This is a genomic window from Gordonia hongkongensis (assembly GCF_023078355.1).
GTDB lineage: Bacteria > Actinomycetota > Actinomycetes > Mycobacteriales > Mycobacteriaceae > Gordonia > Gordonia hongkongensis.
The window spans coordinates 4,602,823-4,658,855 of record NZ_CP095552.1; the positions used below are offsets into that span (position 1 = coordinate 4,602,823).

General features: G+C 68.1%; 55 protein-coding genes and 3 pseudogenes (2 of these 58 only partly in view). 26 read left to right on the forward strand and 32 right to left on the reverse strand.

Annotated features, from left to right (window positions below):
- Positions 1–99: the start of an acyl-CoA dehydrogenase family protein gene (locus MVF96_RS20755; RefSeq protein ID WP_065632513.1), read on the reverse strand. It extends 1,053 nt beyond the left edge of the window; only the first 99 of its 1,152 coding nucleotides appear in the window; it begins with the start codon at positions 97–99; the stop codon falls past the left edge of the window.
- Between the two features lie 116 nt (positions 100–215).
- Between MVF96_RS20755 and MVF96_RS20760 the strand changes: the two genes are divergently transcribed.
- From MVF96_RS20760 to MVF96_RS20770, 3 genes are read left to right on the forward strand one after another with little or no spacing between them, the layout of a single operon-like run.
- Positions 216–1,088 (forward strand): HpcH/HpaI aldolase/citrate lyase family protein, encoded by an 873-nt coding sequence (locus MVF96_RS20760; protein WP_065632512.1) that lies wholly within the window; start codon positions 216–218, stop codon positions 1,086–1,088.
- Entirely contained in the window at positions 1,085–2,089 is a 1,005-nt protein-coding gene (locus tag MVF96_RS20765) for a MaoC family dehydratase (RefSeq protein WP_065632511.1), read from the forward strand. The genes MVF96_RS20760 and MVF96_RS20765 overlap by 4 nt, the downstream gene beginning before the upstream one ends.
- A gap of 42 nt (positions 2,090–2,131) precedes the next feature.
- Complete coding sequence (locus MVF96_RS20770; RefSeq protein ID WP_065632510.1) at positions 2,132–3,271, forward strand: CoA transferase; 1,140 nt, start codon at positions 2,132–2,134, stop codon at positions 3,269–3,271.
- Positions 3,272–3,481: 210 nt separating this feature from the next.
- Here MVF96_RS20770 and thpD read toward each other — a convergent pair whose 3' ends face one another.
- From thpD to MVF96_RS20795, 5 genes and pseudogenes are all read right to left on the reverse strand, one after another.
- Entirely contained in the window at positions 3,482–4,417 is a 936-nt protein-coding gene (gene thpD, locus MVF96_RS20775) for an ectoine hydroxylase (protein ID WP_065632509.1), read from the reverse strand.
- Between the two features lie 235 nt (positions 4,418–4,652).
- Positions 4,653–6,002 (reverse strand): hydroxysqualene dehydroxylase HpnE, encoded by a 1,350-nt coding sequence (hpnE, locus tag MVF96_RS20780; RefSeq protein WP_065632508.1) that lies wholly within the window; start codon positions 6,000–6,002, stop codon positions 4,653–4,655.
- Between the two features lie 74 nt (positions 6,003–6,076).
- Positions 6,077–7,263: pseudogene (locus MVF96_RS20785) on the reverse strand (CynX/NimT family MFS transporter).
- A complete protein-coding gene (locus MVF96_RS20790; RefSeq protein WP_078113786.1) occupies positions 7,260–7,934 on the reverse strand; it encodes a FadR/GntR family transcriptional regulator in 675 nt (224 codons plus the stop codon). Before MVF96_RS20790 ends, MVF96_RS20785 begins: the two are co-directional and overlap by 4 nt.
- A gap of 66 nt (positions 7,935–8,000) precedes the next feature.
- A pseudogene (locus tag MVF96_RS20795) lies at positions 8,001–8,650 on the reverse strand (DsbA family protein).
- Between the two features lie 103 nt (positions 8,651–8,753).
- Here MVF96_RS20795 and MVF96_RS20800 point away from each other — a divergent pair.
- Entirely contained in the window at positions 8,754–10,040 is a 1,287-nt protein-coding gene (locus MVF96_RS20800; RefSeq protein WP_247450266.1) for a lipase family protein, read from the forward strand.
- Between the two features lie 9 nt (positions 10,041–10,049).
- Here the strand turns inward: MVF96_RS20800 and MVF96_RS20805 are convergent, their stop codons facing one another.
- Positions 10,050–10,910, reverse strand: a complete 861-nt coding sequence (locus tag MVF96_RS20805) for an SDR family oxidoreductase (protein ID WP_137809460.1) — start codon at positions 10,908–10,910, stop codon at positions 10,050–10,052.
- 64 nt (positions 10,911–10,974) lie between these two features.
- Entirely contained in the window at positions 10,975–11,223 is a 249-nt protein-coding gene (locus MVF96_RS20810; RefSeq protein ID WP_058249732.1) for a hypothetical protein, read from the reverse strand.
- Positions 11,224–11,451: 228 nt separating this feature from the next.
- On the opposite strand from MVF96_RS20810, the gene MVF96_RS20815 reads away from it, so the two are divergent.
- The 5 genes from MVF96_RS20815 (at position 11,452) to MVF96_RS20835 (ending at position 16,426) form a co-directional block, all read left to right on the forward strand.
- Positions 11,452–12,120, forward strand: coding sequence for a PAS and ANTAR domain-containing protein (locus MVF96_RS20815; protein ID WP_078113781.1), 669 nt, complete (start codon positions 11,452–11,454; stop codon positions 12,118–12,120).
- Between the two features lie 254 nt (positions 12,121–12,374).
- Positions 12,375–13,493: a glycosyltransferase family protein gene (locus tag MVF96_RS20820; protein ID WP_247450268.1), complete on the forward strand. Its 1,119-nt coding sequence runs from the start codon at positions 12,375–12,377 to the stop codon at positions 13,491–13,493.
- Entirely contained in the window at positions 13,486–14,592 is a 1,107-nt protein-coding gene (locus MVF96_RS20825) for a glycosyltransferase family 4 protein (protein ID WP_165629548.1), read from the forward strand. The genes MVF96_RS20820 and MVF96_RS20825 overlap by 8 nt, the downstream gene beginning before the upstream one ends.
- A complete protein-coding gene (locus tag MVF96_RS20830; RefSeq protein ID WP_068970831.1) occupies positions 14,589–15,569 on the forward strand; it encodes a hypothetical protein in 981 nt (326 codons plus the stop codon). Before MVF96_RS20825 ends, MVF96_RS20830 begins: the two co-directional genes overlap by 4 nt.
- The gene (locus MVF96_RS20835) at positions 15,566–16,426 is read left to right on the forward strand and encodes a glycosyltransferase family 2 protein (protein WP_247450269.1); all 861 of its coding nucleotides are present in this window, start codon (positions 15,566–15,568) and stop codon (positions 16,424–16,426) included. Before MVF96_RS20830 ends, MVF96_RS20835 begins: the two co-directional genes overlap by 4 nt.
- Here the strand turns inward: MVF96_RS20835 and MVF96_RS20840 are convergent.
- Entirely contained in the window at positions 16,398–16,823 is a 426-nt protein-coding gene (locus MVF96_RS20840; RefSeq protein WP_336287433.1) for an anti-sigma factor, read from the reverse strand. The two genes, MVF96_RS20835 and MVF96_RS20840, sit on opposite strands and share 29 nt — an antisense overlap.
- A gap of 323 nt (positions 16,824–17,146) precedes the next feature.
- Here MVF96_RS20840 and MVF96_RS20845 point away from each other — a divergent pair, with 323 nt between their 5' ends.
- Both MVF96_RS20845 and MVF96_RS20850 read left to right on the forward strand, forming a co-directional pair.
- Positions 17,147–17,596 (forward strand): hypothetical protein, encoded by a 450-nt coding sequence (locus MVF96_RS20845; RefSeq protein WP_247450272.1) that lies wholly within the window; start codon positions 17,147–17,149, stop codon positions 17,594–17,596.
- 3 nt (positions 17,597–17,599) lie between these two features.
- Entirely contained in the window at positions 17,600–18,778 is a 1,179-nt protein-coding gene (locus MVF96_RS20850; protein ID WP_165629544.1) for a zinc-dependent alcohol dehydrogenase, read from the forward strand.
- Here the strand turns inward: MVF96_RS20850 and MVF96_RS20855 are convergent.
- The gene (locus MVF96_RS20855) at positions 18,768–19,631 is read right to left on the reverse strand and encodes an RNA polymerase sigma factor SigF (RefSeq protein WP_247450274.1); all 864 of its coding nucleotides are present in this window, start codon (positions 19,629–19,631) and stop codon (positions 18,768–18,770) included. The two genes, MVF96_RS20850 and MVF96_RS20855, sit on opposite strands and share 11 nt — an antisense overlap.
- Positions 19,632–20,070: 439 nt before the next feature.
- Here MVF96_RS20855 and MVF96_RS20860 point away from each other — a divergent pair, with 439 nt between their 5' ends.
- Complete coding sequence (locus tag MVF96_RS20860; RefSeq protein ID WP_247450276.1) at positions 20,071–20,517, forward strand: STAS domain-containing protein; 447 nt, start codon at positions 20,071–20,073, stop codon at positions 20,515–20,517.
- Between the two features lie 91 nt (positions 20,518–20,608).
- On the opposite strand, the gene MVF96_RS20865 is transcribed toward MVF96_RS20860, so the two are convergent.
- A complete protein-coding gene (locus MVF96_RS20865) occupies positions 20,609–21,292 on the reverse strand; it encodes a GAF and ANTAR domain-containing protein (protein ID WP_078113773.1) in 684 nt (227 codons plus the stop codon).
- A gap of 131 nt (positions 21,293–21,423) precedes the next feature.
- Entirely contained in the window at positions 21,424–22,611 is a 1,188-nt protein-coding gene (locus tag MVF96_RS20870) for an acyl-CoA dehydrogenase family protein (protein WP_247450278.1), read from the reverse strand.
- Positions 22,612–22,742: 131 nt separating this feature from the next.
- On the opposite strand from MVF96_RS20870, the gene MVF96_RS20875 reads away from it, so the two are divergent.
- Positions 22,743–23,750, forward strand: a complete 1,008-nt coding sequence (locus tag MVF96_RS20875; RefSeq protein ID WP_078113771.1) for a LacI family DNA-binding transcriptional regulator — start codon at positions 22,743–22,745, stop codon at positions 23,748–23,750.
- Positions 23,751–23,753: 3 nt separating this feature from the next.
- On the opposite strand, the gene MVF96_RS20880 is transcribed toward MVF96_RS20875, so the two are convergent.
- Entirely contained in the window at positions 23,754–24,071 is a 318-nt protein-coding gene (locus MVF96_RS20880; protein ID WP_078113770.1) for a DUF2470 domain-containing protein, read from the reverse strand.
- A complete protein-coding gene (locus MVF96_RS20885) occupies positions 24,064–24,795 on the reverse strand; it encodes a tyrosine-protein phosphatase (RefSeq protein WP_247450280.1) in 732 nt (243 codons plus the stop codon). Before MVF96_RS20885 ends, MVF96_RS20880 begins: the two co-directional genes overlap by 8 nt.
- Before the next feature lie 92 nt (positions 24,796–24,887).
- Here MVF96_RS20885 and MVF96_RS20890 point away from each other — a divergent pair, with 92 nt between their 5' ends.
- Positions 24,888–25,520, forward strand: a complete 633-nt coding sequence (locus MVF96_RS20890; RefSeq protein ID WP_247452149.1) for a flavin reductase family protein — start codon at positions 24,888–24,890, stop codon at positions 25,518–25,520.
- Positions 25,521–25,544: 24 nt separating this feature from the next.
- On the opposite strand, the gene MVF96_RS20895 is transcribed toward MVF96_RS20890, so the two are convergent.
- The 7 genes from MVF96_RS20895 to MVF96_RS20925 all read right to left on the reverse strand — a co-directional run bounded on the left by MVF96_RS20895 (position 25,545) and on the right by MVF96_RS20925 (position 31,154).
- The gene (locus MVF96_RS20895; protein ID WP_247450282.1) at positions 25,545–26,492 is read right to left on the reverse strand and encodes a PfkB family carbohydrate kinase; all 948 of its coding nucleotides are present in this window, start codon (positions 26,490–26,492) and stop codon (positions 25,545–25,547) included.
- On the reverse strand, positions 26,489–27,064 hold the full coding sequence (locus MVF96_RS20900; RefSeq protein ID WP_247450284.1) for an ATPase: 576 nt from the start codon (positions 27,062–27,064) through the stop codon (positions 26,489–26,491). The genes MVF96_RS20895 and MVF96_RS20900 overlap by 4 nt, the downstream gene beginning before the upstream one ends.
- Complete coding sequence (locus MVF96_RS20905; RefSeq protein ID WP_058249717.1) at positions 27,061–27,444, reverse strand: TA system antitoxin ParD family protein; 384 nt, start codon at positions 27,442–27,444, stop codon at positions 27,061–27,063. The genes MVF96_RS20900 and MVF96_RS20905 overlap by 4 nt, the downstream gene beginning before the upstream one ends.
- Before the next feature lie 123 nt (positions 27,445–27,567).
- Positions 27,568–28,116 carry a peptide-methionine (S)-S-oxide reductase MsrA gene (gene msrA / locus MVF96_RS20910; protein ID WP_068970820.1) on the reverse strand — a complete coding sequence of 183 codons (549 nt, stop codon included), beginning with the start codon at positions 28,114–28,116 and terminating at the stop codon, positions 27,568–27,570.
- Positions 28,113–28,607: a peptide-methionine (R)-S-oxide reductase MsrB gene (msrB, locus tag MVF96_RS20915; protein WP_247450285.1), complete on the reverse strand. Its 495-nt coding sequence runs from the start codon at positions 28,605–28,607 to the stop codon at positions 28,113–28,115. The genes msrA and msrB overlap by 4 nt, the downstream gene beginning before the upstream one ends.
- Positions 28,608–28,763: 156 nt before the next feature.
- A complete protein-coding gene (locus tag MVF96_RS20920; protein ID WP_247452150.1) occupies positions 28,764–29,987 on the reverse strand; it encodes an acyl-CoA dehydrogenase family protein in 1,224 nt (407 codons plus the stop codon).
- A 78-nt stretch (positions 29,988–30,065) separates the two neighbouring features.
- Positions 30,066–31,154: a VOC family protein gene (locus tag MVF96_RS20925; RefSeq protein ID WP_247450287.1), complete on the reverse strand. Its 1,089-nt coding sequence runs from the start codon at positions 31,152–31,154 to the stop codon at positions 30,066–30,068.
- 246 nt (positions 31,155–31,400) lie between these two features.
- Between MVF96_RS20925 and MVF96_RS20930 the strand changes: the two genes are divergently transcribed.
- The 5 genes from MVF96_RS20930 to MVF96_RS20950 are packed head-to-tail and all read left to right on the forward strand — an operon-like array spanning position 31,401 to position 36,070.
- Entirely contained in the window at positions 31,401–32,294 is an 894-nt protein-coding gene (locus tag MVF96_RS20930; RefSeq protein WP_137809479.1) for an acetaldehyde dehydrogenase (acetylating), read from the forward strand.
- Positions 32,291–33,346 carry a 4-hydroxy-2-oxovalerate aldolase gene (gene dmpG, locus MVF96_RS20935; protein ID WP_137809480.1) on the forward strand — a complete coding sequence of 352 codons (1,056 nt, stop codon included), beginning with the start codon at positions 32,291–32,293 and terminating at the stop codon, positions 33,344–33,346. The genes MVF96_RS20930 and dmpG overlap by 4 nt, the downstream gene beginning before the upstream one ends.
- Positions 33,347–33,350: 4 nt before the next feature.
- Positions 33,351–34,844, forward strand: a complete 1,494-nt coding sequence (locus tag MVF96_RS20940; RefSeq protein WP_137809481.1) for an aldehyde dehydrogenase — start codon at positions 33,351–33,353, stop codon at positions 34,842–34,844.
- A gap of 5 nt (positions 34,845–34,849) precedes the next feature.
- Positions 34,850–35,602: an SDR family NAD(P)-dependent oxidoreductase gene (locus MVF96_RS20945; protein ID WP_078113759.1), complete on the forward strand. Its 753-nt coding sequence runs from the start codon at positions 34,850–34,852 to the stop codon at positions 35,600–35,602.
- Between the two features lie 42 nt (positions 35,603–35,644).
- Complete coding sequence (locus tag MVF96_RS20950) at positions 35,645–36,070, forward strand: tautomerase family protein (RefSeq protein ID WP_247450289.1); 426 nt, start codon at positions 35,645–35,647, stop codon at positions 36,068–36,070.
- 302 nt (positions 36,071–36,372) lie between these two features.
- On the opposite strand, the pseudogene MVF96_RS20955 reads toward MVF96_RS20950, so the two are convergent.
- From MVF96_RS20955 to MVF96_RS20990, 8 genes and pseudogenes are all read right to left on the reverse strand, one after another.
- Positions 36,373–36,714, reverse strand: a pseudogene (locus MVF96_RS20955) (transposase family protein); the annotation flags it as partial.
- A 592-nt stretch (positions 36,715–37,306) separates the two neighbouring features.
- Positions 37,307–37,513, reverse strand: a complete 207-nt coding sequence (locus tag MVF96_RS20960) for a tautomerase family protein (RefSeq protein ID WP_058249708.1) — start codon at positions 37,511–37,513, stop codon at positions 37,307–37,309.
- A gap of 1 nt (position 37,514) precedes the next feature.
- Positions 37,515–38,312 carry a 2-keto-4-pentenoate hydratase gene (locus MVF96_RS20965; RefSeq protein ID WP_226514131.1) on the reverse strand — a complete coding sequence of 266 codons (798 nt, stop codon included), beginning with the start codon at positions 38,310–38,312 and terminating at the stop codon, positions 37,515–37,517.
- Between the two features lie 32 nt (positions 38,313–38,344).
- The gene (locus tag MVF96_RS20970) at positions 38,345–39,148 is read right to left on the reverse strand and encodes a 2-keto-4-pentenoate hydratase (RefSeq protein ID WP_247450291.1); all 804 of its coding nucleotides are present in this window, start codon (positions 39,146–39,148) and stop codon (positions 38,345–38,347) included.
- A 43-nt stretch (positions 39,149–39,191) separates the two neighbouring features.
- Complete coding sequence (locus tag MVF96_RS20975; RefSeq protein ID WP_065632481.1) at positions 39,192–40,013, reverse strand: IclR family transcriptional regulator; 822 nt, start codon at positions 40,011–40,013, stop codon at positions 39,192–39,194.
- 1 nt (position 40,014) lies between these two features.
- Positions 40,015–40,326, reverse strand: a complete 312-nt coding sequence (locus tag MVF96_RS20980; RefSeq protein ID WP_065632480.1) for an EthD family reductase — start codon at positions 40,324–40,326, stop codon at positions 40,015–40,017.
- A 28-nt stretch (positions 40,327–40,354) separates the two neighbouring features.
- A complete protein-coding gene (locus MVF96_RS20985; protein ID WP_374612538.1) occupies positions 40,355–41,392 on the reverse strand; it encodes an NADH:ubiquinone reductase (Na(+)-transporting) subunit F in 1,038 nt (345 codons plus the stop codon).
- A 3-nt stretch (positions 41,393–41,395) separates the two neighbouring features.
- Entirely contained in the window at positions 41,396–42,631 is a 1,236-nt protein-coding gene (locus MVF96_RS20990; protein WP_065632478.1) for a cytochrome P450, read from the reverse strand.
- Positions 42,632–42,752: 121 nt separating this feature from the next.
- On the opposite strand from MVF96_RS20990, the gene MVF96_RS20995 reads away from it, so the two are divergent.
- Together MVF96_RS20995 and MVF96_RS21000 are read left to right on the forward strand one after the other, a co-directional pair.
- Positions 42,753–43,742, forward strand: coding sequence for an AraC family transcriptional regulator (locus MVF96_RS20995; protein WP_159371528.1), 990 nt, complete (start codon positions 42,753–42,755; stop codon positions 43,740–43,742).
- Positions 43,743–43,789: 47 nt separating this feature from the next.
- The gene (locus MVF96_RS21000; RefSeq protein WP_247450293.1) at positions 43,790–44,290 is read left to right on the forward strand and encodes an SRPBCC family protein; all 501 of its coding nucleotides are present in this window, start codon (positions 43,790–43,792) and stop codon (positions 44,288–44,290) included.
- 252 nt (positions 44,291–44,542) lie between these two features.
- Here the strand turns inward: MVF96_RS21000 and MVF96_RS21005 are convergent, their stop codons facing one another.
- Entirely contained in the window at positions 44,543–50,041 is a 5,499-nt protein-coding gene (locus MVF96_RS21005) for an ATP-binding protein (protein ID WP_247450295.1), read from the reverse strand.
- A gap of 318 nt (positions 50,042–50,359) precedes the next feature.
- On the opposite strand from MVF96_RS21005, the gene MVF96_RS21010 reads away from it, so the two are divergent.
- Together MVF96_RS21010 and MVF96_RS21015 are read left to right on the forward strand one after the other, a co-directional pair.
- Complete coding sequence (locus MVF96_RS21010) at positions 50,360–51,019, forward strand: TetR/AcrR family transcriptional regulator (RefSeq protein WP_247450297.1); 660 nt, start codon at positions 50,360–50,362, stop codon at positions 51,017–51,019.
- Positions 51,016–51,681 (forward strand): enoyl-CoA hydratase/isomerase family protein, encoded by a 666-nt coding sequence (locus MVF96_RS21015; RefSeq protein WP_247450299.1) that lies wholly within the window; start codon positions 51,016–51,018, stop codon positions 51,679–51,681. The genes MVF96_RS21010 and MVF96_RS21015 overlap by 4 nt, the downstream gene beginning before the upstream one ends.
- A gap of 68 nt (positions 51,682–51,749) precedes the next feature.
- Here MVF96_RS21015 and MVF96_RS21020 read toward each other — a convergent pair whose 3' ends face one another.
- Together MVF96_RS21020 and MVF96_RS21025 are read right to left on the reverse strand one after the other, a co-directional pair.
- Positions 51,750–52,163 (reverse strand): (R)-mandelonitrile lyase, encoded by a 414-nt coding sequence (locus MVF96_RS21020; RefSeq protein WP_247450301.1) that lies wholly within the window; start codon positions 52,161–52,163, stop codon positions 51,750–51,752.
- A 40-nt stretch (positions 52,164–52,203) separates the two neighbouring features.
- The gene (locus MVF96_RS21025; RefSeq protein ID WP_247450303.1) at positions 52,204–53,223 is read right to left on the reverse strand and encodes a zinc-dependent alcohol dehydrogenase family protein; all 1,020 of its coding nucleotides are present in this window, start codon (positions 53,221–53,223) and stop codon (positions 52,204–52,206) included.
- Positions 53,224–53,394: 171 nt separating this feature from the next.
- Between MVF96_RS21025 and MVF96_RS21030 the strand changes: the two genes are divergently transcribed.
- From MVF96_RS21030 to MVF96_RS21040, 3 genes are all read left to right on the forward strand, one after another.
- Positions 53,395–54,261 carry a helix-turn-helix transcriptional regulator gene (locus tag MVF96_RS21030; protein WP_247450305.1) on the forward strand — a complete coding sequence of 289 codons (867 nt, stop codon included), beginning with the start codon at positions 53,395–53,397 and terminating at the stop codon, positions 54,259–54,261.
- Positions 54,262–54,391: 130 nt separating this feature from the next.
- On the forward strand, positions 54,392–54,802 hold the full coding sequence (locus MVF96_RS21035) for a globin domain-containing protein (protein ID WP_247450306.1): 411 nt from the start codon (positions 54,392–54,394) through the stop codon (positions 54,800–54,802).
- Positions 54,803–54,911: 109 nt separating this feature from the next.
- Positions 54,912–56,033, forward strand: the 5' portion of a protein-coding gene (locus MVF96_RS21040; RefSeq protein WP_058249683.1) for an LLM class flavin-dependent oxidoreductase. Its footprint extends 48 nt past the window's final position; the window shows 1,122 of its 1,170 coding nt (coding positions 1–1,122); the start codon lies at positions 54,912–54,914; the stop codon falls past the right edge of the window.

Here is a 56,033-nt window from a genome sequence, read left to right on the forward strand (position 1 = left end):
GGCATGCTCGACCTCCTGGACCGACGGCTTCACCTCGCGGTCGACGAAGGACCGCACAGTGTCGACCAGGAATGCCTCTTCGGCGGAAAGTGAGCTCATGACGGTGCCCCTACGATCTACGGCGGATTTGTACGGCCATTTTGTCGATCCCCGTCGGACCTGTCAACACTTCCCAAAGCTCGGCGCGGTCTGATACAACCGGAACCGCATCACATATGGCCGCACATTTGATCTCGACCCCTGGAGCAACCGTGCAGAGAAGACGAGCCGTCCTGGTCGCGCCCGCCTCCGACGACCGCAAGGCCCGCAAGGCGCTGGCTTCGATCGCCGATGAGGTCGTGCTCGACCTCGAGGACGCGGTGACCCCGGCGAACAAGGACTCCGCACGCGCAGCGGCCGCCGACCTGGTCGCCGAGTTCGGCGCCGACCGCGCGATCTCGTTGCGCATCAACGCGATCGACACGCCTTGGGCCGGCGCCGATCTCGCCGCCTGCGCCCAGATGCCGAACCTGACGTCGGTGGTGCTGCCGAAGGCCGACTCGCCCGCCGACCTCCGGTCGGCCGACGAGCAGCTCGGCCGAGCGTCGGTCCGCCTGCAGGCGTTGCTCGAATCACCGCGCGGCATCCGTGACGCCGGCGCCATCTGCGCGGCCACAAACCGGCTCGATGCCGTCCTCATCGGTTACGCCGATCTCGCCGCATCATTGGGACGCAGCCCCGACCTGCCGATGCGGACGTGGCACGTCGTCCAGGACTCGGTGTTGCTCGCCGCGCGCGCGGCCGGCGTGGACGTCATCGACGGACCGCATCTGACGATCGCCGACGACGACACCTTCCGCGACGCCAAGCGCTGGGTCCGCGACCTCGGCTTCGACGGCACCTGGGTGATCCATCCGGCTCAACTGCAGTCCGCCATCGACATCTTCACCCCGGACGCCGCCGCCGTGGAGGACGCACGACGGGTGCTCGACGCACTCGAGCAGGCAGCCGCCGCGGGTGCCGGTGCGGCCGAGCTCGACGGCCGAATGCTCGACGAGGCGCTCGCCGTCTCCGCGCGGCGCGTCCTCGCCAAGGCTGCGTCCGAATGAGCGCGTCCGAGCCGGTCGCCGTGGGCGGCCCGTTCTTCGACGAACTGTCCCATGGACAGTTGTTCGACGACGCGCCGTCGCTCACGTTGACATCCGGTCTCGCCGCGACGCACCAAGCGATTCTCGGTGACCGCCTTCGACTCTCGCTCGACGCCCATCTCTCGGATCGCGTGGTGGGTGGCGTCCTCGCCCATCCCGGCCTGGTCACCGACGTCGCGATCGGTCAATCCACGCTGGCCACCCACCACGTGAAGGCGAACCTCTTCTACCGCGGCCTGCGGTTCCTGAGCCACCCCCGGATCGGCGACACGTTGACGACCGTCACCGAAGTGGTCGGGCTGCGCGAGAACACACCGAAGCCAGGACGTGCGCCGACCGGGCTCGCCGCGCTCCACATGGTCACCACCGATCAGACCGGCGTCACCGTCCTCGACTTCTACCGGTGCGCGATGCTGCCGTTGTCACCCGACGCCGATCCCGGGCGGACCGTGCACGCTGACGACCTGAGCACCATCGGACCGGGAGACGATGCGCAACCGTTCATCCCCGAATGGGACCTCGACACCTATCGCGAATCCGCACGCGGACAACATTTCTCATCCGAGTTTGCCGGACGCGCCTTCTCCTCCAGCGCCGACGTGGTGTCCAGCGCACCCGAACTCGCCCGGCTCTCGCTGAACATCGCAGCCACCCACCACGACGAGCGGGTGGCCGGTGCGGCCGCCGGCGGTCGGCTGGTCTACGGCGGGCACACCATCGGACTGGCCCTCGCGCAGGCGAACCGGGCGCTGCCGAACCTGGTGACGGTGACCGGCTGGGATTCGTGCGACCACACCGGACCGGTGCACGAGGGCGACACCCTCAGTTCGACGATCCTCGTCGAGGAGGCGACGCCGCTCGCCGCCGGCGGCGTCCTGCGCCTGCGCTCCACCGTCGTCGCACACGGCGACGACTCCGATCGCGAGGTCCTCGACTGGCGTTTCCGCGTCCTGATGGCCTGATCGTCTGCCGAATCCCCCATTCCACTCCAGGAGTTTCCGCGCATGAGCTCGCATCCCCGTCCGCTCGAAGGCCTCCGCGTCGTGGAGGTGTCGAGCTTCGTCGCCTCACCCCTGTGCGGCCTGACCCTGTCGCAGCTCGGCGCCGAGGTGATCCGGGTCGACCCAATCGGCGGGGCCGCCGACATCAACCGCTGGCCGGTCACCGATGACGGCAACTCGATCTACTGGACCGGGCTCAACCGCGGCAAGAAGTCCGTCACCGTCGACTTCCGTGACCCCCAGGGACAGCGAATGATCCAGGATCTTGTCATCGACAGCGGGCCGGGCGGCGGAATCCTGGTCACCAACGCGGGCGGACGGTCGTGGATGAGTCACGAGACGCTGTCGGCGCGGCGCTCCGACGTCATCACCCTGGAACTGCTCGGCCGGACCGACGGCACTCCCGGAGTCGACTACACAGTCAACGCGGCACTCGGATTCCCGTCGATCACCGGCCCCACCGACTACGCCGGCGTCGTCAATCACGTACTGCCGGCGTGGGATGTCGCGTGCGGCCTCTATGCCGCACTGGCGATCACGGCCGCCGTCCGGCGCCGCGACCAGAACGGGATGGGGGCGCAGATCACCCTGCCCCTGGAGGACACCGCTCTCGCCATCGCCGGGACGCTCGGCTATCTCACCGAACCGCAGCTGAGTGGCGACACCCGACCGGCCACCGGGAACGACGTATACGGCACCTACGGAACCGATTTCGTCACCGCGGATGACTCTCGCTTCATGCTCGTCGCCCTGACCCCGCGGCATTTCCGCGGGCTGGTCGAGATGACCGGGACCGGCGAGGCGGTCGCGGCCGTCGAACGGGCGCTGGGAGCGGACTTCGTCAGGGAGGACGACCGGTACATTCACCGCGGTGTCCTCACACCGCTGTTCGCGGCGTGGTTCGCGCGACACACGTCTGTCGAGGTCGAGGCCGCGCTGGCGCAGACCTCCGTGCTCTGGGAGCGTTACCGGACTTTTGACGAGGTCGTCGAATCAGGTGTTCTGCAGCGCAATCCGCTCTTCACCGAGCTGGAGCAGCCCGGCATCGGCACCTACCTGGCCGCCGGCCTGCCGGCCATTTTCGACGGTGAGCACTACTTCGCCGGGCCGGCCCCGGACCTGGGCTCGTCGACGGGGTTCTGAAGGTCGTTCACCTGTGACCCCTCCGCTCCCTGAGCTGAGGAGCGAGCTTGCGAGCGTCACGAAGGGTCTGGCGAGACACGTTACGGGACCCTTCGTGACGCGCCCTCCGCAAGCTCCGGGCGCTCCTCAGGGAGCAGGGGGCAGGTCGTTCTCTCGGGTTAAGGAGCAGGGCCGTGCCGCTCGCACCTCAGGGAGCAGGGGACGACGAACTCACCTGTGCGCCAGATGATCCGGGCGTGGCTCGGTCCCGCCGAACGGCGCCTGGAGGGCGTTCGATTTCGCGTTGAAGACGACGAACAGATTGCTGCGCGGGAAGGGCGTGATGTTCCCGCCGGACGCGTGCATGCAGTTCGAGTCGAAATACAGTGCGGACCCGGCGGGGCCGGTGATCGTGTCGATGCCCAGTTCGTCGGCGAGGCTCGCGACATCCTCCTCCTCCGGTGTCCCGAATGGCGGCCGATACGACGTCAGCGATTCCCGGTGGTAGTCATCAGGTGTCTCGCCCACGCAGCTGACGAACCGGCGGTGTGATCCCGGGATGATCATCAGCGGACCGTTGGTGGTGTGGTTCGGCGTCAAGGCCAGCGAGACGCTCAGCGCACGTGGGGCGGGCATGCCGTCCTCGGCGTGCCACGTCTCGAAGTCCGAGTGCCAGTAGAACGGACCGCCCGCGAACCCGGGTTTCAGGTTGATGCGGCTCTGGTGGATCGTGACGTCGTCGTCGAGGATCTGCCGGGCCACCCCGGCAATCGTTTCACGCGAACATATCTCGGCGATGACGTCACTGAGCTGATGCACCGCGAACAGCGATCGCACCTGCCCGCTCGATGATTCGCGGATCACCCGATCGTCGTCGCCGAGCCGCTCGGTGATGGACTCCACCTCGCGTAGGCAGTCGGCGATGTCGGCGTCCGAGAGAATGTTTGTCTCCGTGTGGTATCCGCGATCGGCATAGTGCCGGAGTTCGGGCGCGGACAGCGGGCCCGGGTTTCCCATGCTCCCCCACACGGTGTTGTGTGGGCGCGGTTCGATCTGGCTGCGCTGCGCGAGCCGGGTGCGGTAGACGTCGACGGGTGTGCTCGTCGACTGCGCGCCGGGCGAGACATCGGCGGCTTCTGGAGTTCTGGCTGCTGTGTGAGTTACCACGATCGCAACGATCCTTTCCCTCATCCGGCGGGCCGCTCGCGGAGCAGTTCTGCCCCGGCGGCAGGCAAGGTGATTGTGTTGTGCGCGACCGTCGCACGACGACGCGTCGCGAGGTACGGCGTCCGCGGCGCGGAGTTCTGCACGCCCTTCGGGAAACGGCCGTATATGTGCACCCTGCCAGGGACGACAAACCCCCGCAACCATGCTGGTATGCGCCGCGGAGAAAGTCCTCGACTCAACCGAGCCGGGCGAACTCCAGGATGATGTCGACGGCCCGCGCCGCGCTCTGACACGCGCCCTCCATCGTCGTGGTCCAGTCGGTGCGGGTCCAGTCACCGGCGAGGGCGAGGCCGTCGACCTCGGTGCGCTGGTCTGGGCGGAGGCCGGCGGTCCCGGGTCGTTGCGCGAAGGTCGATTTCGGCATCCGGACCACGTGGCTGTGGACCACCTGCGCGTTCGCCGCCTGCGGGAAGTAGCGGCGCAGCATGTCCATCTGGATCTCGGTGATCTCGGCGTTCGTCTTCGAGATCAGATCGTAGGACGCCGACACCGTCGTCGAGTAGAAGTAGTTGTCGCGTGGTTCGCGCCCGTGCATGCGCTGGCGGTCCCAGACCTGTTCGAGCACTCCCTCACCGCCGTAGAGGATCTCGCCCCAGTCGGTCATCCCGATCGAGCGGTCGAGATAGAGGTTCACACTGACGATGGGCACCGGGGTCAGGTTCTCGACGGCGCGATAGATCCGCTCGTGCCCGGGCACCTGGTCGAGCAGACCCTTCACGCTCCACACCGGTACCGCGCAGATGACGGCATCGGCTGCGATCTTCTCGCCGTCGGCCAGCGTCACCCCGCTCACCGTCCCGTCGGTGACGTCGATCGACGAGACCACCGCCCGGTGTCGGACCTCCACACCGGCGTCGGCGAAGCGCTTCTCGGCGCCGTCGATGAACAACGTGTCGAGATCGACGGTGGGATACCCGATCGAGATCGGCGTACGCGTCTCGCGCGCCCGGCGGGCTCCCGTGACGAGCAGATCGGCCGGGACCTTGGCCGAGGAGATGTCGGGCTTGTCGCCGGTGAGGCCGATGACGATGCCGTCCCACAACGCATCCCGGGCCGACTGCGGCAGTCCGATGCGACGGAACCACTCGTCGGCGGTGACCTCGTCGAGCCAGTCGGGTTGCCGAAATGCCTGCCGTATCAACCTCATCTGCGCACGCGCCGTGCGCAACCGGTCGAGGCCGGTCACCCCGGGCAGGTCGCCGAGCGCGGCCCGCAGTCCGGGCAGGCCGGTGAACGCCGATCGGCGCGTCGCCCCACCGGGCATTCGCACCGTCATGTGACCCGGGAAGGCCACGTGCTCCCGCGTACCGACGCTGTCCAGATAGCGCATAAGGTGCTCGTACCCGCTGGCGAAGACGTGCTGCCCGTTGTCGGGCACGTCGTCGACGGCGTGCAGCGGCATCGAGATGGTGCGTCCGCCGAGTGAACCCCGCCGTTCGAGCAGGGTGACGCGTTGCCCCGCCTCCGACAGCCAGACCGCCGACGCCAGTCCGGCCAGTCCCCCACCCACGACCACACAATGCATGGCGACAGATTAGCGGTCAGGGCTGACCGATACCGACTGTGCGACGAATTGTCCGGGTCCCGGCGCAGACCTCGTCAACCGGTCATCTTGACGTCCTTGGCGGCGCCGAGGACGGAGAGCGCCTGGGGCACCAGCACGAGACCGAGCACCGCCATGGCCAGAGTCCACGAGCCGGTGACGTCATGGATGGCGCCGATGATGATCGGGCCGGCCGCCGCCGCCAGGTAGCCGACGCACTGCGCCATCCCGGACACCTGGCCCGTCTGTTCGATCCCGAGCTGCGCAGCACCATGAAGAGAAGGGCCAGACTGATCGACGAACCGGGCCCGACCATCACACAGGCCGCCCAGAATCCCGGCCAGACATCAGTGCTCAGCAGACCCACGAAGCCGACGGCGCAGACCGCGATCACCGACAGGGTCACCACCCGCTGACCGGCGAAGCGGCCGGCGACGATCGGCGCGACCAGCGACATGATCAGGGCGACCACCTGCGCCGACGCCAGGACCGCACCCGCCCGCAACGGCGACATGCCGGCGTCGACGAGGTACTGCGGCAGCCAGGCCACGAACGTGTAGAAGATCAGCGACTGCGTGCCCATGAAGACCGTGATCGCCCACGCGATCGGGTTCGTCAGCAACGACGATGTCGGCGCCGCCGAGGTCACCCGGTGAACCAGCGGCAGCTGCGGAATCCAGACGACCACGGCGACCAGCGCGAGCAGCGACCACGCGGCCAACGCCAGCCGCCAGTCCCCGCCGAGTGCGTCGTTGATCGGCACGCTCACCCCGGACGCGACCGCCGCCCCGCCGGAGAGAGTCATCGAATAGAGGCCGGTCATGAGCCCGGAGCGGTGCGCGAAGTCGCGTTTGATCAGCGCCGGGAGCACGACGTTGCAGGTGCCGATGGCGGCGCCGATGACCGCCGAACCCCCGAACAGGGCGGCCGGCGACGGGATGAGCCGGACGAGGATGCCGACGATCAAGACGAGCAGGGCCCCGAAGATGACCCGTTCGATGCCGAACCGGTTGGCCAGACGGGGAGCCACCGGCGCCGAGATCCCGAAGAACAGCACCGGCAGCGCGGTCAGCAGACCGGCGACGGCGCTGCTGAAGCCGGCGTCGTCGGAGATCACCCCGATGAGCGGTCCGACGGCCACCACGGCCGGTCGCAGGTTCGCGGCGACCAACATCACTCCGACCGCGGTGACGATGACCCCGACGGCGGACTTCTCGCGCGTGGACAGCGCCTGCGCACTCATCCCCACACCTCGGTGGAGTCGACGTAGGCGTACACCGCCGCGCGCGCTGCGTCGGCGTCGCCGCGCTCGATCGCGTCGACGACATCTCGATGACCGCGCGGGTGCGACTGCTCGGCCAGCGGACGTCGCAAGACCGACGGATGAGTACGGGCGATCGCCTCGGCGATTCCGTCGTACATCGCGATGAGCAGCGCGTTGCGGGACGCGACGACGAGCTCGGCGTGGAATGCGATGTCCGCCTCGGTGTATCGATCCAGGTCACCGTCGGCCATCGCGTCCTCGGTGCGCGCCAGCAACAGGCGGAGACGTTCGACGTCGGCGGCGTCGCCCCGGGCGGCCGCACCGGCCGAGGCCTCGCTCTCGAGAGCACGTCGCACTTCGAGCAGATCCCGGAGCTCCGACGGCGCGGAGGTCCGCGCGATCGCACCGGCGAGTGGGCTCCGGCCGCGCACATACGTGCCGTCGCCCCGCCGGGGCTCGAGCATGCCGGCGTGTTCCAGGGCCCGGGCGGCCTCCCGGATCGTGTTGCGGCCGACGCCGAACTGCGCCACGAGCTCGGGCTCGGCGGGGATCCGTTCGCCCAGGGGCCAGGTGCCGTCCGCGATCAACTCCTGCATGCGCTGCACGACGAGCTCGCTCGTCCGGCGAGGTGGGGTGATCTGTCCGGACACGCAAACAACCTAACATCCCATGTTTCAGTCCCGGTCGGTGCCGCACGGTCTCCCCCGCCCGTAGCCTCAGCCGGTGGCCGCCCGTTCCAGCGCTCCGGTCAGGTCGTCGACGGTGGTCGGCACCAAGCGCTGGTCGTCGAGAAAGAACGTAGGGGTGCCCTGTACGCCCAGGGCCAACCCATCGGCGACATCGGCACGAATCCGCTCCAGCGTGGCGGGACTGTCGTACGCGGCGTCGAAGGCCGTCATGTCCAGCCCGAGATCGATCGCGAAACCACGGAACACGTCGTCGGCGGGAGCCCGCTGCTCCCCCATCGGGCCTGGGTGGTGAACATGCGCTGGTACATCTGCTCGAATCGGCCCTGCTGTGCAGCCGCTTCGACGGCGCGGGCCGCGCGCTCGGCGTTGAGATGCCCGGGCATCGGGAAGTAGCGGACCACGAAGGTGATCCGGTCGCCGTAGGTGCGCCGGAGATCTTCGATGATCGGGTAGACCGCGCCACAGGCCTCACACTCGAAGTCGAGGAACTCGACAAAACGCGCCCGCTCACGTTCCGGCGACGTTAGGCGGTGGCTGTCCAGGCGCACCACGAGATCGGCCGCGACGGCGGTGTCCGCCGGGGCAGGCGCGGGTTCGCGGTCGATGAGTACCGCGACACCGAGGACGACGACGACGGCCGCGAGGGCCGTCCATGCGATCTTGGTCGGTCTGCTCACTCCTGCCCTGCCCACCCGCACACCGTAGGGGTGACAGAGCCGAAAACGGACATCCGCCTGCTCGATCGCTGACGCAGACACCCATTCGGTGCTTAGATGAGCCATGTCGTTCGGGGTGCGCACGAGTTGGCTGCGCGTGGGTGTCATCGGTGTGGTTGTCGGCGTGCTGCTCGGCGTGTTCGCGGGCACGCCCCCCGCCCAGGCCGCACCCGGGCCGGGCTCGCCACTGCCGTCGGCCGACCCGTTCTACCGTTACAACGCCTCACTGTCGGGCGTGGCTCCCGGAGCGGTGCTCCGCAGCCGTCCCATGCGGTTCCAGACGCCCACGATGTCCACCCCGATCACCGGCTCCCAGGTGCTCTATCGCACCACCGACCAGTTCGGCGGGAGCGTGGTGACGGTCGCGACCGTGCTACGACCGCTGATCCCGGGCCCGACGCGCCTGGTCTCGTACCACATGGCCTACGACGCGCTCGGGTCTCAGTGCGATCCGTCGTACACGCTCAGCGGGGGTTACACCAACGGCACCGCAACCGCCGAACAAGGCGTCATCGCAGGCTATCTCGCCGCTGGGTACACCGTCGTGGTCCCGGACTACGAGGGCGAGAAGCTGCAGTGGACCATCGGCCGGCAGTCGGGCTATGCCGCACTCGACGGCGTCCGCGCCGCACAGTCGTTCCTGCGGCTGCCGCGGTCGACCCCGGTCGGCCTCGTCGGATATTCCGGCGGGTCCATCCCCACGCAGTTCGGCGCCGAGGTCGCGCCGCGCTACGCGCCCGAACTGAACATCGTCGGCGCCGCCGCGGGCGGATTGCCGGTGGACCTCGCGCACAACCTGCCCTACATCAACGGAAGTGCGAAGTGGGCGGGTGTCATCCCGGCGCTCGTGGTCGCCTACCAGCGGACCTACCGGCTCGACACCTCGACGTTCCTCTCGACCCGCGGCCGACAGGTCGCCCAGGACGTCAGCGACGAGTGCATCTCGGAGTTCGCGTCTAAGTATCCGGGACTCACCAGCGCGGACATGGTCAGGCCGCCGTACGCCGGCCTGCTCGACGTGCCGCAGGTGGTGCGGGCGATCAACGACAACATCATGGGACGGTCGGGCACCCCGTCGACGAGGATGCTTCTCGCGGTGGGTCACTACAACGCGATCGGGGACACCCTGATGATCACCGGTGACGTGATCGGCCTCGCGAACGAGTACTGCTCACGCGGCGTGGACATCACCTACCGGCAGCTCAACGGCCTGACCCATCAGGAGGCGTTCCTCCCGTTCGAACCGCTGGCACTGCAGTACCTCACCGAGCGGTTCGCGGGTGCCCCGACACAGAGCAACTGCGGTTCGCTGCCGCGCGGGAACAGCCTGGCGCCGCTGCCGGTGCCCTGACCAGGCGGCCTACCCCGGCAGCGTCTCGCCGCCGATCGGGGCCAGCACCTCGCCGGTGTAGTAGGACGAGAGCTGCTCGGCCGCGAAGAACACGTACGACGGTGCGATCTCGTCGGGCTGGGCCGCCCGTCCCATCGGCGCCTGGGTGCCGAAGTCCTTGACCGCCTCGGCCGGCATCGTCGCCGGGATCAGCGGCGTCCAGACCGGGCCCGGCGCGACGCAGTTCACGCGGATCTTCCGTTCCATCAGCGCCTGCGCCAGCGAGTAGGTCAGGGCCAGCACCGCGCCCTTGGTGGCCGAATAGTCGATGAGGCTGTCGTTGCCACGCAGACCGTTGATCGACGACGTGTTGATGATGACGCCGCCGCCGGTCAGGTGCGGCACCGCCGCTCGCGTGGTGTGGAAGAAGCTGTCGATGTTGACGTCGAAGGTGCGCCGCCACTGCTCCGGCGTCAGCTCCAGGAAGTCGTCCACGATCTCCTGGTAGGCGACGTTGTTCACCAGAATGTCCAATGCGCCGAGTTCGTCGACGGTCCGCTTCACGATGTCGGCGCAGTGCGCCGGGTCGGCGAGGTCGCCGCGGTACGCGCGGGCCTGCCGTCCTTCGGCCTCGATGAGCTCGACCGTGTGGCGGGCGTCGTTGTCTTCCTCCAGGTAGGCGATGGCGACATCGGCGCCCTCCTTGGCGAAGGCGACCGCGACCGCACGGCCGATACCCGAGTCGCCGCCCGTGATGAGGGCGGTCTTGCCGGCCAGCAGATCGCGGCCGCGATAGTCACGCATCTCGTCCCGGGGACGTTCGCCCATCTCGTCGGTCTCACCGGGGTAGGAGATCGTCTTCGGTTCGTGCTCGGGGTTCTGGTCGCTCATGATCGAGATGGTGCCCGCTGAGAAGCGTGCGGAAACATCGGCGCGGACCGGGGCGCGGACGTCGTCAGGGGTTCGGGTCGGGGATCTCCTGGTCGAGTTTCTCGTCGAGGGACTCGCCTTCCCGCTGTTCCCGGGCGGTCGTGCCGGTCCGATCACTGGCCGACCAGTCCTCGGGCGGGTCCATCCCCTCCTCGAGCGGGTCCTGACCGAGCCGGTCCTCGTCGAGATCCTCGAAACCGGCTGTCGACGTCAGATCGGGGTTGATTCCCTCGGATGCCGCTGTCGCACTGTCGCCCACGTTGTCGGTACTCATTCTCGTCCTCCTGGCCGTAGCCGAGATCGGTGTCGGTCGGGCCGGGTCTCGCCGTCGGCCCTGCGAGTACGGCGGATACCCGCGAGACACGGCACCGAAACGATCTCCGCGAGTCCTGCCCCGGGACACGCACCGGGTCGATTCCCGCCAAATGCGTCAGCCAGGTAAGCTCATCTTTCGCCCGAGACCGCTGGCATTCCTGTTGATTTGTGGTTTGTAGGGGTGAGGGTGACAGACGCCAACGATCACACCGCCGGCGAGTCCCGTATCAGTCACGTCGGCAGCTTCCGGTTCTTGTTCGACACCCAGGAATGGGAGTGGTCCGACGAGGTCGCCGAGATGCATGGTTATCGGCCCGGTGAGGTCACTCCGACGACCGAGCTGATCGCGGGGCACAAGCACCCGGACGACCGGCAGTCGTTCGAAGAGCTGCTCGCGACGATGCTCGACCGCCGGATCCCGTTCTCGAGCCGTCATCGCATCGTCGACACCAAAGGTGAGGTCCGCCACGTCGCGGTGGTGTCGCAGCAACTCACCGACGAATCCGGCGCCGTGATCGGCGCCGAGGGGTTCTATCTCGATCTGACGGCAATCGAGGAGAAGGCCGTCAAGGACCGCGTCGACGAGCACGTCGCGCGATTCCGCGAGCACCAGGGCGTCATCGAGCAGGCCAAGGGCATGATCTCGCTGGCCTACGGCGTGAGCGCCGATCGCGCGTTCGAGGTCATGCGCTGGCGTTCGCAGACGGCCAACGTCAAGGTGAACGAGCTCGCGCGGTCGATCGTCACCGGCGTCCACCGATACGTGGTGCTACCGGACCCGGTCCGGCAGTCGTTCGACCATCTGCTGCTCAACGCACACCGCTTCGACGACGAGAACGCCTCGTCCTCGAAGTAGCACCGACGCACCACCGTTCATCGCGTCCACGGGCGGTTTCACCGCCGACATTCCGGGGTATCCGGACCGGCACGAGATAGGTGCCGGAAACCGGCAGTCATCTGCGGCTCGCCGAGGCCGCGATCGTGCAGGCCCGGTTGAGAACACAGCCGTTGCGACCCTAGTGAACGGATGTGGCAGTGAGCAGTGCGCAGCCAGGCGGAACAGCAACCCTCGAGACAACGGGGTCGAACACGACACGAGGTCTGTCGACGATGTCGGCGGGCCTCGGTTCGCGGAGGGGCGGTGCGACCCGCGTGCGCGTCGCGTCGGTGCCGCACTCCCATGTGTACGTCCGCCACCTGTCGCCGCTGAACGGGACGGTCAGCGGGCTCGACTCCGGCCCGGTCTCGGTCGTCCGCCTGCCCGACCCGGTTCCGGCCGACGGCGCCAAGGTGCCGGGCGGCTGGTGGCCCCCGCTGATGCTCGACCCCGCGTGGATCGCCCGCAACCACAACGAGTTCGACGTCTTCCACCTCCACTTCGGGTTCGACGCCGTCGAGCCGGCCGAGATGTCGAAGGTGATCGACGAGCTGCGCACCCACGGCAAACCACTCGTGTACACGCTGCACGATCTGCGCAATCCGCATCACCCCGAACCGGGACGCCACGAGGAGGTCTTGGACATCCTCGTACCGGCGGCGGATGAGGTCATCACCCTGACCCCCGGCGTCTCCCGGGAGATCGCGCGCCGCTGGCAGCGCAAGGCGACCGTGCTGCCTCACCCGCATGTCGTGCCGCCCGGCCGATTCGGTCCGCGCGCGCCGCACGCCGACGACTTCGTGGTGGGGGTGCACGCCAAGAGCATTCGCGCCAACATGGATCCGCTGCCGGTGATCATGACCCTGCTCGAGGCGGCCGCGGACTACCCGGACATGACGGTTCAGATCAACCTCCACGACGAGGTGTTCGTCCCCGGGAAGCACGCGTACAACCCGGACTTCGGCACCACGGCGCTGGCACTCTCCCGGCATCCGTATGCGCGCGTACTCGTGCACGAGTACTTCTCCGACGATCAGCTGTGGGATTACTTGCGGAGCGTGGACGTGTCGGTACTGCCGTACCGATTCGGTACCCACTCCGGGTGGCTCGAGGCCTGCCACGATCTCGGAACCACCGTGATCGCGCCGAGCTGCGGCTTCTACCGCGAGCAGCAGGACTGCCTGTCCTTCGAGTTCACCGAGGACACCTTCGATCCGGACTCACTCGTTTCTGCTCTGGCACAGGCATATTCGGCTCGTCCCGCGGCGGCCTCGTGGCCCGACCGGCGCGCGCAGCGCGAGTCGCTCGCCGAGCAGCACGCCGCCCTCTACACCAGGGCTCTGGATGCGTGACACGTTGAGGATCGCCATCGTCGCGTCGAGCCGCTACCCGATCGCGCAGCCGTTCGCGGGCGGACTCGAGGCCCACGTCTGGCATCTCACTCGCGCCCTCACCCTCGCCGGTCACGAGGTCACGCTGTTCGCGGGCGCGGGCAGCGATCTGCCGGTCGACTCGGATCGCCTGCGCGGCGAGTTGTTCGAGCCCTCCGCGGCCGCACGCTCGGATGTGTCGATGCCCCAACTCGAAGCACTGCAGGATCATCACGCGTACCTGTCGCTCATGCTGTCGTTCACCAACAACCCCGGCGACTACGACGTGATCCACAATCACAGCCTGCACTACCTCCCGGTCGCCATGGGTCCGGCCGTCGAGACCCCGATGGTCACCACGCTGCACACCCCGCCGACGCCGTGGCTCGAGTCCGCGCTGACCCTTGCGCCCGGTACGCGTTGTGTCGCCGTCAGTCGGCACACGGCACAGTCCTGGTCGCATGTGCTCGGCGAGATCCCGGTGGTGCACAACGGGGTTCAGTTGGACCGCTGGCCCGCCGGCCCCGGCGGAGACGACCTGGTGTGGTTCGGCCGGTTCGTACCGGAGAAGGGCGCCCACCTCGCGATCGAGGCCGCCCAGCGCGCGGGTCGTCGGCTCCGGTTGGCCGGACCCACCAGCGACACAACGTATTTCGAGCAACAGATCGCCCCGTCGCTGGGCGGGCTCGTCCACTATGAGGGACACCTCCACCAGCACGACCTGGCGCGATTGGTCGGCTCCTGCGGCGCGACCCTGGTGACCCCGGTGTGGGACGAGCCCTACGGCCTCGTGGTGGCCGAATCCCTTGCCTGCGGCACCCCGGTGGCGTGCTTCGCCCGTGGCGGTATCCCCGAGATCGTCGGCGAGCACGCCGGCGTCCTCGTGCCGCCGGGCGACATCGACGCGCTGGCCCTCGCGGTGGACGATGCGCTCACCCTCGACCGGGGCCTCGTGCGTCGGCGCGCGGAGGACCACTGCACGGACATCGCGATGATCGATCGGTACCTCGACATCTACGCCGATCTGGTCGCCGGGCGCCCGTTGGCCGACTCCTCGCTCCCCCGGGAGGTCGGGGTGTGATCGGTTACTACGTTCACCATCAGGGCCGCGGACACTGTTCCCGGGCCACTGCCGTCGCCGGCCACCTCGGCACCGACGTCGTCGCGCTGACCAGCGCGTCGCTGACCGCCCCGGTGTTCAGCGAGGTGATCACGCTCGAGCGCGACGACGCCGACCCGCAGCCGCGGGACGTCGACGCCGGCGGCCTGCTGCACTGGGCCCCACGGCACGACGGCGGACTACGCACACGCATGGCGCAGCTGGCCGAGTTCGTCGAGACGCGCCGACCGGCCGCCGTCGTCGTCGACGTATCGGTGGAAGTCACCCTCTTTCTCCGGCTGATGGGCGTGCCGGTGATCGTGACGGCGCAGCCCGGCGTTCGCGACGATCTGCCGCATCAGCTCGCCTACCGGGCGGCCGATGCGATCATCGCGCCCTGGCCCGCCGAGCTGTATCAACCGGACTGGCTCCGGGAGCATCTGCCGAAAACGGTCTTCACCGGCGGTATCTCGCGGTTCGACGGACGACTCCCCGTGTCCCACCCCACCTTCGCCGCCGACATCCTCGTCGTCACCGGCGCGGGCGGGGTACCGGGTGCCCCGCATCCGGCGACCACACTCGGCGAGGAGCTCCCGGAGCACACCGTCGTCGGGCTCGGACCCGCCTTCGGAACGTGGGTCGACGACCCGTGGCCCTTCCTGTGCAGCGCGCGGGTGACCGTCATCGGCGCGGGTCAGGGAAGCGTGGCCGACGCCGCCGCGGCCGGGCGCCCGGCGGTGGTCATCCCCGAGGACCGACCCTTCGCCGAACAACGGGCAACCGGCAACACCCTCGCACGCTCCGAACTCGCCCTCGTCACGTCGTCATGGCCGTCCGCCGAACGCTGGCGCTCGATTCTCGACACCGCCGGGAGTTCGTCGCCGGAGTGGTCGCGGTGGCACACCGCCGGCGCCGCCGAACGTGCGGCGCGGGCGATCGAGGCGGTCGCGCACCGATGACCGGCGTCCCCGAGGTGGCCGCCGTCATCACGATCGTGTCGGGGCGGCACCGCCACCTTCGACGACAACTCAAGGCGTTCGCCCATTCGACCCGGCGGCCCGACCTGCACTACGTGGTGGCCATGGACGACCCCGACATCACATCTGTCACCGACGGTCATCCGGTGGAGGTCATCCGGTTCGCCAACGACGACCCGGACACCCTGCAACTCGCCGATGCCCGGAACGCCGGCGCCACGGCCGCCATGACCGCGGGGGCCTCGCTCTTGGTGTTCCTCGACGTCGACTGCATCCCCGGCCCGGACATGCTCGAGCGCTACCTCCGCTCGTGCACGGCGACACCGGACCTGAAAGTCCTCTACTGCGGCCCGGTCACCTACCTCCCCTGCGACCAGCCGACCTTCGATGCGCGCGAGCTCGCCCGGTTCACCGATCCGCACCCGGCGCGTCCGTCACCGGGAACCGGGCAGACACAACTCTCATCGGAGCTGATGCTCTTCTGGTCGCTGTCGTTCGCGGTCCGGGCGACCGATTGGCTCGCCCTGGGCGGCTTCCACCCCGGCTACCGCGGTTACGGCGGCGAGGACACGGACTTCGCGATGTCCGCGCGCGACAACGGGTTTCGGATCGCCTGGGTTGGTGGCGCACACGCCTACCACCAGCACCATCCGGTCTCGAACCCGCCGGTCGAACACCTTGCGGACATCCTCCGCAACGCACGGGTGTTTTACCGGCGATGGGGCACCTGGCCCATGGAGGGGTGGCTGCGCGCGTTCGCCGACCGCGGCCTGGTCGCCTACGACACCGCAGGCGACGAGTGGCTCCGGGTCAGCGACGGAACTTCGAGAACCCGATGACGACGCCGCGGGAGGCGGCACCCGGGAGCGGTTCGTCGTAGGAGATCGTGTGAGTGTCGGTGACGGTCTGCACGATCCGCCATCCGAAAGTCGACTGCTTCAGGGTCACGTCCGGGACGAGCTCGCCTCGGATCTCGCCGATCACGCCCTGCGACGACATGTGCAGGGTCAGTTCGATGGACGACTCCTCAGCGGCGGCGGAGATGATCTGCGAGCAGATCTCGTCCACGGCCACCTTGGCGTCGATGACGTCGTCGAGCGCCCAGTCGTCGATGTACAGCGCGGTCTCGACCAGAGCGCGCATCAGCGCGAGACGATCGGTGGCGGCCGGAACCCGCAGGACCGTCGGCGTACCGCCGTCGATCGATAGCTGGGACGTCGCGTCGGAATCGGTCATCAAATGAGTCTTCTTCGCCCGTTGATTGGTGGTGCCGATCTCGGCTGGTCTGGTCATGAGTGCCCCGTGATTCCGTGTTCCAAACCGCGGCCGGAGGACCTTGCCGCGCTGAACGTGCCCCCCGAACACGTGTCGACACGTTAGCAGAGCGTTTACCCAGATCATGACTCGATGAGATTCACGTCTCCATCCGTCCCATGACCGACGCGGTCGCGGTGAGGCGACGTTTCATCGCCCGCCGCTCGCGGTAAACCCTCCGCACCGAGGCCGGTGTCGAGCACGCCGGCCACCGAGCCCCGACCAGACAGCGCAGGGAGTGCACCATGCCAGATCTGACACCCGAACGAGAAGTCGCGTCGCGTGAGGCCATCGCGCGGCGCCCGGCACGAAAGTCGCGAGGACTGAAGGCCGTCGGCCTACTCGGCTTCGTCTGCCTCGGACTCATGCTGGTGCTCGCCGGCATCGCCATCGCCGCCGGTGCGACCGACCGCGATGCGACGGTGTGGCTGGCGGTCGGCGCCGTCGTCATGGGTCTGATCGCGATCGGACTGCTGATCGGCAGCCGTGTCCTGCTGCGACGTCGCGCAGCCCGCGACGGCGATCGGGCCCATCAGGACCCGATCCAGCCCGAGACCACCGCCGAGGAAGCCGAACGCTATGAGGAGCGGTTCCACGACTTCCCGGTGGAACACGCCGGAAAGAGTGAACGAGGACGAGACGACCGCCTCGAGGAGATTCGCGAAGAGCGTCGAGCCGACAACGGAAAGGCCTAGAGAATGCGTGCAGTCACTTGGCAGGGCAAGCGGAACGTGTCGGTCGAGACCGTGCCCGACCCCAAGATCATCGAGCCCACCGACGCCATCATCAAGGTCACCTCGACCAACATCTGCGGGTCGGACCTCCACCTCTACGAAGTTCTCGGCCCGTTCATGCAGGCCGGCGACATCCTCGGGCACGAGCCGATGGGGATCGTCGAGGAGGTCGGCAGCGACACCGGCGACCTGCGGGTCGGCGACCGGGTGGTCATCCCCTTCCAGATCGCCTGCGGCACGTGTCTTTTCTGTCACGACGGACTCATGACGCAGTGTGAGACGACCCGCGTCACCGAACAGGGGACGGGCGCCGCACTGTTCGGCTACTCCCAGCTCTACGGCTCCGTGCCCGGCGGGCAGGCCGAGTACCTGCGCGTGCCGCAGGCCCAGTTCACCCACATCAAGGTGCCGCTGGAGAAGCCCGACTCGCGGTACGTCTATCTCTCCGATGTGTTGCCGACGGCTTGGCAGGCCGTCGCCTACGCCGAGATCCCCCAGGGCGGAACCGTCACGGTGCTGGGCCTCGGCCCCATCGGCGACATGGCTGCCCGCATCGCCACGCACCAGGGAGCGCGGGTCATCGGCGTCGACCGCGTGCCCGAGCGACTCGCCCGGGCGGAGGCCCGCGGCATCGAGACCGTGAACTTCGACGCCGTCGACAACGTCGGCGACGCCATCCGCGACCTGACCGGAGGACTGGGTACCGATTCGGTCATCGACGCTGTCGGCATGGAGGCCCACGGGTCGCCTATCAACAAGGCGCTGCAGAGCGTCGTCGGCCTGCTACCGGACGCCGTCGCCCGCAAGGCGATGTCGGAGGTGGGTACCGATCGGCTGGGCGCGCTCTACTCAGCGATCGACATCGTCAAACGCGGCGGCACGATCTCGCTCTCCGGGGTGTACGGCGGCGCGGCCGACCCGCTGCCGATGCTGACCATGTTCGACAAGCAGATTCGGCTGCACATGGGTCAGGCGAACGTGAAGCGCTGGGTCGACGACATCATGCCGCTGCTGACCGACGACGACCCGTTGGGCGTCGACACCTTCGCCACCCACGAACTACCGCTCAGCGAGGCACCGAAGGCCTACGAGACATTCCAGAAGAAGGACGACGGGATGGTCAAGGTGATTCTCAAGCCGTGAACCCGCGTGGCGTGCCGCGGCTCTTCGTCGCGGCACGCTCGCTGTCGGCCTGCGATCCCGGCCTGGAGTTCTCGTCATCGTCATCGACGACTTCCGATCGCAAGGTCTCGAGAATCCGCGTCAGCAGGCGCGACACATGCATCTGGGAGATCCCCACCTGACGCGCGATCTCGCTCTGCGACATGGACTTGAAGAACCGCAACGTGAGGATGGTGCGCTCGCGTTCGGTCAGCCGCTCGAGGGCCGGCTGCAGCGTGACGAATTCTTCGACGAGTTCCAGTCGCGCGTCCTCGTCGCCGAGGGTGTCGGCCAGCGTCCAGCCGTCGGTCGACGAACCGGCTTCGGCATCGATCGAGCTCGCCGTGTAAGCCGACCGGGCGACCATGCCCTCGATCACCTCGCTGACGGGCAGCCCGAGGTGCTGGGCGATCTCACTCGGGCGCGGCGACCGTCCGAGAGACTGCAGCAACTCCTCACTGGCCTTGGCGATGTTGAGCGACGCCTCCTGGGCCCGGCGTGGCACGCGGATGGACCAGGTGCTGTCGCGGAAGTAGCGCTTGACCTCGCCCATGACGGTCGGGACCGCGAAGGCCAGGAAATTATTGCCTCGTTCGACGTCGAAACGGTCGACGGCATGCATGAGACCGATCCGCGCCACTTGACGCAGGTCGTCAATGGGTTCCCCGCGCTCCGAGAAGCGCCTGGCGACATGGTCTGCCAGGGGCAGGCACCTCGCGATGACGTCCTCCCGCAGCCGGGCACGACGAGCGTCGTCCTTCTCCTCGTGCATGGTCCGCAGAGCCGGAAGGACATCACTGTAATCGTCGTGATCGCCCCGGTCACCCGACGCCATTCTCACCACCAGACTTCGAAGACAGCTCGAGATCGATGCGCAGACCTCGTGCCGCATCCAGAACAGGACTGATGTGCGCACCGGGTTCGACGCATATCCGAGTCCACCCAACCACGGTCGCCCGGCGGCGTCCAGCCACGGCGGCCCTCGGCTGGTCAGGGCGTCGCGTGGCAGGAACACACCGCATAGAAACCGCCGAAGTGGACACAACCTTGTAGGTCGCTCTTGTGCAACGTAGGGTAAGAGATGCGGTTCAGGTAGAAGCTGCGTTCTAGAGCGTTGGGCGCCCAGGGCCTTCTCGCTTTCCACCATCACGCTCAATCCCTCTGACCGGGTGATCGTGAACTTGGGGTACTGACGCCGATTCGGTGCAGCACCAAGGCTTCCGATCCAGAAGTGACGGTCGTGGCCAGACGCACTTGACTGAATTGAGAACATCATGGCTCTCACCTCTTCAACCATCTTTCGTTCGGCGTTCGATCCCACTGCGGAGTCCGCGCCGAAGGCCCATTCCCACCAGTTGGTCTCCCCGAAATCGTATTGCGTGCAAGGCTTCTCCGGCAGCGTCGACCGCGACTCGGCGGCCGACTTCGCCGCCGCTCTCGACCGCGTGATCAGCGGCCCCGTCGACGGCATCGTCCTCGACTTCTCGGGCCTGAACTTCTTCGGAACCGTCGGGTTGGTGCTACTGCGTTCGTTCATCGACGACGCCGGTCGCCGATTCGTCCCAGTGGTGGTCGTGGGTGGCCGCGCGGTGACCCGCCCCCTCGAACTCTGCGGAATGGCGCCGTATGTCAAGACTTTCGAGTCCATCGAAGACGCCGGACGCGCTCTGACGCACGATCAGGTCGGGCCGAGCACGATGGAGTTCACCGTCACCGAGTGACCAACCTTGCCCCGTGAGATGCAGGGAGCGGGTCTCCTGCCCCCTGAGGTGCGAGGAGCGCAAGCGACGAGCCTCGAAGGGTCGCGTCAGGTCACCGTGTGACGGTGATCTGCCGCGCGATGTCGACCAGCTTGGTGTTCGAGTCCTGCGACAGGCGCTTCAGCAGGTCGAAGGCGGCCACCGCGTCGATGTCGAACCGTTCCATCAGCATGCCCTTGGCCTGACCGATGACGTCCCGGTTGGCCAGGGCGCTGTGGAACTGCTTGTCCTTCTTCACCTTGTTCCACGCGAGGGCGGCATGCGTCGCGAAGACCACCCCGATGTCCTCGGCGTGAAGGTCGAAGGCGAACGGCTCGTCGGCGTAGAGGTTCAACGCCCCGATCGACGTGGTGTCGGCGAAGAGCTGGAACGACAGGACGGAACGAATCGGCGTCTCGACGAGCGCGCGGCGGCGGTATTCGGGCCAGCGCTGCTCGTTCTCGAGGTCGTCGACTCGGACGATGCGATCGGCGAGCGCTGCCGAGATGCACGGTCCCTCACCGAGTTCCGCTTGAATACGGTCGTGTACGTCGGCAACGTCGTGCGTGGACCCGAACGACGCGATCGATTTTCGGTCGATTGCGACGGTGAGGCCGGCGTACGCGACTCCGGGGATGTCGACCAGCGCGTTCTCGACGATCGTCTTCGCAACCTGCTCGTCGGAGTCGTCGCCGTGGAGTTCACGCGCCAGATCCGCGATCTTGCGGTGAACGTCATCGTCAGCCGGATCGGTCATGGTCGAACCCCTTTCGACGCCCGACGTGAGCGAACGACCACGGACGCGCATTGTTCGGCGTGCTCGTCCAACGTAACCCACTGCGCCACGTTCCGTGGGCGCCGGTGGTTACCGCGAGGCGCCCGACTGCCTCAGCGAAACGCCGCCGACCCGGTGAGTGCGCGCCCGATCGTGAGCTGGTGGACCTCCGAGGTCCCCTCGTAGGTGAGCACCGACTCCAGGTTGTTGGCGTGCCGGATCACCGGATACTCCAGAGTGATGCCGTTCGCGCCCAGGATGGTTCGGCATTCGCGGGCGATCGCGATCGCCTCGCGGGTGCTGTTCAGCTTGCCGGTGCTGACCTGCTCGGGCGTGAGTTCGCCGCGGTCCTTCAGACGGCCGAGGTGGTAGGCCAGCAGGTGACCCTTGCCCACCTCGAGCGCCATGTCGGCGATCTTGGTCTGGGTGATCTGGTAGCCGGCCAGCGGCTTGTCGAACACCTGGCGGGACTGCGCGTACTCGATGGCCGCCTCGAGGCAGTCGCGGGCGGCACCCATCGCCCCGAAGATGATCCCGAAGCGCGCCTCGCCGAGAGCGGTCAGCGGTCCGCGCAGCCCCTCCGCCTTCGGCAGCATCGCCGAGGCGGGAAGGCGCACGTCGTCGAACACGAGCTCGGAGGTGACCGAGGCGCGCAGCGACATCTTCTTGGTGATCTCCGGCGCCGAGAACCCCGGTATGTCGGTCGGGACGACGAACCCGCGGATGCCGCCGGGACTGTCGGCGAGGTCGGTCTGCGCCCACACCACCGCGACGTCGGCGATCGAACCGTTGGTGATCCACATCTTCGTCCCGTTGAGCACCCAGTCGTCGCCGTCCCGCTTGGCGTGGGTGCGCATCCCCGACGGGTTGGACCCGAAGTCGGGCTCGGTCAGACCGAAACAGCCGATCGCCTCGCCCGCCGCCATCCGCGGCAGCCACTCGTTCTTCTGCTCCTCCGAACCCCAGTGGTGGATGGAGAACATCGCCAGCGAGCCCTGCACCGAGACCAGGCTGCGGATGCCGGAGTCGACGGCCTCGAGTTCCAGGCACGTCAATCCGTAGGACATCGCGCTCATCCCGGGGCAGCCGTAGCCCTCGAGGTGCATGCCGAGCGCTCCGAGTCCGCCCAGCTCGCGGGCGATGTCGCGGGCCGGCAGCCGGGCATCCTCGAACCAGTCGGCGATGTGCGGACGCAACTTCGAGGCCGCGAAGTCCCGCACGCTGTCACGGATCGCGATCTCGTCGGCATCTAGCAACGAGTCCAGGGCGAAGAGCTGGGGCAACGTGCTGGTGCGGGACATGGCGGACCTCCGTCGAGAATGGGACTCGCGCGGACCGAGGGCCGTCGACGAGAACGTTTGCACGAACGTTTGCATCGCCTAAGGTAGGTGTTCGATGCCCATCGGGTCAATCAGGAAGAGAGAGGATCAGCGTGGTCAGTGGTCAGCGCGCCCCCACGCTGAAGGAGATCGCCCGGCGTGCCGGCGTACACGTGTCCACCGCCTCCCGGGTGCTGCGACAGTCCGAGCCCGCCGACGGGTGGTCGGCGTCGGCTCTGCGGGTGCGGGAGGTCGCCGACCAACTCGGCTACCAGCGCAATGTGTGGGCGGCCAGCCTGCGGACCCGCCGAACCACCACGATCGGGGTCGTGATGACCCGCCTCACCGACGGCGTCGTGGCCACGACCTACCAGGGCATCGAACAGGCCGCCACCCGGGCCGGGTACTCGGTCCTGCTGTCATCCCCGCCCGACGAGGAGGCCGCTCAGCGACGGGCCATCGAACTCCTCGTCGGCCGGCAAGTCGACGGTCTGCTGCTGAGCGGATTACACCTGCCGGGCCGGGACTTCGTGGAGTCCCTGCGGGTCGGCGACCTCCCGATGCTCACCCTCACCCGGCACGCCGAGGCCGGACTCCCCTTCGTCGGCGGCGATGACGTGCGCGGCGGACGCATCGCCGCCCGACATCTCCTGGAGCGCGGTCACACCGACCTCGCCGTCATCGGCGGACCCGGCCACGCCACGACGGCCACCGACCGGCTCCGCGGGTTCCGCGCCCAGCTGGCTGATGCCGGGATCACGCTGTCCGACGACCGCATCGTCGCTTCCGACTTCGAGGTTCACGGCGGGACGGCGGCCGGGCGCGCATTGCTCGATCGTCCGGACCGTCCCCGGGCGATCTTCGCGGTGTCGGACACCATCGCCATCGGAGTCCTCGGTGTCGCCCGCGACCTCGGCCTCCGCATCCCCGACGACCTCGCCCTGATCGGCTACAACGACATCCCGGTGGCCGCCCAGCTCCCCGTGCCGCTCACGACGGTCCGCTCCCCCGCTCGGGAGATCGGCGAGACCGCGGTGCGCGGCCTCCTCGACCTCGCCGCCGGGCGGGACGTCGAATCCCGCCGCCTCCCGGTCGAACTGATGGTTCGCGGGAGCACGTGACCCTCAGGGCGCAGAGGTACCCGAACGTTCTTGCGCCGCAAGGAACATCGCGACGACCGCGGTGCGGACGTCGCCACGATCGCGGACCGGGCGATCCCAGGCGAGCCGCACCCCGACGACCCCCTCGGGAACCGTGGCGTCGAACGTCGCTGCCTCGTGGTCGAATCCGGTCATCCGCGCCGCGACCGCATCGGGCCGCCCGCCCAGCACACGGCAGATCAGTAACGAGTCGTCGGCGTGGTCGTCATTCATGTGTGCAAGTACGGCTGCCACGACATCCGGTCTGAATTGCGCTGCATCCGTGGTGTTTTCGTCAGTCACGCCCGGCCTCCTCGCCCTCAGGACGCGCGAACCTCGAGACCCAGCCCCGGAAGTGGTCGACGTCGCCGCCGTGCTCCTCGAACCATCCCCACGCACCGCCGCGCGCACCGGTCACGTCCCCGACGACGAGTTCGATGGCCTCGCGCGGGGTGCGCAGGATCGGGGCGTGCAGCGTGGTGCCCGCCGGGATCCGCTTGCGGGACCGCAGACGCGCGAACACCCCGGCGATGCCGTCCTCGGTCCGGTGATAGTCGGTGACGACCGCTTCCTCGTCGACGCCCGCCAACAGCAGGGCGATCGCGATGATCACCCCGGTCCGGTCCTTGCCGGCAGCGCAGTGCACGAGCGTCGCGCCCTCGGAGTCGAACTCGTTCAGCGCGGCGGTGAGCCGATGCCCGCCCGTGCGCATCATCGCGGTGTAGATCTCGACGAGCGCGGTGTCGGCGAGGCGGTCGACGCGGGCACCCGAGGACACCGGACGGTGCACGACGCGAACGTTCGGCGGCCAGGTGACGGCCATCCGGCCCAGCTCGGTGGGGTCGCGCAGATCGACGACGGTCGCCGGCGGCCAGGGCAGGCCGACGGGGTCCTCGTCGTCGGGATACGGGGCATCGCTGCGGATCAGCACGTTGGCGGCGGTGACGCCGCCGCCGGCGACCCGCATACCGCCCAGGTCCCGGATGTTGGCGAAGGTCCGCAGGTCAGAGGCGGAGGAGAGGGTCACGGCGGTCCCGATCGTCGATGTGCGCGGTGGTCGGTCGCACCTCACCTTACGCAGGCGATGGAACGGGTGACGGCTGACGTACCGTGGCGATGGTGACGACCTACCACTCCTACGAGCCGTCGCAGGGCCACCGGCTCTCTCACGACCCGGTGAATGCCATCGTCGCGCCGCGGCCGATCGGCTGGATCTCGACGGTGTCCGACGACGGCGTCGGCAACCTGGCTCCCTACAGCTTCTTCAACCTCTTCAACTACACGCCGCCGATCGTCGGTTTCGCCAGCGTCGGTTACAAGGACACCGCGGCGAACGCGATCGAATCCGGCGAGTTCGTCTGGAACCTCGCCACCGACGATCTCGGCGAGCAGATGAACGCCACCTCGGCTGCGGTGCCCGCCGGCGAGGACGAGTTCGACGTCGCCGGCCTGACGCGCCTCGCCTCTGATCTCGTGGCCCCGCCACGGGTCGGCGAGAGTCCGGTGAGTTTCGAGTGCCGAACCACCCAGTCGTTCCAATTACGTACGGCCGCAGGCGACCTCGTCGACACCTGGATGGTGCTGGGCGAGGTGGTCAAGATCCACATCGCCACCCATCTGTTGCGCAACGACCAGACCTACGACACGGCCGGCGCCCGACCACTGCTGCGTGCGGGCGGGCAGGGCGACTACTTCCTGCCCAGCGACGACCACCACCGGTTCATGAAACGGCCGAAACCGGCCACCCGCTAGCGGCTCCCTCCCGGCCGGTTCCGCTCACATCGCGCGGCGGATCTCGTCGTCGCTCGGCATCCCGGTCCGGGCGCCGACCGCGGCGACGGACAGCGACGCCGCCGCGACACCACGTCTCGCCGCCTCGACTACCGTCGACCCGGCGGCGAGCGCGGCCGCGAACACGCCGTTGAAGGTGTCACCCGCACCGGTCGTGTCGACGACCCGCGCGACCCGTCCGGCGGGGAGCGAGATCACCTCGGACGCGGGGTCGGCGATCAGGACGCCATCGGCACCGAGGGTCACGAGAACCGGTGCGCCCGTTCGGGATGCGACCGCCGTCGCCTGTTCGGCCGCCGATATCTCCGGCGCGGCCACACCCTCGGAGACGAGTCCGTACAGGTCCCGCAGTTCAGAGGAGTTGGGCGTCAGTACCGGCGCCGACGCCAACAGGTCGACGGTCGACGGCAACACCGGGGCGGGGTTGACGACGCAGCGGATACCCCGGGCGGCGGCCGTCGTGACCGCCGCGGCGACGGCGTCGGCCGGGATCTCGGTGCTGACGAGGACACAGCCGGCCCAGCCCGCCGCACGGTCGACCGCGGCACGGACCTCGTCGGCACCGAGGACGGCATTCGCGCCTGCCCCGACCGCGATCTGGTTCTCCCCGTGCGGATCGACGACGATCAGCGCCATCCCGGTGGCGACGCCGTCGAGCACGTCCACGTCCGTCACGTCGACACCGGAGTCCCGCAGTTCGGCGAGTGCGCTCGCGCCCATGTCGTCGGAACCCACTGCGCCGCAATAGCGCACCTCGGCACCCGCACGCGCCGCGGCGACGGCGGCGTTCGCACCCTTGCCGCCGCCGTGACGTGTCACGCTCGGACCGACGACCGTCTCACCGGGCCCCGGCAGACGGTCGGTCGCCACCACGAGATCGTCGTTGACAGCGCCGACGACGAGAAGCCGGCCGGCTCGATCGAGGGAAGTCATCGTGCCTTCGTATCCGTCAGCGCACCCGGCGTCCAGTCCGGCCAGTCGGGTACGCCGGCGACCAGACCGTCGACGTACCGCGCGACGATGCGCGTGGTCGGTCGCTCATTGGCGTACACGGTTGCCAGGTCACTCCGCGCGATGGCCGTCCGGACGAGCGGCCACAGGCGTCGGAACCGCTCGCGGATCTTGACCTCCGGGACCGCGTGCCCGCCACTGTCCACGCGCAATCGGACGCGATGGACCGCGAGAGCCTCGGGGATCATCACGACGTGCAGCGCGACTCGGTATCCGGCGGTATGCGCACGTTCAATGAGCTCCAGTTTCGAGGGGTGCGAGAAGACCGTCTCGGCGATGAACGAGGTGCCGCGCTCGATGAGAGTGTCGCGGGTCGCCGCCGCCAACCGGGCGGCGTCGTAGGAATGGGCTTCCGCGGAGTCGGGCCACCGCTGCCGGGCGATCAGATCGGCGTTGACGAAGGGCACATGCAGCAGGGGTTGCAGATGACGCTCGACCAGCGTCGACTTGCCCGCGCCGTTGCATCCGACGACCAGATCGAGCCGCGGAGTCACTGCTCGAGGATGACGCTCGTCCCGTCGGGGCGGTGTTCGACGAGCCGTCCGGCGTCATCGACGACCACCGAGGACAACCCGGCCGAGGCACGACGAACCACGTGGTCGTCGGTCGTGAGCCGCGCTTCGAGATGAGCGTCGATCTCGGCGTCGTAGACGACGGCTTCCTCTGCGGTCAGCACTTCTCCCGGCAGATCGCCCGCCAGCGCGGCCTCGACCCGCTGACGCGACGCGGTGGTGCGCTGCGAGACGCTGCGCCCCAGACGCGCCCAGTGTTCGAGTTGCTGCCGCGCCGACCGCTGCTCTCGCGCGCCCTCCCGGGCCGCATCGGTCACCAATGCAGCAGACAGCCGGGTCACCTTGTCCGTACCGGTGCTCATCGCACACCTCCCGCGCGTGTGTAGCAGAGTGCTACATCGCCCCAGCATACGCCGACGAACCCGTCGACGGTCGTTGTCGCATGACCGTCGACGGGCGTCGGCACTGTCAGCCGGCCTCGCGCGTCACCGCGTGGACGCCGCGTCCCGCTTCGGCAGCACCCATCCCGGGCGCGGGAAGTGGCAGGTGTACCCGTTCGGGAAATTGAGCAGGTAGTCCTGATGTTCGGGCTCGGCCTGCCAGAACGGACCCAGCTCCTCGATCGTCGTGACCGCCTTGCCGGGCCACAGCCCTGACGCGTCGACGTCGGCGATGGTGTCCCGGGCGATCTGCTCCTGCTCCGGCGTCACCGGGAAGATCGCCGAGCGGTAGCTCGTGCCGACATCGTTCCCCTGCCGGTTGCGCGTGGTCGGGTCGTGGATCTGGAAGAAGAACGCCAGGATGTCGCGATACGACGTCTGGGTCGGGTCGAACACGATCTCGACGGCCTCCGCGTGACCGGGGTGGTTGCGATAGGTGGCGTGGTCGTTCTGTCCGCCGGTGTAGCCGACCCGGGTGTCCAGGACGCCGGGCTGCTTGCGGATCAGGTCTTCCATCCCCCAGAAGCATCCGCCCGCGAGGACCGCGGTCTCGGTGCCGGGACGGACGGTGATCTGGCCGGGGTCGGTCGTCATGCGTTCTCCTCCTGGGTATCGGTGGTGTGGGAATTCGTGGTGTGCGTGCCGCCGAACAGGCCGGCGTACTCGCCGTACCCCTCCGCCTCGAGCTCGCCAACCGGGATGAACCGCAACGAGGCGGAGTTCATGCAGTAGCGCTGTCCGCCGGCCTCGCGCGGCCCGTCGTCGAAGACGTGCCCGAGGTGACTGTCGGCGCCGGACGAGCGCACCTCGGTGCGTCGCATCCACAGGGTGCGGTCGGTCTTGGTGGCGACCGCGTCGGGCTCGATCGGCTTGGTGAAGCTCGGCCAGCCGGTGCCGCTGTCGTATTTGTCGGTGGACGAGAACAGCGGCTGTCCGGACACGACGTCGACGTAGAGGCCGGGTTCGTGGTTGTCCCAGTACTCGTTGTCGAAGGCACGCTCGGTGCCGTCACGCTGGGTGACGCGGTATTGGATGTCGGTGAGGCGGCTCAACGCCCCGGGGGTCTTGCGGTAGGTGTTGCTCACGTTTCCTCCTGCTGACGCTCCCTCGGCTCCGTCGAGCGACGGCGCTCGGAGGGCGTCACCGTGCACAACACCACCATGCCCCGATTTGGTCCCGCGACGCCAAGGGCCGCCGCCCACCGGGGTGGACGACGGCCCGGAGGGTCGTCAGCGCGTCGATCAGCCCACGACGTCGCGACCGAAGATCTGCCGCGCGAGCACCCACCGCTGTACCTCGCTGGCGCCCTCGTAGATCTCCCCGATCTTGCTGTCCCGGTACAGGGCCTCGACCGGACCCGACGAGTCGTCGTCGCCGAGCTCTTGCGTGAATCCGAAGCCGCCGAACGCCTGGACCGCGTCGCGGGCCATCTGGACCGCGACCTCGGTGCCGCGCAGCTTGGCCATCGCCGCCTCCGGTTCGGGAAAGCGCGTTCCGGCGTCGAGCCGCATCGCGGCCTTGATGTACAGGTCGCGCGAGATCGCGATCTCGGTCGCGCGGTCGGCCATCAGGAACTGCCAGTGCTGCCGGGCTGCGAGCGGTTCGCCGAAGGCCACCCGGGTGCGCAGGTGGGCAGCGGTGCGGTCGAAGGCGGCTTGCGCCATGCCCACACCCGCCGCCGCGATCCCGATACGTCCGTAGGTCAGCGTCTGCAGGGCGACCTTCAGCCCGCCGCCCTCGGTCCCGAGCAGGGACTCACGCCCCAGCTCCACCTCGTCGAGGTGCACGTCGGCGGTGATCTGGCCCTTGTTCCCGAGCTTGCGATCCGGCGTACCCACCCGGACCCCCGGGGTGTCGGTCGGGACGATGAACGTCGAGAGCCGGTCACCGGTGCGAGCGAGGACCACGACGAACGCGGCGACGACGGAATTGGTGATCCACCGCTTGCGCCCGTTCAGCACCCATCCGTCGCCGCGGCGGTGCGCCACGGTCCGGACCGCCTCGGGTGAGAGATCGCTCGACGCGGCCGGCTCGCTGGTGGCGAAGGAGCCGACGATCTCGCCGGCGACGACCGGGGCCAGCCACCTGCGGCGCTGCTCCGGCGTGCCCTGGTTGACGGCATTGCCCGCGAGGATGCAGTGGACGTCGAAGATCGCGGCGACGCTGTTGGAGAAGTACGCCACTTCTTCGACGGCGGTGGCCGTCGCGGTGGCCGGGTGAGCCAGTCCGTCGCCGCCGACATCGGCCGCGAAGGGGATGCGGTAGATCCCCGCCGTGGCCAGCCGATCGAACACGTCACGTGGGAAGCCGTCGAGTCGCTCGTCGCCCCGCGCGATCCGGTCGGCCACCGGCGCGACGTCGCGAAGCGCGACCTGCCGAACCCTGCGACGGACCTCGACTACCTCCTCGGGCGACACGAGGTCGTGGTACAGGGTGTCGGCGATCCGCGGCGGATGGTCGGGCATGTCGTCGGACGACGACACCCTGGTGATGTCGATGACAGTCAAGGAGTCTCCTGTTCTGATCGAACCGATCGACCCGGCTCAGACCGGCGCATCGGCCACGGCACGGGAGTGCTCGATCTCGTCGGGCATCAGTTCGACGACCGCCTCGGCCTCCGGCGCGGGCCCGCCCGGTCCGAAGTCGGCGAAGGCGGTGATGTGCTCGTCGAGCGGGAGCGGATTGGGCGTGCCGTAGGTGAAGTAGGTCTCCCACGGCAGCTTCGCACCGCCGACGGCCAGACCGGTGTCGATGTCGGACATCTGCCAGGTCTTCGTCTCGGCGGACGGATCGAGATGCAGGTATCCGGACTCGCCGAACAACTCGATGCGGTTGCCACCGGGTTCGAACACGTAGAGGAACTGACCCTGGGTGATCCCGTGTCGGTCCGGGCCGGCCTCGATGCGGATGTCGTACTCGCGGAACATCTCCGCGGCGTCGATGTTGTGCTGACCCGTGCCGTAGTAGAAGGCGAGGTGATGCAGTTTGCCGCGCCCGCCGGTCATGTCGCGCATGCAGGCGACCTCGTGGCCGAGGATGTTCGAACTCATCCAGGCGCCGATCTCGACATCACCGTCGACGACGCGCTCGGTGGTGCGGAACCCGAGGTGGCGTTCGAACTCGGTCTTGACCGCGGTGACGTCCGAGGCCATCAGGTTGAGGTGGTCGATGCGCTTGACCGGAATCCCCTGCAACGGCTTCTTCGACGGCCGGGTGAGGATCTTGCTCTGCAGTTCCGGTGGCGCGACGTAGGTCTCGGCTTCCCACACCAGCGCGAAGTCGTGACCGTCGGCGGTCTTGTATGCCAGCGTCTTGCCGTAGCCGAATTCGTCTTCGTGCCAGGAGGTGTCGATGTTCGCACCCTGCAGCGAGGCGGCACGGCGTTCGAGCGCCTCCGGAGAGCTGGTCCGCAGGCCGGCATGACCCATCCCGGGCTCGGCGGCCTCGGTGATCTTCAGACTCCAGGGGTAGGGGTCCTCGTAGGCCCGCAGGTAGACGGACTGGCCTTCGCGCCGGGTGACGTACATGCCCAGGAATCGGGTGAAGAAGTCGAGGGTCTCCTGCGGCTTCGGGGTCAACAGTTCGGCACGGGCGAGGTGCGCGACATCGAAGCGTGCGGCGTTCTCGGTCATCGTTTCTCCTGTGGATCGGGCGCCACCGGATCTCGGTGGCTGCTGGCTGATGAGCCTCAGCATGGCGACGAGATGTGACTGCCGTCACCGCCATTCGGGATATCCGAACAACGGTGCTGCCGAAGCAGTCCGCGTTCGGACTGTCCGTCCCAGCACCCCGCGGACCGCACCCGGCTCCTACGTTCGGTATCGAGCACGCCCGGGGAAACCGAGACGGACGTGCGCCAACAGCTAAGGAGACATGCGATGAGCCGGTTGACCGCCGCCATTGTGGGATCGGGCAACATCGGGACGGACCTGATGTACAAGCTGCTGCGGTCCGAGTACGTCGAACCGGTCTACATGGTCGGGATCGATTCCACCAGTGAGGGTTTGCGACGGGCACGTGACGAGGGGCTCGAGGCGTCGGCAGCGGGTGTGGACTGGCTGCTGCAACAGGCGACGCCGCCCGATCTCGTCTTCGAGGCCACGTCGGCCAAAGTCCACGCCGCTGTCGCACCCCGCTACGCCGACGCGGGGATCACCGCGATCGACCTGACGCCCGCGTCGGTCGGCCCCTACGTCGTCCCAGCGGTCAACCTCCGCGAACACGTGAACGCGCCCAACGTGAACATGGTGAGCTGCGCCGGGCAGGCGACCATCCCGATCCTCTACGCGATCAACCAGGCGGCCGACGCCAGTTACGGTGAGATCGTCGCGGCCATCGCGTCGGCGAGTGCGGGGCCGGGGACCCGGCAGAATTTGAGCGAGTTCAGCGAGAAGACGGGTCGCGCCCTGGCCCAGGTCGCGGGAGCCGACCGGGCCAAGGCGATCTCGGTGATCAACCCGGCCGAGCCGCCGATGAACATGCGCGACACGGTGTATGCGAAAGTCCGCAACCCGGATGCCGGCGCCATCGAACGCGCCGTGGTCGACATGGTCGCCGAGGTCCAGCGCTACGTCCCCGGCTACACACTCAAGCTCGTCGACACCGACGGCGATCTCGTGACCGTGATGCTCGAGGTCGTCGGCGCGGGCGACTTCTTACCCACGTACGCAGGCAATCTCGACATCATCACCGCCGCCGCCGTGCAGGTGGCCGAGGTGATGGCGCAGGAGAAGGCCGGAACAGCGACACTCCAGACAGGAGCACTGCGATGACACGTCAGTCCACAACCCGCCGACCACGATCGGTCACCCTCGTCGACACGACGCTGCGCGACGGGATGTCGAGTGTGTCGCACCGATTCACCACGACTGATGTCGCAGCGATCGCTGCCGGCCTCGACCGGGCCGGCGTCCCGACCATCGAAGTGGCACACGGCATCGGACTCGGTGCGTCGTCGGTCCAGTACGGCTTCGCCGCGGCCACCGACCCAGAATATGTGCGCGCCGCCGTCGACGCGGTGGACAACGCCGACATCGCCGCCCTCTACGTGCCGGGTATCGCGACGCTGAACGAACTGCGGGCGGCGGTGGACGCCGGCATCTCGACCGTCCGCGTCGCCGTCCACTGCACCGAGGCGGACTGCGGGCAGCAGCCCGTCGAGTGGGCGAAGGAGAACGGGCTCACCGTGATGACCTTCCTGATGATGAGCCACAAACTCGAACCCGATGCACTCGCCGAGCAGGCCGCGAAGTTCGACTCCTACGGCGCCGACGTGGTGTACGTGGTCGACTCCGCGGGTGCGCTCGTCCCGCAGCAAGCCGGCGAGCGGGTCGCGGCACTGCGTGGGGCAATCTCGGCGGACATCGGTTTCCACGCCCACAACAACCTCGGTGTCGGGATCGCCAACGCGCTCACCGCCGCCGAGAACGGTGCCACCTACATCGACGGCTCGCTACGGGGGCTCGGCGCCAGTGCCGGCAATGCCCAGACCGAAGTCCTCGCCGCCGCATTCGAACGCGCGGGCTGGGACACCGGCGTCGAGCTGTTCCCGCTCATCGACACCGCCGAGAACGTCGTGGCCCCACTGATGACCGAGCCGCAGATCGTCGACGAGACCGCGCTCGTGCTCGGCTACGCGGGTGTGTATTCCACGTTCTTCCACCCCACCAAGCGCGCCGCGAAGAAGTTCGGCGTCCCCGCCCGGGACATCCTGCTCGAACTCGGCCGTCGCGGCGTCATCGGCGGCCAGGAAGACATGATCATCGATGTGGCCTCCGAATTGGCGGGCCGCACCTACGAGACGCCGGTCGCGGCGGAGGTGTGAGGAAATGACTCTTTCCAGCCATCTGAAAAACACCGATCAGAGCGGTACTGCCGAGGTTCGCCACCTCATCGGGAACGAGTGGCGGACGGCCTCGGACGGCGCGACGTTCGAGTCGCGCGACCCGCACGACGGCGCGCTGCTCGCCCGGGTGGCGCGCGGCACCGTCGACGACGGCGTCGCGGCGATCGACTCTGCCCGCACCGCTTTCGACGACGGGCCGTGGCCGCAGATGTCACCCAAGGAACGCGCGGCGATCCTGCATGCGGTCGCCGACGCAGTCGACGACCACCGAGAAGAGCTGGCGCAGCTCGAGACCCGCGACGGCGGCAAGACGATCACGCAGTCGCTGCATGCCGAGATCCCGCGGGTGGCCCACAACCTGCGCTTCTTCGCCGATTACGTCTCGATGGCCGCGAACGAGGCCTACCCGGACGGCGATCTGCTCTCCTACGTCCTCTACCCGCCCGCCGGGGTCGTGTCCGCGATCAGTCCGTGGAACGCGCCGCTGATGCTGGCGACATGGAAGATCGCGCCCGCACTTGCCTTCGGCAACACCGTGGTCCTCAAACCGGCACCGCAGACACCGTTGACCGCCAACCGTTTCGCGCAGATCGCGCTCGCGGCGGGTCTGCCGCCCGGGGTGCTCAACGTCGTCCACGGCTTCGGTGGTGAGGCCGTCGCCGGACCGCTGACCTCCGATCCGCGCGTCGACCGCATCACCTTCACCGGATCGAGTGCCACGGGCGTGAAGATCCTGCAGGCGGCCGCCGCGAACCACACGCCTGTCTCGGCCGAGATGGGTGGCAAGTCGGCCAACATCGTGTTCGCCGACGCCGATCTCGACGTCGCCGTACCCATGTCGCTGCGGGCCATCTTCGGCGGCAACGGACAGGTCTGCCTGTCGGGTTCGCGACTGCTGGTGCAGAATTCGATCCGGGAGGAATTCGTCGAGCGCTTCGTCGAGGAGGCGCGGAAGCTCGTGGTCGGGGACCCGAAGGACCCGACGACGTTCATGGGGCCGCTCGTCGAGCAGCGGCACCTCGACAAGGTGCACAGCTACGTCGAACTCGCGCAGGATGAAGGCGGCAAGATCATCACCGGCGGCGAACGACTCACCGACTCCGATCGGGCGGGCGGCTTCTACTATCCGCCGACCGTCATCACCGGCCTGACCAACGACTCCCGTACGGCACGTGAGGAGATCTTCGGTCCTGTCGAGACGGTTCTGGGCTTCGACACCGAAGAGGAGGCGCTGCGCATCACCAACGACTCCCCTTACGGCTTGGCGGGTATCCTCTTCACGCAGAATCTCGACCGGGCGCATCGGATGGCCGCGCGCTGGAAGGCCGGCACGGTCTGGATCAACACCTTCTTCGAACGCGATCTCCGGCTGCCCTTCGGCGGTGAGGGCATCAGCGGCCTGGGCCGTGAGGGTGGCCAGTACTCACGCGAGTTCTTCACCGAACCCCGTGCGGTGACCCTGCGCATCCGGAAGTAGGACCCGTGTCCACAACCGAGACATGTGTGGTCGTCGGCGCGACCGGCGCGATGGGGACCGTGTTCACACGACGCCTGGTGGCACGCGGGATGCGGGTTCTCGCGGTGGGGCGCCGTGCCGAGGAACTCGAACAGCTCGCGGCAACAGACGAGCTGATCATCCCGTGCGCGGCCGACATCGCCGAGGACTGGTCCGTGGACGCGATCCGATCCTGCCTCGACGGGCCCGTACGACTCGCGGTGTTCGCGGCCGGTCTCCCGGTGCGCGGCTCCGCGGACGCGATCGAGCCATCGCTGCTGGCCACCGCGGCCAACATCAAGGTGGCCGGCACCGTCCGGTTGCTGCGAGCAGTCCGCGACCATCTCGCCGACGGCTCGCGGTTCGTCGCGGTCGCGGGTTCACTCGGACTCGAACCGGGGCCCCTCGACGCGGGACCGGGTACCGCCAATGCCGCGTTGTTCAATCTGATGCGACAGATCTCGGCACTCTATGGACCCCGGGGTGTCACCGTGCACACCATCGCGCCCGGGCCCATCGACACCCCTCGGCTCCGCGCCTTCGTCGACACCGAATCGCGTGAGACCGGTGCCGCGCCGCAGGAGATCTGGGACAGGTACACGGCCAAGACCACGCTGGGTCGCCTGCCCACACTGGACGAGATCGCCTGGCTCGTCGAGATGTTGCTCGAGCCCCAGGCCGCCGTGCTGCACGGCAGCGTCCTCAACGCCGACGGCGGAACTCGCCACGGCATCCAGTAGCCCGATCCCCCACGGACACGGGCACTTCCGATCGGAGCCGACATGCCGGTTGCACACTTTCACATCCCCGCGGGCACCGCGTCCACCGAGCAGCGCGCCGCTCTGCTGACCGACGCGAGCGGGACCTACTCCCGCATCCTCGACTCACCGATCGAGCGGGTACGCGCTTTCGTCGTGCAGTACGACCCCGCCGACCTCGCCGTCGGCGGACAGCTCGTCGCAGACGGCGGCACGATCGCGCCGTACTTCACCGCGATCGTGCTCGCAGGCCGTCCGGCGCAGCAGCGTTCGGACCTCCTGGCCGCGTTCACCGATCTCGTCGTCGAGCATCTGGACGTTGAACGATCGGGCGTCCGCGGACAGATCGTCGAGGTGGCGCCGGAGAACTGGGGCATCGGCGGCGTGCCGGCGAGTGATGTCCGGGCAACGGAGATCTCGATTCGTGCTGCTCGCCATACTGCTCCCTGAGCCGCAAGGACCACACCCACTGGTCCCCGGGGTGCGAGGAGCGCTAGCGACGAGCGACCCCCGCTCCCTGAGGCGCGAGGAGCGCACGCGACGAGCCTCGAAGGGCCGACAACCGCACCTGCTGGTATCTGTAGCGAAACTTTCTGCTAACTAGCATCTTTCGCTACACGATCCCCGCGGCCACGGCGCGTTTCACACTGTGGAGTTGTCAAAGGTCATGTGGCATCGGAGTCGACGCCGGCGGGTCTGGTGGTCGGGGCAGTGACTAGACGAGGGCGTCGTCGAGTCGCATGGCGCGTCGGTGCGACGGTGTCGTCGAACGCCCTGGTCATCTTCGCTTCCGGACGTGCCCACGGAACCAACTCAGTCTTCACATCATGGCGAGGACACTGCACACGCTTGGCGGGCAACTCGAGGAAGCACCGCCAACCGCCCATGTCGAGATGTCGCCACCGTCGCGGCGCCGCAGGTTGATCGTAACCAGGGCAGCGCTTCTTACAGTGCGGGCACCGTGATCGTGCGTTCTTGTGCAGTTCCAGCGACACGACCACCATCTGCCCGCGGTCATCCTCATCGAACCTGACACCCACAACACGGGCACGCTCGATTCCGAGCAACTTCTGCAGTACTCTGACAGTGCGCAACGCCCACTCCTTTGGTCTTGTTCTTCGCAAATCAAAACCTAAGCGAGACTGGGCGTTGCGTGCGTTAGGCTCGCGAAAAGGAACCCACTTCGACGTCAGAAGAGCCCAAAACGTTCGACGACGAGACTTATCCACAACCCGATTGCCGACGAATGTGCCTGTCAGGCAATGTATGTCACACACGCCCCAGCGGTGAACCGTGGTGGACTGTAGTGAACAGAAACCCCACCAGTCACACAGGAGTCACGTCTACGACCCACCAACCATCGTCCTGGAGCTGGAACGAAGTACTTCCGCCAACCTGGCCAGTCGCTGCAACGCATCCGGCTCGCCAGACCCTTCGTGACGCGCCCTCCGCAAGCTCCGCGCGCTCCTCAGGGAGCAGAGCTGACGCGCCCTCCGCAAGCTCCGCGCGCTCCTCAGGGAGCAGAGCTGACGCGCCGCGTCACCAACAGACTTCAACTCGACTCCTAGACTTCGATCGAAGTCCATCGGTCGAGTTGAAGTCTGCCGGTCGCCGGCCGGACCGCAGGTGTAGCGGTCTTTTCGGATCAGGGAGCGGGGGTGTGGGCGCAAGATGGTCTCCCGCGCCTCACGATTCCGTGATCGCCGCCTGACGTTCGGCGACGGTGACGTCGCCCGCCGACCAGTGGGTGGTCGGGACCTCGCGGACGCATACTCGGATGTTCGCGATCGGCGCGCCGATCGCACGGTGGGCGGCTGCCGTCAGTTCGCGCATCAGCGCGCGCACCTCGTCGGGTGAACGCCCCTGGGCGATGGTCACATCGATGAACGGCATCTCACCCTCCCGCGATCGTGATCGAGCCGAGCGTGGTGAAGTGTGCCGCGACCCGGCTACCCGGCTCGACCGGCACAGCGTCCGTCATGCCGCCGGTGAGGACGACCCAGCCCGCTTCCAGGGTGACGCCCCGCGCGCCGAAGGTGTTGGCGGCGAACGCCAATGCCTCGGCAGGATGACCGAGCACCGCTGAACCCGTCGCGGTGGCGACGATGTCACCGTCGACTTCCAACAGGCACGCCTCGAGCCCGAAGTCGACGTCCGCGATGTCGCGGATGACCGGGCCGGTCACGTAGACGCCGGAAGAGTTGTTGTCGGCGACCGCATCCTCGAGGGTGAACTTGAATCCGGAGTACCGGCTGTCGATGATCTCGATGGCGGCCATCGCATAGTCGACCGCGGCGAGTGCTGTGGCCGCGGTGACACCGGGACCGGTGAGGGGCCGCCCGAGCACAAAGGCGATCTCCGGCTCGGCGCGCGGATGGATGAGTCGCTCACGCGGAACCGGCAGACCGGCGGGCAGCACCATCGCGTCGGTGAGCCAGGCGACCGACGGTTCGTCGACGCCCATCTGTTTCTGCTTGGCCCGCGATGTCAGGCCCAGCTTGATCCCGGTCACGGTCTCTCCGCGCGAGCGCCGATCGGCGAGCGCGATGTCCTGAGCCGCATAGGCTACGTCGAGGGTCAGGCCCGGCCACTCGTGGTGGATCGAGGTCCGCGCCGTCCGCGAGCGTTCGGCGGCGAGCAGCGTGCCGGCGACGCGGGCCGCACTCCAATCGCCGATTGCGTTGTCTGTCACGTCTTCTCCTGATGGTTCGAGGACACGAGCACTCACGCGCCGGCCAGCACCGCGGTGACGCTGCCAAGTCCGGCGATGGTGGCGACCACGGTGTCCCCCGGTGCGACCGGCACGGCCGCGGTCATCGAACCGGGCAGGACCACGTGGCCTGGTTCGAGGGTGACACCCAGCGGCCCGACCGTGTTCGCCAGCCACACCAGCGCGTTGATAGGGGATCCCAGCACCGCACCACCGGCGCCGCTGTCGACGAGTTCGCCGTTCACATGCAGGTTGCAACCGGCCATCCGCAGGTCGACGTCGACGAGAGGCACCGGCCGTCCGCCCAGGATCACCCCGCCCGACGACGCATTGTCGGCGATGGTGTCGAAGATGCCGATCTGCCAGTCGCGGATGCGCGAGTCCACGATCTCCAGTGCGGGGAGCACGAAGTCGACGGCCGCGGCGGCCTCTGCGACCGTGACCCCCGGCCCGCGAAGCGGTTTGGCGAGGACGAAGGCGACCTCTGGCTCGATGCGCGGCTGGATGAAGGTGCCCGCCGGGATCGGGGCGTGCTCGAGATGGAACATGCTCGCGGTGAGGTGCCCGAAGTCCGGCTGGTCGACGCCCATCTGCCGTTGGATGGCGCGGGAGGCCAGTCCGACCTTGTGGCCCTTCACCGCATCGCCGTTCTTCTCCCAGTCCTGAACCTGCGCGAGCGCGATCTCGTACGCGGTCGACAGTGGGTGGCCTGCGAACCGCGAGGCCAGGGGTTCGATCGTGGTGTGGTGGCGGTAGGCGTCGAGGAGTGCCTCGGCGGCGGTGCGGACGAGGTCGGCGTCGTCGGCATGGTCAGTCATGAGCGGCATGGTCTTTCTGGGATGAGGGACAGCGACCGCGGGGTCATCCCGCCACCGCGTGCAGGACGGAGACCTCGCGCTCAGGCAGCCGGATGGGCGTGGACACGTCGCCGGACGAGGTGTTCAGCGCGCGTGACGCGTCGGCGGCGGCCGCGATCACCGCACGCCGGAGTTCGTGTTGGGCCGGGATGAATCTCGTCGCGGGCGCGGTGATCGACATCGCCGCCACGACCACCCCCATCTCGTCGCGGATCGGAGCCGCGACGCAATGCACGTCGGGAACGGCTTCGGCCAGGTCGAAGGCGCACCCCCGACGCAGCACACCCTTCAGTTCGGCCGCCAGTTCGTCCGGGTCCGTGACGGTCGACGACGTGTACCGCCGGAGCTGCTTGTCGGTCACGTTGCGGGCCAGCTGAGCCGGGTCGCAGTGCGCGAGTAGCACTTTGCCGACCGCGCTGCAGTGCGCGTCGAGCTGGGCGCCGATCCGGGCGCCGGACACGTTGATGACGTGATTGCCGAGCACCTTGTCGACGTAGATCACCCGGTAGCGTTCCATGACCGCGAGATGGGTTGTCTCGCCGAACTTCTCCGACAGCGCCTGCAAAGCCGGTGCGGCACAGGATTTGACGTCGACCGTGCCCTGCAACGCCTGGTTCAGCTCGACGACCCGCCAGCCGATGCGGTAGCGGCCGCGGGCGCGGCACTGGAGCAGGCCGATGTCGACCAGTGAGGCCAGCAGCGCGTGTGCGCTCGACCGGGGGACGCCGAGCTCACCCGCGACCTCCGACACACCCCACTCCGGACGTTCGACGGTGAACAGATCCAGCACCGGGCCGATCTTCTGGACGGTCTGCAACGCGGCCATCTCAGGGCCCCACCGTCGACTCGTCACTGAACAACATGGTGGCACCGCCGGTGGCGAAGTTCGCGACATCGCCGGCCGCGGCTTGCCCCTCGGGCGAGCCGAGTGCCTGCCCAAGAGACTCTTTTGAATCGAAGTACAGCTCGGCCACACTGTACGAGGCGGGTTCGGTGCCATCGAGGGACTCGCATTTGCCTGCGGCGAACCGCCGCAGTCCGGGGATGCGGCGAACCAGCTCGGCATGCTCGTTCTCGTAGTGCCGGTCGAAGGCCGCCGGGTCGAGCGGGTGTCCGTAGATCACGGTGAGTCGGTACATGGCTTGCCTTTCGGGTTCGAGCGGGATGTCACGACGCTGCAGTGGTCGCCACGGGTGCCGCCACGGTGAATTCCTCGCGGAAGATGAGACGGGGCGCCATCCGGCGACGTTTGAGCGCCCGGACTCCGGCCTCGATCATGGCCGGTGGGCCACACAGGTACGCGCTCAGCCCTTTACAGCTCCGGAAGTCCTCGACGACCGCATCGGTGACCATCCCGGTCGACCCGTCCCATTGCTCCTCGCTCAGGACGGGCCGGTAGTGGAAGTTACCGCGCTCGGCCTCGAGGTCGCGGAAGAAGTCGACGTCGTAGAGGTCGTCGCGGCGTCGGCCACCGTGGTAGAGGTACAGCTCGGGGACCAGACCGTGATCGAGCACATGACGGGCGATCGACTTGAGCGGGGCGAGTCCGGTGCCCCCACCGATGAGGATGGCCGGTTCGCTCTGTTCGCGGACGAGGTGGAACTGGCCCAGCGGTCCACGGAGTTCCACCCGCTCCCCCACCGACAGCGCGCTGAAGATCCAACCGTCCGTTGCCCTTCCACCGACGGTGCGCTTGACGTGGAACTCCAGGCGCTTCGGTTCCGACGGCGGGTTGGCCATCGAATACTGACGTCCGAGACCGGTACCGGGGATCTGCAGTTCCGCGTACTGACCGGCGTTGAACGACATCGGTTCGTCCAGTTCGACGACGAGTCGCCGCGTGTCGGTGGCGATGTCGTCCAGGGCGACGACGGTGCCGTCGAAATCGCGCAGTGGATGCCGTGGTGCGCCATCGTCCGACGCGGTGCCCAGTGGTTCGACGACCAGGTCGGAGCACGGCGTGGCCAGACAGCCCAGCGCCAGGCCGGCACACCGTTCGGCCGGCGTCAGCGTGTACTCGGGCGAATCATTGTGCGCCACCTGGCCGTCGAGTACCCGCACCTTGCAGGTCCCGCAAGTTCCTTGCGTGCAGGAGTGCGGGAGCCACTCCCCGGCACGCAGGACCGCGTCGAGAACCGACTGGTCGTCGGCGACCTCGAACGGGGTGTCCGAGCCCTGGATACGGACCCGATGTGTGCTGGTCACGGCTCAGACCTCCCACTTCACGTGGAGCTCCTTGGGACCGCGGAAGCCCCAGCCCCAGAAGTTGACCTCGTGGTCGGTGTCTCGCTCGATGTTCGGGATCGTCTCCAGCAGTTCCTCGAGCGCGATCCGGATCACGTTGTTCGCGAAATAGGTTCCGGCACAGGCATGGACGCCGCCACCGAAGGTCATGTTCGGGATCACGGCCCGGTCGAGGTCGTAGGCGGTCGGGGCGTCGTAGGCGTTCTCGTCCTGATTCGCCGACCCGTAGGACAGCATCACCACGGAGTTCTGCGGGATGGTCACACCGCCGACGACGACCTCGTCGGTGGCGATCTTCGCGGCCGCCGACCAGATCGGCGCGACCCACCGCATACCCTCACCGACCGCCCTGGGGATGAGGCCGGGATCGTCGACGACCCGCTCCAGCTGTTCCGGCCGGCTGAACAGACCGGCGAGTGTGGTCGCCATCGCATGTCCCGGCTCCTGCATCGCCCCGAGAAGGAACACATACAGGTTGGGGTAGATGACGTCGCGGCTGCGCGTCTGGCCTTCCGGCATCCCGTCGTGGAGCCAGTGCGAGATCGCGCTGTGATCCGGGTTGACGATCCACTCGTCGATCTTGGGGTCGACGTGCGCGATGATCTCGGCCTTCGCCTCGTCCCCCGGGACGAAGCCGTCGGGATTGGCGAACTCGCCGTCGGGCGTCATCGCGGAGTTGGTGAACGAGCCGCTGAGCTTGTGGAACCACTCCCGCAGTTTGTCCGTGCTCACATCTCCGAGGCCCAGCAGGTCGCCGAGGGCACGGACACTGACCGGTTCGCAGTACTCGGCGACGATGTCGGCCGAACCGTTGTCCTCGATCCGCTCCAGCAGTTCGCGTGCGAACGGACGCACCAGATCGTCGATGTAGTCGTCGACGGCCGACGGTTGCAGATGCGGCTCGACCATGTCGCGCAGGTCGCGATGCTCGGGGCCGTTCGAGTTGAGCAGCGCACCGTGGCCGAACGTGCGTCCGCCGGCCGGGGAGATCACCGCAGGCCAGGTGTCCGAGTCCTTCGCGATCTGCATGCAGAGTTCGCGGGTCGAGACGATGTACATCCCGAGTGACGGCACGAACGCCACCGGCGCCTCCTTTCGGAGCCGCTCGTAGAAGGGGTACGGATCGGCCTCCAGCTCGGCCATCGTGATCTCTTCGACGAACTTCGGGGTGACCTCGTGGGAGGGCTGTACTGCGGTCATGTGACTCTCCGTTGTCGTTCCGGATACCTGTTGTCTGGGGCCGGCTCGTTCGGTCATGCCGCCGGCCACGTCGGCGATGTCTTGTGATCTGGAACACTATGGGTGGAGGTGGTGGGAGAGAATGACTGCGAATGCACCGATGGATGACTCCGCGCGCACCGCCGGATCCGTGGAACTGAGCACCCGCGAGCTTGCGAGTGCCGAGGGCCGGGTGCGGTGGGCCGAGGCCCTCGACGCCACCTTCTGCGAGATGGACATCGACTGGCCCCAGGACCGACGCCCGTTCACCGCACAGATCGTCGCCCGACCCGTCGGCGCCCTGTCGGTCAGCGTGGTCCGCGCCGATCCGCACACCGTCGTGCGCACGCCGGCGATGATCGAATCCGATCCGGCCGACGACTATCTGCTGTGCCTCATCACCCAGGGGGCCGCGACGATCTCACAGGGTGAGCGCACCGGATTGCTGGAACACGGCGCCTTCGGGATCATCGACGCCACTGCACCTTTCGTCGTCAGTGGCGCAACCGAGTTCGAGCAGATCGTCGTGCGCGCCCCGCGGGAACAGCTCATCGCGCGGGCAACCCACGACGTCGTCGACGACGCGACGGGCCGGGCCATCGCGGTCGACTCGGGCATCGGACGGCTGGTGTCGAACTTCCTGGTCGATGTCGCGGCCCAGGTCCAGGGCATCTCCGTGCCGTCGTCGAGCACGGTGGCGAGCGCGGTCCTCGACATGGTCGCCGGCGCGATGACCGAGCAGGTCTCACCCCGCACCGCGACCGACCGGATACACGCCGCCGACCTCCGCGCGGTCCAGAACGCGATGGCCGATCACCTCCACGATCCCGACCACACCATCGCACTGGTGGCCGCAGAGCTCGGGATGTCGGTGCGCTACGTCCACAAGCTGTTCAGCACGACCGGCACCACACCTCGGGCGTGGCTCTACGCCCGGCGGCTCGACCGGGCCCGTAACCTGCTCGTCCAGAGCGATCTGGGCGTCGCCGACATCTGCGCACAGGTCGGGTTCCGCGACCCGTCGCACTTCAGTCGTGCGTTCAGCCGGACCTTCGGGGTCAGCCCGTCCCGGTACCGGACCATCGCGCCCTGAGCGGCGCCCTCCCTAGGATGGTCGGTACGCGACCGCAGGAAGGGCCCATGACGACCAGCGACATCGACCGCAGTGCCCGATTCACCCACTCCGAGTCCATCGCCGTCGACGCCACGCCGCAGCAGGTCTGGGACGTGGTGACCGACATCGCTCGCACCGGCGAGTGGAGCCCGATCTGCAAGGCGTGCTGGTGGAAGGAGCCCGCGACCGGACCGGAGGTGGGCGCGTGGTTCTTCGGCCGCAACGAGACACCCGAGCGGGTGTGGGAGACCCAGTCGCGGGTGGTCGCCGCACAGGAGCCCGTCGAGTTCGCCTGGATGGTCAACGGCGACGCCGTGCGGTGGTCGTACACGATCGAACCCGACGACGACGGGACGACGCTGACCGAATCGTGGGCCGTGCAGCCGGCCGGGTTCGAGCTGTTCGCACAGCGGTTCGGGGACGACGCCGACGCCCAACTCGAGCAGCGCCGCGACGCCGCGTTGTCGGGGATCCCGGTCACCCTCGCGGCGATCAAGGAGATCGTCGAACGCGTCTCTGCTCCCTGATCCGGAAGAACGACCTGCCCACTGCTCCGAGAGAACGACCTGCCCCCAGCTCCCTGAGGAGCGCCGGAGCTTGCGGAGGGCGCGTCACGAAGGGTCTTCCCGAGGCGAGTTGCGAAAGACCCTTCGTGACGCTCGCAAGCTCGCTCCTCAGGGAGCGGGGGGTGACGCTCGCAAGCTCCGGCCTCCTCAGCGAGCAGTAGTTGGGCTCGCTTCTAGCACATACAGGCTCTTTCGCATCAAGGAGCGCAGGCTCTACGAGCTGGCCACCTGAGAGTCCTGCCGACCCCACGCCGGCGACTTCTCGATCGCGCCGATGATCTGGGGCCGGAGCTCGTCGGCCTGGATGACCGCGTCGACCGAACCGACCTCGACGGCGCGTCGGATGCTGTGCACCGCGTCGAACTCCGCGGCGATCTCGCTGATCTTCTCCGCGCGCACCGACTGACGCAGATCGGCCAGCTCGGCGTTGAGCCGTGAGCGGTCGGGGCCGGTGGCCTGTGCGGTCTCCGCCTCGAGTTCGCGCACCCGTGCGTCGGCACTGACCCGCTTGGCCACGTCGCCGGCGAAGACCACCGCCGCCGCGGGGGCACCGCCGAGCACCGACGCGAACGACCCGTCGATCGCGAGCACGGTCATGTTGGGGTTCAACGCCTTCGAGAACACCACGAATGCACCACCGTGGTAGCGCGAGATCACGCAGAACACGATGGGGCCCTCGAAGTTCACGATGGCCCGCCCGATCTCCGCGCCGTACTCCAGCTGGAGCTTGCGCAACGACTCCGGCGATCCGTCGAACCCGGACAGGTTGGCCAGCACCACGAGCGGTCGGTTTCCGCTGGCCACGTTGATCGCGCGCGCCGCCTTCTTCGACGACTGCGGGAACAGCGTGCCGGCCGTGTAGGTGTCGGGACCGTCCGTGGGGGTGTATCCCCGGCGCGGCACCTCCCTCGACTCGATACCCAACAGGCACACCGGGATTCCGCCCATGTGCAGATCGCACACGACCGCGGTCTCCGCGTCGGCCATCCCCGCCCAGCGCTCCAGCACCGGGTGGTCCTGGTCGGCGACGGCGCGGATCACCGTGCGGATGTCGAAGGGCTTCTTGCGGTCCGGGTTGGTGGCCGCCGAGAAGATCTGTCCGACCGTGGTGAAGTCGCTGCCCGCCAGGACGTGCGGGTAGTCGGAGATGTCGCGGTCCACCGGGTCGCTCGTGATCGCGCGACGCGGGGTCTGCTCGCCCGACGCCACGTAGGTGTGCTCGTAGTGAGCCATCAGAAGATCCCGTGCGGCACCGAGATTCGGCGCCCAGTACTGCGCCTGACCGTTGGGGCCCATGACGCGGTCGTAACCGCCGATGCCGAAGTTGTCCTCCGCCGACACACCGCCGGAGAAGTCCAGCGACTGCTTGCCGGTGAGCACCATGGCCGACTCCGGTGTCATCACGAGGATGCCCTTGGTGTGCATGAGCATCGTCGCCTCGGCGTTCCAGTACGGCTGCCCGCCCACGTTGATCCCCGCCACGACGATGTTGATCTCACCGCCGGCCTGCGTGAACTCGACGATGCGCTTCAGCGCCCGGGCGATCCAGTCCATGTTCTCCGTGCCGGAATCCATGGAGATCCGCGCGCCTGAGGAGAGTGCGTACCACTCGAGCGGGACCTGCATCTGCTCGGCGAGGTCGAGCGCCGCGACCAGCCGGCTGCACTCCGGTTCCGCCAGTGCGCCCAGCGATTTCGTCGGGTCGCCGAGCAGGACCACGCGGGTGACACCGCGCGGGTACTTCTCGGTCGGGGTGGTGACCACACCGGCGACGATCGCCGCGGAGTTGCGACCCTTGGCCCGGTCGACCGGCACCAGACGCTGCTCGGCGTCGAGGTCGTACTCGGTGAAATCGCCCAGGATGGCGGCCAATTCGTACGGATAGACGGTGTTGCGCTTCGCTGCCCGCAGCACCTTCTGGCGGTACTCGTCGACCGGTTCGATCGGCTCGTCGGTCGGGTCGACTACCCGGACGTCGAACCCGCCGGTCGGGTTGACCGAGAAATGGACCGACACCTTGCTCAGCTCGCCGGTGTCGCGGTCGCGGCGACGCGCGATGAGCTGGACCTCTTCGAGCCCCACTCCCTGTGTCGTGCCGCGGATGTGGTCGGCGATCGCGTCGAGGACGTCGGCGTCGACGTCGATCGGCGGCCACACGTACATGATGATCCGGTTGGCGCTGGACAGGTTGGTGGAACCGCGCTGCGCGCGCCGGATGGAGTCGACGCACGACGCGAGTGCGGCTTCGGCGGTCGGCAGCGTCAGCAGGCGGCCGTCCTGGTCGCGCAGTGCGGTCAGGTCGCGGACCTGCGCGAAGGCGACGAGACGGCGATCCGACGCGTTCTCCCGTGCGACACAACGGAAGAGGTAGACCTCTTCGTCGTCCGACGACGGCAGTCGGGTGAGGTCGAACTTGCGGAGCCGTTCCATCTGCATGCGCTGTGCGATGTAGGGGTGCAGTCCGCGGATCAGGCGTTCCTCGGCCATACCCGTCGCCGACGGCCGGAAGGTCACGTGGTGATGCATCCGCGCATCGGCGCTGCCGGCGACCGTGATGGTGACGCGGTGCACCTGCGGCGGAAGCGAACTGGTGGCGACGATGTCGTGCAGTGTCCCGGCGAGCACGTCGAAGTCGTCGGGTTGCTGCTCCCACGCCAGGTAGATGTCGGCATCGACCGCGGCGGTGTCGCGGGCGAGTTCGGCGAGTCCGCCGATCGTCGCCGGCAGGGCGTCGAAACCGACTGCGGCCGAAGCGATGTCACCGGCATCTCGCTGGGCGACCACGAACGTCGCCCCGCCGGCCTCCCGGATCCGGATGTCGGCGAGGCCGCGGTTGCCGTAGTAACGCCGGGTCAGAACCTCGAGCATCACCGTGTTGTCGGCGTGCCGCTCGATGCGCTGACCGAGAAGCCGGACGAGCGGTTCGGTGCTGCGCACCATGTCGTCGATGCGGCTCGTGCGGTCGGCGGCGTCGGGGTTCTCGTCGAGGTACTTGAGCTGCTTGCGCACATTGCTGTAGACGCGGGCGCGGTCGCGCAGCAGCAGCGGCTGGCCGTACCAGGCGTAGATGACGCCGCGGGCGAGGTCGGCGACGGCCGGGAAGCGGACCTGGGTGGCGGCGACGAGGCGGTCGAGGGCGGTGCCCACCGCGTCGCGCAGTTCGTCGCGCGGGGTCGGCTCGTCGAGCCATTCAAGGAGCAGCGAGCTGATCACCGCGGCCGAGTCGTTCGGGTTCTGCAGCGCGAGGAAGATCCGGAACACCGCGGCCTCGAGCTCCGGGGTGCGCTCGAGGTCGGTCACGCCGTAGTGGCTGAGCGCGCGGCTCAGCTGGTCGTGGAACGCCGCGGGCAGCCCGTCGCGTTCGACGTCGAGACTCTGCAGGTAGGTGTGGAAGTTCTCGCGTGCGCTGTGCACGTGCTCGACACCGACCTCATGACTCGACGGCCGGTTCTGGCTCAGCTCGGCCAGGTCGGCGAACACCGTCACCAGTTCGAGCTCGTCGGCCAGCGGACGACGGCCGCTGTCGAATGCGGCGCGCCGGACGGCGAGGTACTCGTCGAGCAGGCGCATCCGGTGGTTCGGGTCGACGTCGAAGCCGAGCAGCTGGCTGCGGAGGTCTTCCTGACTGCGGGTGGTGCGTTCGGTGGGATCGACCTCGAGCTCGGCAGGCAGCTCCAGGTCGACGGCGTCGGCGGCCACCTCCTCGACGGCGTCGTCCTCGTCGTCGGCGAGCGGTTCGAGGCGCATCAGGGTCGCGCCCGTCTCCACCTGGGTGCCGACCGACACCCCGCACTCCTTGACACGTGAGCGCACCGGCGCGCGCAGGACGGTCTCCATCTTCATGCTCTCCAGCACGAGGATGGGGGCGCCCGCGTCGACCTCGTCGCCGGCCTGCAGCGGCGTCGCGACGACGAGCGCCGGCGCGGGCGAGCGCACCACACCGCCCTCGTCGCGGCTGACGCGGTGGGTGACGCCGTCCACGTCGACGAGGTGGATCGGCCCGTGGGTGTCGGTGAGCAGGCGGTAGCGCACCCGGTTGACCACGAGCTGCGCGGCGTGCTCGTCGAAGCGTTCGAGGTCGACATCGGCGGTCCGGATCTCGCCCGGCGCCTCGATGGTCACGCGGAAGCGATGCGCGCCGATGGCCCCGACCCGGACGCGATACGCGACACCGCGCAGCTTCAGATCGAGCGGACGGCCGCTGTCGTGCTGCACCTGCGGACGACCGCCGGAGGCCGTCGACATCAGCCGCTGCCGCTCGACGAGTTCCTCTTCCTCGTACGCGTCGATGGCGGCGGCGATCAGCGCGATCGCCGAGTGCCGGTTGGCGACGAGGCCGCCCTCGGCACGCACGCGGTCGATCCAGCCGGTGTCCGCGCTCCCGTCGATGACCTGCGGCTGCGCGAGCAGCTCCAGCACGAAGCTCTTGTTGGTCGCGCCGCCGGCGATGATCACGCGGGTCTCGCGCATGGCCCGGCGGAGGCGGCCGAGTGCCTCGTCGCGGTTCCGTCCGTAGGCGATGATCTTGGCGATCATCGAGTCGAAGTCGGCGGGGATGGTGTCGCCTTCGCTGACCCCGGTGTCGACGCGGATACCCGGCCCGGCGGGCAGCTCGAGCAGGCCGATCCGGCCGGGAGCGGGCGCGAAGTCGCGGTCGGGGTCCTCGGCATTGAGACGGGCTTCGATGGCGTGCCCGCGCTCGCTCGGCGGCTCGCCTTCGAGACGTCCACCGGACGCCACATGAAGCTGCGCACGCACCAGGTCGAAGCCGGTGGTCGCCTCGGTGATCGGGTGCTCCACCTGCAGTCGGGTGTTGACCTCGAGGAACGCCAGCAGGTTCTCACCCGGGTGATAGAGGAACTCGACGGTGGCCGCACCCCGGTAACCGACGGCGACGGCGAGCCGCTCCGCCGACGCCTTGAGCTCGGCGACCCGATCGGCGGGCAGAACCGGCGACGCCGATTCCTCGATGATCTTCTGGTTTCGTCGCTGAACGGAACAGTCGCGAACGCCCAGCGCCCAGGCGGTCCCCTGGCCGTCGGCGATGACCTGGACCTCGACGTGACGCGCGCCGGTCACGAGCCGTTCGAGGAACACCACGCCGCTGCCGAAGGCGCGCTCGGCCTCCTCACGGGTGCGGGTGTAGGCGTCGCGGAGATCGGCGTCGCTGGTCACCTTCCGGATGCCGCGGCCACCACCGCCCGCGGTCGCCTTCAGCATCAACGGGTAGCCGATCTGGGCTGCCGCGGCCACGGCTTCGTCGAGGGTGTCCACACCGCCGCGGCTCCACGCCGCCACCGGGACGCCGACTTCTTCGGCGATGAGCTTGGCGCCGATCTTGTCGCCCAGTTTGCGCATCGCCTCGGCCGACGGCCCGACGAAGGTGACGCCGATGCGGTCGCAGAGTTCGGCGAACAGCGGATCCTCGGCCACGAAGCCCCAACCGACCCATGCCGCGTCGGCACCGGTCTCCAGCAAGGCGTGCTCGAGCACCTTCATGTTCAGGTACGGACGCGACGCGGCAGGCCCGAGGTCGTATGCGACGTCCGCCTCACGTACGAACGTTGCATTGCGATCCACGTCGGTGTGCAGCGCGATGACCTCGATGGGTTGCCCGGTCTCTTCCGAGAGGCCCCGAACGGCGTGGATGAGCCGCATCGCGGCCTCACCTCGGTTCACGATGGCGATACGAGAAAACAACACCGGCTCCATTCACGTCGTCGTCGTGCGGTTGAAGGTCCGCAGGTACGGTACAGCGCAGCGGCCCAGCTCAGTGGCGATCCGGGACGCGCGGGGTGGTTCGACGCTGTGATTCTTACGAGTCAAATCGCTACGCGCGAGTACGGCGCGTCGCGAGGTGCGCGAAACCACGCGATCCGGACTTCAGGCGGCCGATCTCGCGCAACCGTCAGGCTCCTCGGAGCACGGGCACCTCGCCGACAGTCGCTGGGAGAACGGCATCGAACCCGAGTCGGGGTCGACCCGGGCTGCGGTGGCATTACAGAGCGCCTGCTCTGTTAGAGTTTCGTCATGCCTCGTCCTCGCACGCACGACCTCGAGCAGTTGATGGATGCGGCCGAGGGCTTGGCGGTCCGGGCCGGCCCTGCGGCGGTGACGGTTCGTGCGCTGTCGGAGCTCACCTCGATGTCCAACGGCGCGATCTATCACGCGTTCGGGTCGCGCGCGGGTCTCGTGGGAAGGGTGTGGTTGCGCGCGGCCGAGCAATTCCTCGCCGCTCAGCGCGACGCGGTCGACGCGGTCCTCACCGGCGGCGACGGCAGTTATGACTCCGCAGTCGAAGCCGTCGTCGTCGCCGCGGATGCGCCCGCACGGTTCTTGCTCGAAGCTCCTGTGCGGGGTGGCTTTCTACTCACTGTCGATCGCGGAGAATTGCTTGGGTCCGATGACCTTCCCGACGACCTCGCGAGGGAGCTCCGCGGTCTCGACGGGTCGTTGACGTCATTGTTCGTCGAGTTGTCCCAGGCGGTCTGGCAGCGCGCAGACCGTGACGCCGTGTCCGTCATCAGAGACTGCGTGGTCGAACTTCCGACTGCATTGCTACTGCGCGGCAGGAGAACCCCCGATGCCGCAACCCGCGAACGCATTGCGACGGCGGTCCGCGCCGTACTGTCCCTCACCCCAACCGAACCATCGCATCAGGCCACTGCTTCGCGAAAGGACCCGTCATGACAGCTTCACTGGACTACCACGACGACATCGCCGTCCTGACCATTGGCGACGACGAGAACCGATTCTCCCCCGACTGGCTCGATGCCGTCGGTTCACTCCTGGACGACGCCGAGGCGAACGCCAAAGGCCTGATCACCGTGGGCGACGGCAAGTTCTACTCCAATGGTCTGGATCTGGACTGGCTCATCGCCAACGGCGATCGAGCCGACTGGTACGTCGAGCAAGTGCAGGCCCTGTTCGCCCGGACTCTGACGTTTCCGCTTCCCACAGTCGCAGCGGTCAACGGCCACGCCTTCGGCGCCGGAGCAATGCTCGCCACCGCGCACGACTTCCGGATCATGCGCGTCGACCGCGGTTACTACTGCTTCCCGGAGGTGGACATCAACATCCCGTTCACCCCCGGGATGGCCGCGCTCATCCAGGCCAAACTCACCCCGCAGGCAGCGCTCGTCGCGATGAGCACCGGTCATCGCTTCGGAAGCACCGAAGCCATAGACGCCGGCCTGATCGATGGGGCCGCACCCGAAGGCGACCTCGTCGATGCTGCCCTCGCCAAACTGGCACCGATCGCCGGAAAGGATCGCACTACCCTCGGGGCCATCAAGTCGACGATGTTCGAGTCGGTTACGACGGCATTGTGGCAAGGCCGAGCTCGATCATGACAGAACGATCCAGGCTGCTGACGTGTCAGGCAACCCGAAGAGCCCGGTTCACCGTCGAGTTCGACTGATCAGATCCCGAGATCCGGCGCCTGCCCGTACTCCTCGTCGGTGACCGGTTGCAGCCACTGCACGACATCGTGGTCGTCGTCGCCCTCGTTGATCGCGAGATGGACCATCAGACGCGTCGGCGCGGCACCGTGCCAGTGGTCCTCGTCGGCTTCGAAGAGCACGCGGTCGCCGGGGCGGATCACCTCGATGGGCCCGCCGCGCCGCTGGCACAGACCGATGCCCTCGGTGACGAAGACGGTTTGGCTGAGCGGGTGCCGGTGCCAGTGAGTGCGCGCACCCGGCATGAAATGGACGAGGCTTGCCGACACACGCGACGGCGGCTGGGAGGCGGCCGCCGCATCGATGTAGACGTCGCCGGTGAACCAGTCTGCGGGTCCTTTGACGGTGTCGATGGAGCTGCGAGTGATCTTCATGCAGAACACCTTTCGTTTGCCGTGAGGGTACCGACCGAGGTCAGACGGTGAGCAGCACCTTGGTCGCGCGGCGTTCGTCCATGGCGCGGTATCCCTCGGCGGCGTCGTCGAGGGGGAGGGTGAGGTCGAAGACCTTGCCGGGATCGATCTCCCGCTTCCAGATGAGGTCGATCAGGTCGGGCAGGAAGCGCCGCACCGGGGCCGGCCCACCGTGCAGGTGGACGCCGGAGAAGAACAGCTCCAGGCCGGGGAGTTCGACGTCGTGCGAGACGCCGACGTAGCCCACGTGGCCGCCCGGCCGAGTCGACCGGATCGCCTGCATCATCGACTCCTGCGTGCCGACGGCTTCGATGACCGAATGCGCACCGAGCCCGTCGGTGAGCTCCTTGATCCGTGCCACGCCCTCGTCACCGCGTTCGGCCACGATGTCGGTGGCCCCGAACTCGCGGGCGAGCGCCTGCCGGTCGGCGTGCCTGCTCATCGCGATGATGCGTTCGGCGCCCAGCTGTTTCGCGGCCAGCACACCGAGCAGTCCGACCGCGCCGTCGCCGACGACGGCCACGGTCTTACCCGGACCCACCTCAGCCGCCACGGCACCGAACCAACCGGTGCCGAGCACGTCCGATGCCGCGAGCAGCGACGGGATCAGGTCGGCATCCGGCTGACCGGGAGTCGGGACGACCGTGCCGTCGGCGTGCGGAATCGGAGCGTATTCGGCCTGCGTGCCGAGGGCGCCCATCGGCTCGGCGTGCACACACCGGGACTTGTAGCCGGCGCGGCAGATCTCGCAGGTGTTGTCCGAGGCGAAGAACGAACCCACCACGAAGTCGCCCACCCTGATCGACGACACCTGGTCCCCAATCTCGGTGACGGTGCCGACGTACTCGTGGCCCATCGGCGCGTGGTCGACGTCTTCGATGCCGCGGTACGGCCAGAGATCCGACCCGCAGACGCAGGTCGCGGCGATCTTGACGATCGCGTCGGTCGGTTCCTGGATGGTCGGGTTCTCGCGATCGGCCACCCGGATGGCGCCGGGGGCGTCCATGATCACTCCGCGCATGTGTTCTCCTCGTCAGTCGGTTCCGCCACCTGCTCGCCTCACGAGACGAGCACGACGGCAGCTGCGGTCACCCATCAAGGCAACCGCATGCGTCGCGTCCGCGACAGTTCCTGTCGGGAGGTGTACTGACAGGGCACCCCTCGAGGCCGCCGCCCGTCCTACGCTGGGCGTATGGACAACCGTGCCGAGGTTCGCGAGTTCCTCATGTCGCGCCGCGCGAAGATCACGCCCGAGACCGCAGGGCTCCCGGCCGGCGGTAATCGCCGCGTGCCCGGTCTCCGACGCAGCGAGGTCGCGACCCTCGCCGGGGTGAGCGTCGAGTATTACTCCCGCCTGGAACGGGGCACCATCGCCGGCGCGTCGTCGTCGGTCCTCGAATCGCTCGCCAGAGCACTACAACTCGACGACACCGAGCGCGCCCACCTTCTCGACCTCGCCCGGGCCGCCGACGGGATACCCGCCTCCGGACGCACGAGGCGTCGTTCGGGGAAGGCCACGGCCTCGCGCCACAGCCTGACCTGGGCACTCGACGCCATCACCGACGCCGCTGCCTTCGTACGCGACTCACATCAGGACCTGCTGGCCCCCAACGCCCTCGGTCGCGCCTTCTACTCGCCGGTCATCGGCGACGGCGGTCGCACGCCGAATCTGGCCCGCTTCCAGTTCCTCGATCCGGCGAGCCGCGACTTCTATCCGGACTGGGACCTGTTCGCCGAGATGTGCGTCGCCATCATGCGGGCCGAGGCGGGACGCGATCCGCACGACAAGGCGCTCCAGGATCTGGTAGGTGAATTATCTACGCGCAGCGACACTTTCCGCACCCTCTGGGCCGCGCACAACGTCCGGACACACGGCACCGGGACGAAACGCTTCCACCACCCGGTCGTCGGCGAACTGACGCTGGCCTACGAGGAGCTCGCCGTGACCGCTGATCCCGGGACGATCCTGATGATCTACACCGCCGAGCCCGGCTCCCCCAGCGCGGAACGCCTTCGATTGCTCGCTTCCTACGCGGCCAGCGAGGTCGCCGGCCTCTGAGTCACGTCAGCGTGATCTGTGCCGGTCCGGCCATTCCGCTGTGCGAGGGCCTACGTCGTGCTAGATGTGACAGAGATACAAGAACTGTTTCATTGCTACATCGCACGATTCCGACGAGGTGCAGCCCCCCATGTTGAACCCAGAGGTATTGCAGGACAGCCTTTCCCTGGTCATTGACGACGAACAGAAGTTGATGCTCGACTTCTACGACCGATTGTTCGCCGAACATCCGGAGGTCCGGCCGATGTTCGGCACGGACCTTCGACCCCAGGCGACCATGCTCCAAGAAGCCATCGGGGCCGTCCTCGACCACCTCGACGACGCCGAGTGGCTCGGCCGAACACTCGGCGCGCTGGGACGCCGGCACAACGACCTCGGCGTGACGCCCGAGATGTACGGATGGGTGGCCGACGCTCTGGTCACGACGATGGCCGAACACGGCGGCGGAGCCTGGACCGGCGAGATGACCGCGGCCTGGAACGACGCGCTCGGCGCGGTGGCGGGCCTCATGCTCGACGCGTATCCGGCCGTCGCCGACTGAACGGCGGCGGTCGGTCGCCGCCATCGAATGTCTACTTTTGCGGACTTATCTCGCTGTGTCGTGAGTCATAGCTTCTGATGTGTACCTCTCACGTCACACAGGAGTTCCGATGACCAGACTGAAGTTCGGCACGTTCCTCGCCCCGATCCACGAACCGGGACAGAACCCGACGCTGCTGCTGCAGCGCGATCTCGAATTCGTCCAGTACCTCGAGCAATTGGGATACGACGAGGCGTGGTTCGGCGAGCATCACTCCGCGGGTGCCGAGATCTACGCGTCGCCCGAGATCATGATCGCGGCGGCGGGCGAGCGCACCAGTCGCATCAAACTCGGCACGGGCGTCACCTCGGTCTCGTACCACAACCCGCTCTGGGCGGCCGAGCGCATGATCATGCTCGATCACCTGACCCGGGGCCGCGCCCTGTTCGGCCTCGGGCCGGGATCGCTCCCGACCGACGCCGCGATGCTCGGCCTCTCGCAGATCGACACCCGGGAGTTGCTCGCGGAGAACACCGACATCATCATGCGCCTGCTCCGTGGCGAGACGGTGACGGCCAAGACCCGCACCCACGAACTCTTCGACGCGAAGATCCAGATGGCCCCCTACTCGGATCCGCTGTTCGACGTCGTGGTCGCCGCGATCGCGTCGCCGACCGGTGCGCGCCTCGCCGGCAAGTACGGCATCGGCCTGCTGTCGATCGCTGCCACGCTGACCGCTGACGGTTTCAGTGCACTGCAACATCATTGGGGCCTGCTGGAGGAGTTCGCCGCGCAGGCGGGACGCAGCGACGAGGTGGACCGGTCGACGTGGCGTCTGGTCGGTCCCTTCCACATCGCGGAGACCAAGGAGCAGGCCTACAAGGACGTCGAGCACGGCATCGAGTACTGGTTCAACTACCTCCAGCACGTGGCGGCCTTCCCGCAGATGGACGTCCGCGGGACCAACAAGCACGAGATGATCGACTTCATCAACACCTCCGGCATCGGCGTCATCGGCACCGCCGACGAGGCACGCGCACAGGTCCAGCGCCTGATCGACCAGTCCGGCGGTTTCGGCACGCTGCTGATCCAGGGTCACGACTGGGCGAACCCGCAGGCCACCCGGCGTTCCTACGAACTGTTCGCTCAGGACGTCATGCCGTACTTCCAGGGGCAGGCGCAACCGATGATCGACGCCGCGGCACGCGCCCAGGCGGTCCGCGAAGGTCAAGCGGCCGAACACGTCAAGGCC

What these genes read in the sequence shown, in the direction of transcription:
- MVF96_RS20760 (WP_065632512.1), top strand. Translation starts at nt 216, where the DNA reads ATGGCCGCACATTTGATCTCGACCCCTGGAGCAACCGTGCAGAGAAGA.
- MVF96_RS20765 (WP_065632511.1), top strand. Translation starts at nt 1,085, where the DNA reads ATGAGCGCGTCCGAGCCGGTCGCCGTGGGCGGCCCGTTCTTCGACGAA.
- MVF96_RS20770 (WP_065632510.1), top strand. Translation starts at nt 2,132, where the DNA reads ATGAGCTCGCATCCCCGTCCGCTCGAAGGCCTCCGCGTCGTGGAGGTG.
- hpnE (WP_065632508.1), bottom strand. Translation starts at nt 6,002, where the DNA reads ATGCATTGTGTGGTCGTGGGTGGGGGACTGGCCGGACTGGCGTCGGCG.
- MVF96_RS20800 (WP_247450266.1), top strand. Translation starts at nt 8,754, where the DNA reads ATGTCGTTCGGGGTGCGCACGAGTTGGCTGCGCGTGGGTGTCATCGGT.
- MVF96_RS20805 (WP_137809460.1), bottom strand. Translation starts at nt 10,910, where the DNA reads ATGAGCGACCAGAACCCCGAGCACGAACCGAAGACGATCTCCTACCCC.
- MVF96_RS20810 (WP_058249732.1), bottom strand. Translation starts at nt 11,223, where the DNA reads ATGAGTACCGACAACGTGGGCGACAGTGCGACAGCGGCATCCGAGGGA.
- MVF96_RS20820 (WP_247450268.1), top strand. Translation starts at nt 12,375, where the DNA reads ATGTCGGCGGGCCTCGGTTCGCGGAGGGGCGGTGCGACCCGCGTGCGC.
- MVF96_RS20825 (WP_165629548.1), top strand. Translation starts at nt 13,486, where the DNA reads ATGCGTGACACGTTGAGGATCGCCATCGTCGCGTCGAGCCGCTACCCG.
- MVF96_RS20835 (WP_247450269.1), top strand. Translation starts at nt 15,566, where the DNA reads ATGACCGGCGTCCCCGAGGTGGCCGCCGTCATCACGATCGTGTCGGGG.
- MVF96_RS20840 (WP_336287433.1), bottom strand. Translation starts at nt 16,823, where the DNA reads ATGACCGATTCCGACGCGACGTCCCAGCTATCGATCGACGGCGGTACG.
- MVF96_RS20845 (WP_247450272.1), top strand. Translation starts at nt 17,147, where the DNA reads ATGCCAGATCTGACACCCGAACGAGAAGTCGCGTCGCGTGAGGCCATC.
- MVF96_RS20850 (WP_165629544.1), top strand. Translation starts at nt 17,600, where the DNA reads ATGCGTGCAGTCACTTGGCAGGGCAAGCGGAACGTGTCGGTCGAGACC.
- MVF96_RS20855 (WP_247450274.1), bottom strand. Translation starts at nt 19,631, where the DNA reads ATGGCGTCGGGTGACCGGGGCGATCACGACGATTACAGTGATGTCCTT.
- MVF96_RS20860 (WP_247450276.1), top strand. Translation starts at nt 20,071, where the DNA reads ATGGCTCTCACCTCTTCAACCATCTTTCGTTCGGCGTTCGATCCCACT.
- MVF96_RS20865 (WP_078113773.1), bottom strand. Translation starts at nt 21,292, where the DNA reads ATGACCGATCCGGCTGACGATGACGTTCACCGCAAGATCGCGGATCTG.
- MVF96_RS20870 (WP_247450278.1), bottom strand. Translation starts at nt 22,611, where the DNA reads ATGTCCCGCACCAGCACGTTGCCCCAGCTCTTCGCCCTGGACTCGTTG.
- MVF96_RS20895 (WP_247450282.1), bottom strand. Translation starts at nt 26,492, where the DNA reads ATGACTTCCCTCGATCGAGCCGGCCGGCTTCTCGTCGTCGGCGCTGTC.
- MVF96_RS20905 (WP_058249717.1), bottom strand. Translation starts at nt 27,444, where the DNA reads ATGAGCACCGGTACGGACAAGGTGACCCGGCTGTCTGCTGCATTGGTG.
- msrA (WP_068970820.1), bottom strand. Translation starts at nt 28,116, where the DNA reads ATGACGACCGACCCCGGCCAGATCACCGTCCGTCCCGGCACCGAGACC.
- MVF96_RS20920 (WP_247452150.1), bottom strand. Translation starts at nt 29,987, where the DNA reads ATGCCCGACCATCCGCCGCGGATCGCCGACACCCTGTACCACGACCTC.
- MVF96_RS20925 (WP_247450287.1), bottom strand. Translation starts at nt 31,154, where the DNA reads ATGACCGAGAACGCCGCACGCTTCGATGTCGCGCACCTCGCCCGTGCC.
- MVF96_RS20930 (WP_137809479.1), top strand. Translation starts at nt 31,401, where the DNA reads ATGAGCCGGTTGACCGCCGCCATTGTGGGATCGGGCAACATCGGGACG.
- dmpG (WP_137809480.1), top strand. Translation starts at nt 32,291, where the DNA reads ATGACACGTCAGTCCACAACCCGCCGACCACGATCGGTCACCCTCGTC.
- MVF96_RS20940 (WP_137809481.1), top strand. Translation starts at nt 33,351, where the DNA reads ATGACTCTTTCCAGCCATCTGAAAAACACCGATCAGAGCGGTACTGCC.
- MVF96_RS20950 (WP_247450289.1), top strand. Translation starts at nt 35,645, where the DNA reads ATGCCGGTTGCACACTTTCACATCCCCGCGGGCACCGCGTCCACCGAG.
- MVF96_RS20960 (WP_058249708.1), bottom strand. Translation starts at nt 37,513, where the DNA reads ATGCCGTTCATCGATGTGACCATCGCCCAGGGGCGTTCACCCGACGAG.
- MVF96_RS20970 (WP_247450291.1), bottom strand. Translation starts at nt 39,148, where the DNA reads ATGACTGACCATGCCGACGACGCCGACCTCGTCCGCACCGCCGCCGAG.
- MVF96_RS20975 (WP_065632481.1), bottom strand. Translation starts at nt 40,013, where the DNA reads ATGGCCGCGTTGCAGACCGTCCAGAAGATCGGCCCGGTGCTGGATCTG.
- MVF96_RS20980 (WP_065632480.1), bottom strand. Translation starts at nt 40,326, where the DNA reads ATGTACCGACTCACCGTGATCTACGGACACCCGCTCGACCCGGCGGCC.
- MVF96_RS20990 (WP_065632478.1), bottom strand. Translation starts at nt 42,631, where the DNA reads ATGACCGCAGTACAGCCCTCCCACGAGGTCACCCCGAAGTTCGTCGAA.
- MVF96_RS20995 (WP_159371528.1), top strand. Translation starts at nt 42,753, where the DNA reads ATGACTGCGAATGCACCGATGGATGACTCCGCGCGCACCGCCGGATCC.
- MVF96_RS21000 (WP_247450293.1), top strand. Translation starts at nt 43,790, where the DNA reads ATGACGACCAGCGACATCGACCGCAGTGCCCGATTCACCCACTCCGAG.
- MVF96_RS21005 (WP_247450295.1), bottom strand. Translation starts at nt 50,041, where the DNA reads ATGGAGCCGGTGTTGTTTTCTCGTATCGCCATCGTGAACCGAGGTGAG.
- MVF96_RS21010 (WP_247450297.1), top strand. Translation starts at nt 50,360, where the DNA reads ATGCCTCGTCCTCGCACGCACGACCTCGAGCAGTTGATGGATGCGGCC.
- MVF96_RS21015 (WP_247450299.1), top strand. Translation starts at nt 51,016, where the DNA reads ATGACAGCTTCACTGGACTACCACGACGACATCGCCGTCCTGACCATT.
- MVF96_RS21020 (WP_247450301.1), bottom strand. Translation starts at nt 52,163, where the DNA reads ATGAAGATCACTCGCAGCTCCATCGACACCGTCAAAGGACCCGCAGAC.
- MVF96_RS21025 (WP_247450303.1), bottom strand. Translation starts at nt 53,223, where the DNA reads ATGCGCGGAGTGATCATGGACGCCCCCGGCGCCATCCGGGTGGCCGAT.
- MVF96_RS21030 (WP_247450305.1), top strand. Translation starts at nt 53,395, where the DNA reads ATGGACAACCGTGCCGAGGTTCGCGAGTTCCTCATGTCGCGCCGCGCG.
- MVF96_RS21035 (WP_247450306.1), top strand. Translation starts at nt 54,392, where the DNA reads ATGTTGAACCCAGAGGTATTGCAGGACAGCCTTTCCCTGGTCATTGAC.